Origin of the sequence: Microcoleus sp. LEGE 07076 (assembly GCF_015207455.1) — a bacterium.
GTDB lineage: Bacteria > Cyanobacteriota > Cyanobacteriia > Cyanobacteriales > Microcoleaceae > Microcoleus.
In genome coordinates this window covers 1-40,503 of the sequence record NZ_JADEWV010000040.1, presented here as the reverse complement: position 1 = coordinate 40,503, position 40,503 = coordinate 1, and the positions used below count along the sequence as shown (strand labels likewise).

41 protein-coding genes are annotated in these 40,503 nt (G+C 44.9%); 27 read left to right on the top strand and 14 right to left on the bottom strand.

Annotated elements, in window-relative coordinates; all coding sequences use genetic code 11:
• Nucleotides 1-977: CCA tRNA nucleotidyltransferase (locus tag IQ270_RS09510; RefSeq protein ID WP_193972977.1), on the bottom strand; the 977-nt coding region annotated here is incomplete at its 3' end.
• A 108-nt stretch (nucleotides 978-1,085) separates the two neighbouring features.
• On the opposite strand from IQ270_RS09510, the gene IQ270_RS09505 reads away from it, so the two are divergent.
• The 3 genes from IQ270_RS09505 (at nucleotide 1,086) to tsaB (ending at nucleotide 4,039) form a co-directional block, all read left to right on the top strand.
• A complete protein-coding gene (locus IQ270_RS09505; RefSeq protein WP_193972976.1) occupies nucleotides 1,086-1,334 on the top strand; it encodes a Ycf34 family protein in 249 nt (82 codons plus the stop codon).
• A 246-nt stretch (nucleotides 1,335-1,580) separates the two neighbouring features.
• Complete coding sequence (locus IQ270_RS09500) at nucleotides 1,581-3,290, top strand: serine/threonine-protein kinase (RefSeq protein WP_193972975.1); 1,710 nt, start codon at nucleotides 1,581-1,583, stop codon at nucleotides 3,288-3,290.
• A gap of 2 nt (nucleotides 3,291-3,292) precedes the next feature.
• A complete protein-coding gene (tsaB, locus tag IQ270_RS09495; protein ID WP_193972974.1) occupies nucleotides 3,293-4,039 on the top strand; it encodes a tRNA (adenosine(37)-N6)-threonylcarbamoyltransferase complex dimerization subunit type 1 TsaB in 747 nt (248 codons plus the stop codon).
• Nucleotides 4,040-4,307: 268 nt separating this feature from the next.
• On the opposite strand, the gene IQ270_RS09490 is transcribed toward tsaB, so the two are convergent.
• The gene (locus IQ270_RS09490) at nucleotides 4,308-4,571 is read right to left on the bottom strand and encodes a hypothetical protein (protein WP_193972973.1); all 264 of its coding nucleotides are present in this window, start codon (nucleotides 4,569-4,571) and stop codon (nucleotides 4,308-4,310) included.
• A gap of 334 nt (nucleotides 4,572-4,905) precedes the next feature.
• On the opposite strand from IQ270_RS09490, the gene IQ270_RS09485 reads away from it, so the two are divergent.
• Nucleotides 4,906-5,088, top strand: coding sequence for a hypothetical protein (locus IQ270_RS09485; RefSeq protein WP_193972972.1), 183 nt, complete (start codon nucleotides 4,906-4,908; stop codon nucleotides 5,086-5,088).
• A 452-nt stretch (nucleotides 5,089-5,540) separates the two neighbouring features.
• On the opposite strand, the gene IQ270_RS09480 is transcribed toward IQ270_RS09485, so the two are convergent.
• Entirely contained in the window at nucleotides 5,541-6,314 is a 774-nt protein-coding gene (locus IQ270_RS09480; RefSeq protein ID WP_193972971.1) for a hypothetical protein, read from the bottom strand.
• Between the two features lie 594 nt (nucleotides 6,315-6,908).
• Between IQ270_RS09480 and IQ270_RS09475 the strand changes: the two genes are divergently transcribed.
• Nucleotides 6,909-7,511 (top strand): tetratricopeptide repeat protein, encoded by a 603-nt coding sequence (locus IQ270_RS09475; protein ID WP_193972970.1) that lies wholly within the window; start codon nucleotides 6,909-6,911, stop codon nucleotides 7,509-7,511.
• 112 nt (nucleotides 7,512-7,623) lie between these two features.
• Here IQ270_RS09475 and IQ270_RS09470 read toward each other — a convergent pair whose 3' ends face one another.
• Together IQ270_RS09470 and IQ270_RS09465 are read right to left on the bottom strand one after the other, a co-directional pair.
• The gene (locus IQ270_RS09470) at nucleotides 7,624-8,445 is read right to left on the bottom strand and encodes an SDR family oxidoreductase (RefSeq protein ID WP_193972969.1); all 822 of its coding nucleotides are present in this window, start codon (nucleotides 8,443-8,445) and stop codon (nucleotides 7,624-7,626) included.
• A 526-nt stretch (nucleotides 8,446-8,971) separates the two neighbouring features.
• Nucleotides 8,972-10,405, bottom strand: a complete 1,434-nt coding sequence (locus IQ270_RS09465; RefSeq protein ID WP_193972968.1) for a carotenoid oxygenase family protein — start codon at nucleotides 10,403-10,405, stop codon at nucleotides 8,972-8,974.
• Between the two features lie 426 nt (nucleotides 10,406-10,831).
• Here IQ270_RS09465 and IQ270_RS09460 point away from each other — a divergent pair, with 426 nt between their 5' ends.
• The 6 genes from IQ270_RS09460 (at nucleotide 10,832) to IQ270_RS09435 (ending at nucleotide 17,659) form a co-directional block, all read left to right on the top strand.
• Complete coding sequence (locus tag IQ270_RS09460; RefSeq protein ID WP_193972967.1) at nucleotides 10,832-11,851, top strand: LD-carboxypeptidase; 1,020 nt, start codon at nucleotides 10,832-10,834, stop codon at nucleotides 11,849-11,851.
• Nucleotides 11,852-12,062: 211 nt separating this feature from the next.
• A complete protein-coding gene (locus IQ270_RS09455; RefSeq protein WP_339384406.1) occupies nucleotides 12,063-12,827 on the top strand; it encodes a class I SAM-dependent methyltransferase in 765 nt (254 codons plus the stop codon).
• Nucleotides 12,828-13,149: 322 nt separating this feature from the next.
• On the top strand, nucleotides 13,150-14,151 hold the full coding sequence (locus IQ270_RS09450) for a cytochrome c oxidase subunit II (RefSeq protein ID WP_193972966.1): 1,002 nt from the start codon (nucleotides 13,150-13,152) through the stop codon (nucleotides 14,149-14,151).
• 78 nt (nucleotides 14,152-14,229) lie between these two features.
• The gene (ctaD, locus tag IQ270_RS09445; RefSeq protein ID WP_193972965.1) at nucleotides 14,230-16,041 is read left to right on the top strand and encodes a cytochrome c oxidase subunit I; all 1,812 of its coding nucleotides are present in this window, start codon (nucleotides 14,230-14,232) and stop codon (nucleotides 16,039-16,041) included.
• Nucleotides 16,042-16,383: 342 nt separating this feature from the next.
• Nucleotides 16,384-17,010, top strand: a complete 627-nt coding sequence (locus tag IQ270_RS09440; RefSeq protein WP_193972964.1) for a heme-copper oxidase subunit III — start codon at nucleotides 16,384-16,386, stop codon at nucleotides 17,008-17,010.
• A 367-nt stretch (nucleotides 17,011-17,377) separates the two neighbouring features.
• Nucleotides 17,378-17,659 carry an HNH endonuclease gene (locus IQ270_RS09435; protein ID WP_193972963.1) on the top strand — a complete coding sequence of 94 codons (282 nt, stop codon included), beginning with the start codon at nucleotides 17,378-17,380 and terminating at the stop codon, nucleotides 17,657-17,659.
• Here the strand turns inward: IQ270_RS09435 and IQ270_RS09430 are convergent.
• The 4 genes from IQ270_RS09430 to IQ270_RS09415 all read right to left on the bottom strand — a co-directional run bounded on the left by IQ270_RS09430 (nucleotide 17,656) and on the right by IQ270_RS09415 (nucleotide 20,825).
• On the bottom strand, nucleotides 17,656-17,988 hold the full coding sequence (locus IQ270_RS09430; RefSeq protein ID WP_193972962.1) for a ferredoxin: 333 nt from the start codon (nucleotides 17,986-17,988) through the stop codon (nucleotides 17,656-17,658). The genes IQ270_RS09435 and IQ270_RS09430 overlap by 4 nt on opposite strands.
• A 449-nt stretch (nucleotides 17,989-18,437) precedes the next feature.
• The gene (locus IQ270_RS09425) at nucleotides 18,438-19,412 is read right to left on the bottom strand and encodes a cysteine synthase A (protein WP_193972961.1); all 975 of its coding nucleotides are present in this window, start codon (nucleotides 19,410-19,412) and stop codon (nucleotides 18,438-18,440) included.
• Nucleotides 19,413-19,475: 63 nt separating this feature from the next.
• Complete coding sequence (locus tag IQ270_RS09420; RefSeq protein WP_193972960.1) at nucleotides 19,476-20,057, bottom strand: Uma2 family endonuclease; 582 nt, start codon at nucleotides 20,055-20,057, stop codon at nucleotides 19,476-19,478.
• A 129-nt stretch (nucleotides 20,058-20,186) separates the two neighbouring features.
• Complete coding sequence (locus IQ270_RS09415) at nucleotides 20,187-20,825, bottom strand: peroxiredoxin (RefSeq protein WP_193972959.1); 639 nt, start codon at nucleotides 20,823-20,825, stop codon at nucleotides 20,187-20,189.
• Between the two features lie 159 nt (nucleotides 20,826-20,984).
• Between IQ270_RS09415 and IQ270_RS09410 the strand changes: the two genes are divergently transcribed.
• The 6 genes from IQ270_RS09410 to IQ270_RS09385 all read left to right on the top strand — a co-directional run bounded on the left by IQ270_RS09410 (nucleotide 20,985) and on the right by IQ270_RS09385 (nucleotide 25,855).
• Entirely contained in the window at nucleotides 20,985-21,260 is a 276-nt protein-coding gene (locus tag IQ270_RS09410) for a hypothetical protein (protein WP_193972958.1), read from the top strand.
• 94 nt (nucleotides 21,261-21,354) lie between these two features.
• Nucleotides 21,355-21,717 carry a cupin domain-containing protein gene (locus IQ270_RS09405; protein ID WP_193972957.1) on the top strand — a complete coding sequence of 121 codons (363 nt, stop codon included), beginning with the start codon at nucleotides 21,355-21,357 and terminating at the stop codon, nucleotides 21,715-21,717.
• 645 nt (nucleotides 21,718-22,362) lie between these two features.
• Nucleotides 22,363-23,238, top strand: a complete 876-nt coding sequence (locus tag IQ270_RS09400; protein ID WP_193972956.1) for a ChaN family lipoprotein — start codon at nucleotides 22,363-22,365, stop codon at nucleotides 23,236-23,238.
• Nucleotides 23,239-23,290: 52 nt separating this feature from the next.
• Complete coding sequence (locus tag IQ270_RS09395; protein ID WP_193972955.1) at nucleotides 23,291-24,544, top strand: AAA family ATPase; 1,254 nt, start codon at nucleotides 23,291-23,293, stop codon at nucleotides 24,542-24,544.
• A complete protein-coding gene (locus tag IQ270_RS09390; RefSeq protein WP_193972954.1) occupies nucleotides 24,541-25,176 on the top strand; it encodes a retron system putative HNH endonuclease in 636 nt (211 codons plus the stop codon). The genes IQ270_RS09395 and IQ270_RS09390 overlap by 4 nt, the downstream gene beginning before the upstream one ends.
• Before the next feature lie 97 nt (nucleotides 25,177-25,273).
• Nucleotides 25,274-25,855: an NAD(P)H-dependent oxidoreductase gene (locus IQ270_RS09385; RefSeq protein ID WP_193972953.1), complete on the top strand. Its 582-nt coding sequence runs from the start codon at nucleotides 25,274-25,276 to the stop codon at nucleotides 25,853-25,855.
• Between the two features lie 78 nt (nucleotides 25,856-25,933).
• Here IQ270_RS09385 and IQ270_RS09380 read toward each other — a convergent pair whose 3' ends face one another.
• Nucleotides 25,934-26,557 (bottom strand): hypothetical protein, encoded by a 624-nt coding sequence (locus IQ270_RS09380; RefSeq protein ID WP_193972952.1) that lies wholly within the window; start codon nucleotides 26,555-26,557, stop codon nucleotides 25,934-25,936.
• A 90-nt stretch (nucleotides 26,558-26,647) separates the two neighbouring features.
• Between IQ270_RS09380 and IQ270_RS09375 the strand changes: the two genes are divergently transcribed.
• Together IQ270_RS09375 and IQ270_RS09370 are read left to right on the top strand one after the other, a co-directional pair.
• Nucleotides 26,648-27,118: a DNA-binding protein gene (locus IQ270_RS09375; RefSeq protein WP_193972951.1), complete on the top strand. Its 471-nt coding sequence runs from the start codon at nucleotides 26,648-26,650 to the stop codon at nucleotides 27,116-27,118.
• Nucleotides 27,119-27,121: 3 nt separating this feature from the next.
• The gene (locus IQ270_RS09370) at nucleotides 27,122-27,691 is read left to right on the top strand and encodes a PIN domain-containing protein (protein WP_193972950.1); all 570 of its coding nucleotides are present in this window, start codon (nucleotides 27,122-27,124) and stop codon (nucleotides 27,689-27,691) included.
• Between the two features lie 281 nt (nucleotides 27,692-27,972).
• Here the strand turns inward: IQ270_RS09370 and IQ270_RS09365 are convergent, their stop codons facing one another.
• Nucleotides 27,973-28,806 carry an inositol monophosphatase family protein gene (locus IQ270_RS09365; protein WP_193972949.1) on the bottom strand — a complete coding sequence of 278 codons (834 nt, stop codon included), beginning with the start codon at nucleotides 28,804-28,806 and terminating at the stop codon, nucleotides 27,973-27,975.
• A gap of 163 nt (nucleotides 28,807-28,969) precedes the next feature.
• The gene (locus IQ270_RS09360) at nucleotides 28,970-30,403 is read right to left on the bottom strand and encodes a BCD family MFS transporter (protein ID WP_193972948.1); all 1,434 of its coding nucleotides are present in this window, start codon (nucleotides 30,401-30,403) and stop codon (nucleotides 28,970-28,972) included.
• Nucleotides 30,404-30,539: 136 nt separating this feature from the next.
• Here IQ270_RS09360 and IQ270_RS09355 point away from each other — a divergent pair, with 136 nt between their 5' ends.
• Nucleotides 30,540-31,484: an aldo/keto reductase gene (locus IQ270_RS09355; RefSeq protein ID WP_193972947.1), complete on the top strand. Its 945-nt coding sequence runs from the start codon at nucleotides 30,540-30,542 to the stop codon at nucleotides 31,482-31,484.
• Between the two features lie 211 nt (nucleotides 31,485-31,695).
• Entirely contained in the window at nucleotides 31,696-32,211 is a 516-nt protein-coding gene (locus IQ270_RS09350) for an isoprenylcysteine carboxylmethyltransferase family protein (protein WP_193972946.1), read from the top strand.
• On the opposite strand, the gene IQ270_RS09345 is transcribed toward IQ270_RS09350, so the two are convergent.
• Complete coding sequence (locus IQ270_RS09345; RefSeq protein WP_193972945.1) at nucleotides 32,208-33,512, bottom strand: NB-ARC domain-containing protein; 1,305 nt, start codon at nucleotides 33,510-33,512, stop codon at nucleotides 32,208-32,210. The two genes, IQ270_RS09350 and IQ270_RS09345, sit on opposite strands and share 4 nt — an antisense overlap.
• Before the next feature lie 491 nt (nucleotides 33,513-34,003).
• Here IQ270_RS09345 and IQ270_RS09340 point away from each other — a divergent pair, with 491 nt between their 5' ends.
• The 3 genes from IQ270_RS09340 to IQ270_RS09330 all read left to right on the top strand — a co-directional run bounded on the left by IQ270_RS09340 (nucleotide 34,004) and on the right by IQ270_RS09330 (nucleotide 35,968).
• The gene (locus tag IQ270_RS09340) at nucleotides 34,004-34,558 is read left to right on the top strand and encodes a C39 family peptidase (RefSeq protein WP_193972944.1); all 555 of its coding nucleotides are present in this window, start codon (nucleotides 34,004-34,006) and stop codon (nucleotides 34,556-34,558) included.
• A gap of 178 nt (nucleotides 34,559-34,736) precedes the next feature.
• On the top strand, nucleotides 34,737-35,417 hold the full coding sequence (locus IQ270_RS09335) for an N-acetylmuramidase family protein (RefSeq protein ID WP_193972943.1): 681 nt from the start codon (nucleotides 34,737-34,739) through the stop codon (nucleotides 35,415-35,417).
• A gap of 83 nt (nucleotides 35,418-35,500) precedes the next feature.
• Complete coding sequence (locus tag IQ270_RS09330) at nucleotides 35,501-35,968, top strand: hypothetical protein (protein ID WP_193972942.1); 468 nt, start codon at nucleotides 35,501-35,503, stop codon at nucleotides 35,966-35,968.
• 186 nt (nucleotides 35,969-36,154) lie between these two features.
• Here IQ270_RS09330 and IQ270_RS09325 read toward each other — a convergent pair whose 3' ends face one another.
• The gene (locus IQ270_RS09325; RefSeq protein ID WP_193972941.1) at nucleotides 36,155-36,769 is read right to left on the bottom strand and encodes a pentapeptide repeat-containing protein; all 615 of its coding nucleotides are present in this window, start codon (nucleotides 36,767-36,769) and stop codon (nucleotides 36,155-36,157) included.
• A 73-nt stretch (nucleotides 36,770-36,842) separates the two neighbouring features.
• On the opposite strand from IQ270_RS09325, the gene IQ270_RS09320 reads away from it, so the two are divergent.
• The 3 genes from IQ270_RS09320 to IQ270_RS09310 all read left to right on the top strand — a co-directional run.
• Complete coding sequence (locus tag IQ270_RS09320; RefSeq protein ID WP_193972940.1) at nucleotides 36,843-38,276, top strand: hypothetical protein; 1,434 nt, start codon at nucleotides 36,843-36,845, stop codon at nucleotides 38,274-38,276.
• A 455-nt stretch (nucleotides 38,277-38,731) separates the two neighbouring features.
• Nucleotides 38,732-40,315, top strand: a complete 1,584-nt coding sequence (locus IQ270_RS09315; protein ID WP_193972939.1) for a chloride channel protein — start codon at nucleotides 38,732-38,734, stop codon at nucleotides 40,313-40,315.
• Between the two features lie 61 nt (nucleotides 40,316-40,376).
• The coding region (locus IQ270_RS09310) for a PD-(D/E)XK nuclease family transposase (RefSeq protein WP_193972938.1) at nucleotides 40,377-40,503 on the top strand (127 nt) is incomplete at its 3' end.

Below are 40,503 nucleotides of genomic sequence, written 5' to 3'. Positions count from 1 at the left end.
CCCATATCTCGAAACAAAAAATACTGTTCTCGCAAGGACATTTCGGAAATTGGTGTTGCTTGCAATTTGGGCAAGTATTTCAAAAGCCCGATCGCACTTTTAATCTCTGCATTGCTGTACTTCAACCGCAGCAACTCTGTTTCAGCGATTGTCGGCTCAGAATTTGCCAAAATAGCCAACTTCCCAACCGCTAACAAAGGCGTTTTAATTGTATCTCGAATCGATCGCCCGAATTCCTTCCCCAACTCTGGATAAATTGTTGCCAAATCTGCCGCACACAAGTCAATTTTTGTCAAGATATCGAAACGGTCGATCGCACTTTCAAACCAAATCGAAAACAAACCATCTTCGCAACCGCGACAAATCCAAGGAACACCGCGATTATTGCTCAACAAATAACCCAATTCCGTCCGCACCCGTTCCACCGCTACCCGACTCAACAACGGCGCTAATTCGCGAATCGCAGATTGAGTTGCAGGTTCGATCGCAAAACCCAACTGCGCCGCTTGGCGGTAAGCTCTTAATAACCTCAGCGGATCGTCTGCTAAATTCGATCGCGAAATCATCCGCAGCAAACCCAACCGCAAATCAGTTTGACCGTCTAAAGGATCGATAATTTCTCCAGTAAAAGGATTGCAGGCGATCGCATTAATCCGAAAATCCCGGCGCAGCAAATCCCCCTCCAGAGTCCCCCCTTCCGCTTGTGCAAAATCCGCCGTACCGCCCGCAAACACCACCCGCGCAATCTGTCGTTCCGCATCCAACAAGACAAATCCAGCTTTTGTGCGATCGGCAATTTTTCGAGCAGTCTTCACCGCCCGTGCTAGCATAACGAAATCCAAATCAAAATATGGCGATCGGCGTCCCAGCAGCGCATCCCGCACCGCACCGCCCACCAAATAAACAGGCGGTGTCAGCAGTTCCAAAGCAAAAGGCCAAGTCTCAGGAGATAACGCAGGTGGCAAATTAATCGGCATCGCAACAAAAATCTACTTTCCTTACAAACAATTAAACTCTTGCTACGCTAGATTAACAGAAAGCTCAAAATTCACCAATCTTTTTGAAATGCACAGAGGATATCAAGAATGTGTATTTGTATTAACTGCCACTATGTAGACCGCTGCTTCACCTACCACGCCGTAGAAACCCAGCACGAACAGCTTCACCTCACCGAAACACCCGATTTCGACCCCGTAGAACCCACCATCAACGTCAACATCCGCCCCCGTCAAAATGAAATAGAAATGGAATGGGATGTAGTCGGCTGTGAAAGTTTCAAGCAAGAAACCGGCAAATGGGCTGCGTTGCGGCCCGGCGAACTCGTACCGACTTAAGGCAGTTGTTATTGGTTAGTTGTTATTGGTTAGTTGTTATTGGTTAGTTGTTATTGGTTAGTTGTTATTGGTTAGTTGTTATTGGTTAGTTGTTATTTGCCAACTAACCAATAACAACAGTTAACAATCAACTAATAATAACTAAGAACGATTAACCAATAACCAATAACCAATAACGATTAACAGTCAACAGTCATTAGTCAACAATTACAAATCTAAAATCTAAAATCTAAAATCTAAAATCAAATGAGCTATTGCTTAAACCCAACTTGTCAGAATCCGCAAAACCTCGGTGATGCAGAATTGTGCCAAAGTTGTGGCTCAAAATTGTTGTTAACTAACGAAAACTCGCCATCAGCATCTCGCTACCGCACCGTAAAGGCGATCGGACAAGGAGGCTTTGGCAGAACATTTCTAGCAGTAGATGAAACCAAACCCCTGACTTTTTCGCAGTGCGTAATCAAGCAATTTTTGCCGCAAAATACCGCAGCAGCCAAAGCCGCTCAACTATTTCACCAAGAAGCAGCCCAGCTACAAACATTAGGAAAACATCCCCAAATACCAGAATTAATCGCACATTTTGAACAAGACGGCAGACAGTATTTAGTACAAGAATTTATAGACGGCAAAAACCTAGCCAGAGAATTAGAACAAAAAGGAGCATTCACCGAAACTCAAATTCGGCAAATTCTCAACGATTTATTGCCAGTGCTCCACTACGTCCACAAATCCAAAGTCATTCACCGCGATATCAAACCAGAAAATATCATTCGCCGTCGCCTATCTCCAACTCCTTTACCAGCGTTAGAAAATTCCTATCAACCCTCTCCTTTCCAAAAAGATATTGTTTTAGTAGACTTTGGTGCAGCCAAAAAAGTAACAGCAACAGGCTTGCCGCAAACTGGTACAATTATCGGCAGCGCTGCTTATACAGCCCCAGAACAATTAATGGGAAAAGCTGTTTTTGCCAGCGATATTTACAGTTTGGGCGTTACTTGCATTCACTTGCTGACTGAAATTCCTCCCTTCGATTTGTTCGACAGCACAGAGGATTCTTGGGCTTGGCGAAATTATTTGAAGAGTGCTGTTAGTGACGATTTCGGCCGCATCCTCGACACCATGCTCCAAAGTGCCACCAACAGGCGCTACAGCTCAGCATCAGCAGTGCTCCGGCACTTGAACCCCAAACCTGTATATTTAGAGGCTGCGCCTGTGTTAGACGCGCCGGAAACGCCCGCAGAACGGGTACTTACACCTGCGCCCGGCTTGTCGCTTTTCACTCGCAAAGAGCAAGCCGAAATTCAGCAAGCTTTGCAAGAGGCGATCGCCCCGTACAATGTTACAATCCAACTCAGTCAAGCCAAACAAAAGCTAAATATCGTCATCAACAGAACCGAAGACAACCCCGTTTACTATCCGCACTTATCTCAAATAATTGCCACCAGACTCACCAGTTTGCAATTAAATAAAGTCGCAGCAGTTAAGCTGTTGGGAAGAGTCAACAATTCTCGCGTTCCCGAATGGAAGCAAGTATTGCAAATCGATCCCAAAATTAAACTGAGAAACAAAATTGTGCTGCTGCAACACAATCAATTAATCAAGAAAATCGCCCCAGTTGCTACCCAAGAATTTTGGCTTCCGAAGTTGAGAAATGCCGATTTCTGGATCGATTCGCTAATGTTTGCTTTAGTTTGGTTTATCTTTGGCTCTCAAATAGTAATTTTTAATTCTGGGTTCGCGCTCATAGTTGCATCCGGTTTTATGGCGGTCAAGTATCAAGTTTCCCAAAAGAAAGAATTTGCGAATAAAAATTTATTTGCCAGTTTAGTCGTGCTATTTTTAATTGCTGGAGGCATGGGTAATTCAAGAATATTAAATACGGGAATATTTGGCGTTCTTTTAGGTTGCTTAGTTGTCGCTTTGCCGCTGTTTTTTGTTAAGGAAAATTATCAGTAATCGTGAATAGCAATCCCCCTGACGGAACATCAGTTAAAAAATACGGTTTAGCCCTGCACACAGCTAGTCGCGAACTCGGTTTAGCCATCAGCAATTTTGCCGGGGATTCTCGCTGCCAAACTTGGAATTTGGATCGAGATTTAGCAACTCATTTGCACCAGTATTTAGTCGAGTTTATTCAGCCGCAAACTTGGGCGGATTTGGCTTTTATTGCTGTAGCAAAAGGGCCCGGAGGTTTCACGGGAACTCGGATGGGTATGGTGACAGCGCGGACTTTGGCTCAACAGTTGGATATTCCGGTTTTTGCGATTTCAACTTTGGCGGCGATTGCTTGGGCGGAATCCCCCCTTGCTAAGGGGCTTTTGGAATTAGAACCCCCCCAACCCCCCCGAGCTTCGGGGGGGCTTTTGAGTGAGGAATTACCCCTTAGCAAGGAGGGGCTTTTGAGAGATGATATGGCGCTGCAAATGCCTGCACAGCGGGGTCAATTGTTTGGGGCGGTTTATGCAGTTAACAGTAATTCTGGTATAACTGAGTTGTTTCCTGATACCGTAATCACACCGGAATCTTGGCAGGAAAAGTTGGATAATTGGGAAAATTCCTATCAGTTAATTGAAGTTGGTAGCGAGTTGGGTGCGTCGGTTTCTGGTGTTTTGGAATTGGGTTATTTGGAGTGGAAAAAAGGAAGTCGCCCTGATTGGTCGGATGCTTTGCCTTTTTACGGGCAACATCCGGTTAAGGGACACTGAATCTAGGGAATTGGGAATTGGGAATTGGGAATTGGGAATTGGGGATTATTTCGTTTCAGTTAAATCAACTTGTAGAGTGCGTTTTTTCCGACCGTGCCGATGCCCGATGCCCGATGCCCGTCATATCAAATCCGGTAGCATCGTCCTGTATTCATATCTCTATTCTCTCTCTCTGTGTCCTCTGTGTTCTCTGCGGTTAAATCATTCCGATGCAACCGGAAACGATATCAATGATGTACAAGCAATTCAGCAGAGTTGATATCGTTATTTATTTAAGGGCGATACAAAGTTCGAGGCAAAATGTTAATGTCAGCGGGTCGGGGTTTTCGGTTCGCAATTGGTCTAGTTCAGCTCGATCGCAGCCGCGAGATTCCATAAAATCGAGCATCCAGTTCGTTATTGCATCGATATCTATGTATTTTGCTCCGAGACATTCGGGGCAAGTTTCTCCGCTGACGGTACCGGTACCGCCGCACTCGGGGCAATCCCAGTGGGTTTTTACGGGAGGGGGGTCAATTACGCTGTTGTTCATTAGCAAAAAGTTCGATCGCACTACTCGGTCATTTTAGCAATTTGTTGGTTGGGGAACTCCCGAACAAAAATCAACAGCACCAACTATTAATTATGACTTTTCTGAACTCAAAATTATCAAATTTATGAATTGACTTGAAGTTCTGCCTGTTTTAAGATGTTAATTAACTAATGTTAGTAAACCGCATGGCAAAATATTCACAAAAAATCCTACCGTGTCTTAACCTAGGGAAAATCCACTGAGTAAAACTCAACTAACACAAATAGTAGCTGAAGCAAAACGCCTTTCTAACGTCAGTAAAGCTGAACTTGATTCCGCAGAATTCCAACAAATTTTGCAGGAATTGAACTTGCCGCCAGAGTTGCTAGTAGAGTTGGAATCGTTTAGTCCTCAAAAACTCATTCAGATTTTGCATCGAGGAATTGCCGGTAGTCGAGATTTAGGAAGTGATGATAGCAGTTTGATTCTGCTAGGCGGTACGGATAGTTCTCTTTATGTTGTTGACAGTTTTGGTTGAGGTTTGTGGGGCTATGGGAAAGGACAAGGCAGTGCCGATTAGTGTCAAAGCTGTTAGTTCCGCTAGTCCTCCCGCTTACCCGTCAGCCCCCCAGGGAATCAATTCCCTGTCTAATAGCTAAAGTCCTCTAAAAGAGGACTAATAGACATCTCCAAAAAATATTGTGGAACAGGCATATTGCCTGTTCCATACTGGCTTTTTTGGAGATGTCTAATGATTTCTCCAGTCCTCTTAAGAGGACTTTAGCTTTGAGGCAGGGAATTGATTCCCTGCCGGACTATATTTGATATTACTTATTACCTTGCAGCCAATTTTCTAAACTTTTCAGCAGCCACAGCTTAACGCCGTAACGCCTCCAAGTATCTCCTTGATAGTCTAACAATTGACCTATCAAAGATTGGTTGAAATAAGGAGCGATCGCAGCTTTTTTCTACAGCAACAAACCCCTAGCTTCAACACACAGGTTGATTTGCTGGCAAATATTCTCGGACAACTTCATCTAAAACACAGCGCAATCTCGCGCCGTGCCATTCTAAAGATTGTTCGGTTTCGACAACTTGTTCTCGGAGTTCCCAGTATGCCGAAATTGTCTCATCAGGGAAGCTTAAAACGGCTCCTGGGCGCAGTTCTCGGACTTGCTGCCAGAGGGTACGATCGCCCGGAACAAACGAACAGCAGAGGTAATCTCGCAGCGCTACGAGGTCGATCGCCCTTGAATGGTACGGTGCGATCGCCCGCAGTTGAGGACTAATCCAGCGAGTCGCGCCAACATTAGTATAGTAAAGAGTTCGCGCCCCCGTGCGATCGCGCGCCACCCGCAAAACTTGCCTTTCTCTGTCCCAAACCGCAAACGCAAACATCCCCGCCAGCAGCGGCAAACATTCAACGTCCCAGCGTTCCCACAGTTGAGCGACTAATTGGCGATCGCACCCCTGCCAACTATTAGAATAAATTCCCAATTTACCCAGCAATTCTAATCGATTGTTCAGCCAAACATCGCCAACAACCACCAATTTTTGTGAAGGACTTAGAATTATCTGAACATTTGGGTTCGAGCAAATAATCGCAATTTGACCTTCTCCCCACGCTGTCTTATCTTCGATTTCCTCTGTTTTCCCCCAAGCTATCCGCCAATTCGAGGCAAATTCAACCAGAGGATTTGGAAGTAGAGAGGATTTTTGTTTTTTGCTACCTCTGTAATTTAGGAATAGTTTTTGATTTGCCATTTTTTGGTTCGATACACCTCTAAACAATCTCAATATATCACAATCATCACTTACGCACTCCGACTCCGCATCACCTTTGAGGACGATTCAATCAATTTTAAATTTTATAATTGAACTCAGGCTGTATGACTTTTATGAACTAAAAGTCATGGGTTTTATGAATTGACTTTAACTTACTTCTGTTCAATAATTTCAATTAACAGGTGTTAGCAATATCTGGAAAAAATAACTAAAACCAAATCCGGGTTAGCTATCCCCGCGATCGGGGCAGGGCTGTTTCATTCTCACGAAAATCATAGTTTTGTAGGGGTACCGCCCCCGTGCCTACCGCCCCCTCACCGAGGATTTGTCGTCATTTCAGGCATTGGGGCTGCCACTCTTTGCTGCCCCTACAAGAGCAATGTTACAGGGTATGGTGCGTCGCTCGTTTAATCTCGGTCATCGCGAGAATTACTCGTGGCCACGCACCCTACTTTCATACTTACTATCAAGGGGTATGTTACCCGAATTTAGTATAAAACCAATGAGTTTAACTATTTTTTTCAACTATTTGCTAGCCAAATTCACAATCCACATTCAGAGGAAAAAGGCAAAATGGCTTATATTATTAGCGGAGTTTTATTTTTTGTACTCGGTATTCTTGTCACTTATGTTGGTTATATCTGGGGCTTAGGTCAGGCTTTCAGAGAGGAATTTATTTGGGGCGTACTGTACTTTGTTGTTCCCTTTGCAGGATTGGTATTCTACCTGAAAAAATGGTCGAATCAAAAAATCAGAAAAAGTTTTTTGATCCAGCTTTCTGGATGGCTGGTAACGTTTGTGGGATATCAGATAGCAGCACTTGGCGGACTCCAGAATTTTGTACCTAACCTGTCATCAACTCCACCTGTGCCGGATGTTAATATATCTGCGAGTACGATGTCATCCGCATCTCCGATCCCTCCTGATTTCGGTACTTTCCCAGAATCAAGTCAATCGCCATCTCCAGTTGACGCTGCATTTCCTGTAACTATTTCGACTCGAAAATATGACTTCAAACAATCGATGCAACTTGGCTATGAGGCATACAAGCTGGGAGAATATCAAACGGCTTTAATCAATTTTAACAGAGCTTTGCAAGAACGTCCGGGCAATGCTTATGCTGTCAAAGCTATTAGCAATACAAAAACGGCGATCGCGCAAAACCCTGTCAAATAATACGTGCTATCCGGATGAAATAGCGACAATTAAGTTGGTTCGATCGTTCGGACTTTAGTCCTCATAAAAATCAGAGAACTAAACTCCTCACTACAAACATTAGCGCGAAAGTTTATCGCCCGCTAGCTAAAACCTCTCGCAATTTGCGGCCCCGCGCTCGATCTCTCAGTTGTGGAGTAGCCATCCGCAACACAAAATCCAGCAACCAAGGAGCAATTCGGTGACACCAAACTGCTAGATGACTTTGATATCCTACCAAGATTTCCCGCGCATCTTTGTGCAATCCCGCTACCAGCGCTAGGGCAACTTTTTCGGGAGTTGTGGGCACTACCCACCGGAATTGTTCCAAGTCTCGCACCATGTCGGTATCTGTGAGAGATGGGAGCAAAGCTGTGACTCGAACATTGTAGGCTGCTAATTCGCTGCGTAAAGCTTGGGTGAATCCCAAAATGGCAAATTTGGTAGCAGAATAAGTCGCCATTGTGGGAGCGGCAATTTTGCCCATCAAGCTCGAAACATTGACGATTGTTCCGTCTTCTTGCGCCGCCATTCGCTTCGCTATTAAGCGGGTAATTGTGTAGGTTCCCAGTAAATTTAAGGCAATTTCTTCCTGAATTAATGGGAGTGGCGATCGCAAGAATGATGCTTGGTGGGCGACACCCGCACAGTTGACTAGGAGGTGAATCGGGCCGCAATCTCGCCAAGCTTGGGCGATCGCAATATTCACCGCTACTGACTGAGTTAAATCCAAGGCTAGCGGCACTACTTCTGTGCCAAAAACATCGATTTCCTCTGCTAGTTCAATTAATTGCCGACGGTTGCGCGCTACTATCACCAAGCGTTTGATTCCTTGTCGCGCTAATTCCAGGGCGATCGATCGCCCAATACCGCGCGAAGCTCCTGTAACTAGAGCTGTCTTTCCTTGAAGTTGCATAGATAAAACCCTCTGGATTTGAAGTGCTCACCGCGCACGGAGTTATAAGTTGCGAGTTATGAATTTTGTGGAGTTAACTCAAAACTTTTGAATCGCCAGCGTGCGCGTGAGTTGAACTAAACCGTGACTTACGCAAAAAATCCTTCGATGTGGTATTTCTGTAAGGTGCTTGTGGGCGAACCATACAAATAGAGTTTGTGCATAAGTCCTGTAAACTTTTGGTTTGTCAGAAATTTGCCAGAAATCTGGCTACTATACCTTACTCATGCAGACAAACCTGATAGCAAAAAACAAGGTAAGAAATCTTACCGAATTTGGTTTGCTCAATTCCCCTGTTTCTTTAGTCCGCGCGCACTTTGTTTCTGCCGGCGCGAATTATATTCGCCGGGAATTGTTGGGTAATATAGAGCATCAATCACATACCTCCTAGATATGAGTTTTTCATCTCTACACACAGCTTAACAACTTGACAGAGAAGCGGCAACAATTTTTAATAAATCTTCCGCAACACTTCTTTACCATCTTCTCAGACGGCGGATTTCCAAGTACCGTGAAAGCTCAAAGGTATGACACCGGGCAATTCTAGCTGACAAATAGGAGGGCTGTCTAGCCCTTCACTGTCAAATATCCAGACTTCGCTTTTATCAGAATTCCCATCGTAAATAACTGTGATTATCCAACCTTTGTCTGACGAAATATCTGGAACGTAGATTGGTTCTGTGGGATAGCGATTTTCCCCGCAGTCGGCAATTGTGAGATTGCCCGTTTGCGTGTCCAAACGGGCGATCGCCTCGTAACGTTCCGCCACAATATCCGATCCCGGACGGTACATTGCCAGATAAATGTACCGCGACTCTTGCCCTATTTCGGAAGCAGGTACGCTGGGAAATTCGCAAGGTTTATCCAGCAATTCTTCGGCTGATATCACCTCGGCAGTTTCAGGATTTAAACATAGCCGCCACAGAGAACCTTCCGCATCGGTGCGAGTTTCACCTGTTGCGACTTCTTTCAATCGCTGATTGCTTCTAAAGTCACAAAAGCGGACTAAATCTATCGCCACAGAACCATCTTTTTTGACAAAACCGTTAGCAAAATGCCACTGATACCAAGGCTGGGCTTCGCTGCGACTAACTAAAGATAGAGTTTCCGCATCAAAAACCAAAACCTGCGTTCCCAACTCCGGTTTCCACTCAAACGAATCGCCGTAAGAGCTGATTCCGGCTAAGACTGGCACCAGATTGAGTCGCACCGGCGGGATCAAAAATATCAGATACTTTCCCGCTAACACAAAATCGTGCAACAAAGCAATTCCCTCTAAAGGAATAGTAGCTTTTTGGACGATTGTGCCTGTACGATCGCTCTTATATATATTCAATTTAGGAATCGGACGCGGAGTAATTCCAAAGTTAAAAATATTCCCTGTAAGCGGGTCGCGCTTGTAGTGAGCCGAATAAGTAAATTCCCCTTGTAAATTTCCTAAATTATCGATTCCAATAGTTTCCAGAGTTTGCAAATCAAGGCTGTGAGGCGGGCCGCCTTCCCATAATGCCAAAAGGCGATCGGGCAAAGCTAAAACTGAAGTATTGGCGGCATTTTTAACAGATTTAGTCCACCGCAACCACGCAGGCCCCGGTGCTATCATTCCGTAATTAGTGTAGAGAAATTTATTAGCTTTTTCTTCAGCTTGATATCCCGCAGTTTGTACGTAACGATAAACAGCAGCAGCACCGACATCGGTAAAATGTACTGCCAAAATTGCACCGTCGCCGTCAAACCAGTGTCCCGCAGTTTTGCCGCCTCGTTCCAAACGTCCGGGCCCGTTGCGGTAGAGAGTGCCGCGCAATCCTTCGGGAATTTTACCGCTTTTAACCGATAGCTGAGTCAGCGGAAACTCCGCAGCAGGATGGGCTAAAGCTTTAGCCCAAGATTTTTGAGCTGAGATTTTGGTGTCTGTTTTCATGTTAAACTGGCAATTTTCAACCGATCTGACAGAATTTTTTCTAGACAATTATATCACAAATCATTTATGGCATTTCTTTGTGAAAGATGAGGTACCCTAGCGGCCAAACTGGCCCTAGCGGCCAAACCGGCCTGGGTGGGCATACCTCACACCTAACTGAGAACCGCTATAGATTATTTTTCCAGCAAGTAAACTATTTACCAATTAATTAACAATTCCTCAATCCGTCACTCCCCCAATCTAAAATTATTCAATCTCAACCTATACCTCATTTTATTGAAAAAAGATGTAACAACTATAGCGATCGGTCAGGAATTGTATAATTTATTTGAGGGGCAATTCCCCCCCGCAGTTGCCCCCATCCGTGGGGGTAGGTACGGGGGCACTACCCCTACATATTTGTACAACTGATGCGAGGATTGCTATATGAATCTCCCCCGCCGCTATGCGATCGGAACTTTTGGGCTGACTGCTATTGGCACTTTACTTTTGCCGTTGGCGAATCCTTTGAAGAGGATCGCCCAAACCAACCTATCTGCCAAAAGTGCGATCGAGCCGCGCCGCCTGCAAATCGGCGATACAGTAGCCTTAATCAATCCTGCTGCTTTTAACTACGAAAAAGAAGTCCAGCCATTTTTTAAAGTTCTCGATAACCTGGGTTTAAAAGTTAAACTGGGAGAGCATTTTTACGATCGCTACGGCTATTTAGCAGGCAAGGATGCCGATCGCGCTGCCGATGTCAACACCGCCTTTGCCGATGACGAGGTGCAAGCTATTTTTACCGGGATGGGCGGCTGGGGCTGCAACCGAATTTTGCCGCTCCTCGATTACAATATTATCCGCAACAATCCTAAAATAATTATCGGATTCAGCGATATTACGGCGCTGTTATTGGCGATTTATGCTAAAACTAATATAGTTACTTTTCACGGCCCTTTAGGTGTCTCTAGTTGGAGTCCATTTACAGTAAATTACCTCAAAAAAGTTTTGTTTGACGGTGGTCCCGTGACGCTGCAAAACTCCCAAAGCGTGCCATTTCAAACAATCGGGCGCGGCACAGCTAGGGGAAAACTAATCGGAGGCAATTTATCAGTAATCGCGGCAATGGTAGGTTCTGCTTACTTGCCGGAGTGGGAAAAGAGTATTTTGTTTGTAGAAGAAGTTGGAGAAGAAGTTTATCGCATCGATCGAATGTTGACGCAGCTCAAATTAGCGGGCATTCTCGATCGCATATCCGGTTTTATTTTCGGACAGTGTACCAAGTGCGATGCCGAAAAACCGCAAGAATCCCTCACCTTAGCTCAAGTCTTGTCCGACCACATTCGCCCTTTGAAGATTCCCGCGTGGTACGGTTCAATGGTGGGACACATTCGGGAACAGTTCACTTTGCCGATCGGCAAAGAAGTCGAAATCGACGCAAATTCTGGTACAATCAAATTATCATAATCCGCCGTCAATTAATTTGTGTAATTTCAATGTTTTACAAGCATCGCCTAAAAGCCCAATACAAACAAAATTTATGAGTCGCTCAAATTCATTACCAAATACACAAAAAATATTGAAATTATCCGCGTGTATCTGTATTAATCTGCCTTTTGTCTGCGGTTAATTTATCAATCAAAAGTTTAAGCCATTCAAATAAAACCCCAAAAATATCGTGACAAAGACCGCACCATTCATCAAACAATTAACAGTAATAATCCTGACAATTATTTTACTGTTACCCCTCAACGCTTGTACAACAGCCACAGCAACTAACATCGCCCCAAGTGACATTATTTATCAGCAGCGAACAGTCCACAATCCCGACGGCACAGGCAAATTTTACATGGGTAGAGAAATTGCCCGAGTCATGGGATATGAAGGCGCTAGTTGGCTGGAAAGACCGTCTCGTGGCATGGAAGAAAAATCTGCTCGATTAGTCAACAATCTCGATTTAAAACCAACTGACATTGTAGCAGATATTGGAGCAGGCACCGGATATTTTAGCTTTCGGATCGCTCCTTTAGTTCCCGAAGGAAAGGTTTTTGCGGTTGACCTGCAGCCGGAAATGATTAATTTTATTGAGTTGAACAAACAAGAAAAAAATATTGCTAACGTTGAGCCTGTCTTGGGCAGTATCGACAATCCGAACTTGCCGGAAAACAGCGTCGATTTAGTTGTGATGGTGGATGCTTATCACGAATTCGCATATCCTAGAGAAATGATGCAAGGAATTGTCAAAGCACTCAAGCCGGGAGGGCGCACGGTATCGATCGAGTATCGGGGCGAAAACCCAATGATTCCCATTAAAGGTTTGCACAAAATGACGCAGCAGCAGGTAAAAAAAGAAATGGCTGCCGTCGGTTTAGTATGGAAAGAGACAAAAGATATGTTGCCCCAACAGCATTTGATGGTGTTTGAGAAACAATCTCAAATTTAGTAGCAACAAACACCAATTGATTACCATTTTTTTTGATTTTTGTCAAGGGAGATAGACCGTATTAATCCGAACCAGCGATCGCTCAAACATACTAATACGAGTTTCCCAAAAAATGCAACTTTAACTCAGCTCCAAACCCTTAGAGCATGAGTCATCCCCAATCGAAAATCTCAAAAATCAGAAATAGAAAATGGTACAAGCCTTAAGTAAGCATTAAGATAGGGATGGCACTCAAAATGTCAATTACAATTAAAAATTGACAACCCAGAGGCGCTTCCCTAATTGTTCAACCGAAGAAGTGTCGTTACTAGAAGGTACCAGCGTGAACATTCCAAGTTCCATCCTCACCATGCTCGCCGGCATCGGAGTGACTCTGATCAGTCTCTGGTACGGGCAGAATCACGGTTTACTGCCGATCGCCGCCTCTGATGAAGCAGCCAAGATAGACGGACTCTTCAACACAATGATGACCATTTCCATAGGACTATTTATCATGGTTCATGGAATCCTGATCGTTGCTGCAATTAAATACCGCCGCCGTAAAGGAGACAACACAGACGGGCCGCCGTGGCACGATAACTTTCCCTTAGAAATTCTTTGGACAGCCGCCCCAGCAGTGATTATTTTAGGAATCGGAGTCTACAGTTTTGAGATTTACAACTCAATGGGAGGCCTCGATCCGATGGGCAATCACGACCACGGCACCATGCAATCGCAATCTAAAATGCGGGGAAGTGCGATCGCAGCCACACTCTCAGACATGGGTCAAAACACCCCACAAATTCCGTCAGATAAACGGATTGCTCTAGGTGTCGGCGCTTCCCCAGAAAATGAAGCCAAAGCACCAGACTTAGTTGTAAATGTCATGGGTTTGCAGTACGCCTGGATTTTTAGCTATCCAGAAAGCGGCGTTAGTTCCGGCGAACTGCATATGCCAGTCAACCGCGACGTGCAGCTAAATATCTCAGCCCAAGACGTGCTGCACGCATTTTGGCTGCCGGAATTTCGCCTCAAACAAGATGCAATTCCAGGGCGGCCGAGCGAACTGAGATTTACCGCAACTAAAGTCGGCGAATACCGGATTGTTTGCGCTGAATTGTGCGGCGCTTATCACGGAGCGATGAAAGCTGTAGCAGTCGTTCACACGCCCGAAGACTTCGACGGTTGGCTCAAAGAACAGCAAATTGCTAGCACTCAAAACCTAGAGGAAGCAGTTGCAGTCAATCCCGGGGAATTGTCAGACGGAGAATTTTTAGCTCCCTACGTCAGAGAAATAAAAATTAATTCCGAAACCCTAGAACAACTTCACCCAACTCATCACTAAAAATAGTCATTAGTTCCTGGCACTGGGTCTTCGCTCCAAAGCTAATAACTAATGACTAATAACTAATGACTAATAACTATGACACAAGCACAGTTCCAAGAAACTGCCAACCTTGAGGCTCGCGGCACAGCCCCGGCCGACAGACATTGGCGAGACTACTTCACTTTTAATACCGACCACAAAGTCATCGGTATTCAATACCTAGTTACAACTTTTGTCTTCTATCTCATCGGCGGGGTGATGGCAACGATAGTGCGAACCGAACTCGCCACCCCCGACTCGGATTTTGTCGCCCCCGAACTCTACAACAGTTTATTTACCGTTCACGCTACGGTGATGATCTTTCTGTGGATCGTACCCGCGGGCGCTGGATTTGCTAACTTTTTGATCCCCTTAATGATTGGGGCAAAAGACATGGCATTTCCCAAGCTGAACGCCGTTGCCTTTTGGTTGATTCCAGTAGGCGGCGTATTGCTGTTGAGCAGTTTTTTGGTGGGAGCTCCGCAGGCTGGTTGGACTTCCTATCCGCCTTTGAGCTTAGTTACTGCTCAAGCCGGGGAAGAAATCTGGATTCTCAGCGTTTTGATTCTGGGAACTTCTTCGATTTTGGGGGCGGTGAATTTTGCCGTTACCATTTTCACGATGCGGGTTCCGAGCATGAGTCTCAATGAAATGCCTTTGTTTTGCTGGGCGATGATTGCGACTTCAGCGCTGACTTTAATTGCTACTCCAGTTTTAGCGGCAGCTTTGATTTTGCTGTCGTTTGACTTGTTAGCGGGAACGGCATTTTTTAACCCGACAGGCAACGGCGACCCCATCGTATACCAGCATTTATTCTGGTTTTATTCGCACCCGGCAGTTTACATTATGATTATGCCCTTTTTTGGGGTGATTTCAGAAGTTTTGCCGGTGCATTCGCGCAAGCCAATTTTTGGTTATTTGGCGATCGCCTATTCCAGTCTCGCAATCAGCTTTTTAGGCTTGATCGTGTGGGCGCACCATATGTTTACCAGCGGGACTCCCGGCTGGCTGCGGATGTTTTTCATGATCACCACTATGATCATCGCCGTGCCCACTGGGATTAAAATATTTAGCTGGTTGGCAACTATTTGGGGCGGCAAACTCCGACTCGTCAGCGCGATGTTATTTGGGATGGGTTTTATCTCAACATTCCTCCTCGGCGGCATCACCGGGATCATGGTAGCTTCCGTACCTTTTGACATTCACGTTCACGATACTTATTTTATCGTCGCTCACCTGCATTACGTGCTGTTTGGTGGCTCAGTGTTTGGAATTTACGCTGCTTTTTACCACTGGTTCCCCAAAATGACGGGGCGGATGCTTAATGAATTTTGGGGCAGAGTTCACTTTGCTTTAACGTATATTGGCTTTACTGTAACTTTCTTGCCGATGCACGCTTTGGGCCTGCAAGGAATGCCTCGGCGGGTAGCAATGTACGACCCAAAATTTACTACCATTAACGTCATTTGTACGATCGGCGCTTATATGCTGGCAGTCTCGACAATCCCGTTTATTGTTAACGTGATTTGGAGTTGGAGGTACGGCCCGAAAGCAGGTGACAATCCTTGGGAAGCTTTGAGTTTGGAATGGATGACAACTTCGCCGCCGCCGATCGAAAATTTTGAAGGAATACCAGTATTGGCAACTGGGCCTTACGATTATGGCATGGAAAAAATTCAGAACACTGGCGAACGTCTCAGGCTGAAGTTGAGGGAAAATGCGATCGCCAGCGCCAGCGCCCAGAAACGCGGTATTCCGGTTGCAGAGGCTCAAGCTTCCACTTTCTTTGGCGGTACTGCAACTTTGGTCGAGCCTGAATCAGAGATTAACATTGATTCTCCTGCTGATGAAAGTCAAGATGGCAATTAGTGATTAGTGATTAGTCATTAGTCATCAGTCATTAGTGATTAGTCATTAATGTCAACAAACAAGTCAAACATAGTAACGATCTGCTGTCTGACGATTAAGCTCTCGAGCCCCCCTAACCCCCCTTCTTAAGGGGGGGACAAGAAGAACTCAAAGCTTCCTTTAGAAGGCAGGAACCGTCCACTCTCTCAAAGTCCCCCTTCTTAAGGGGGATTTAGGGGGATCGAGCCTGGACTATAAACTAGAGATACAAAGATTTTCAGGCAATTGTTGGCACTAATGTTCTCTTCCTTCTTCCTTCTTCCTTCTTCCTTCTTCTTTTTTTCCTTCAACTAACAATTTATTATGCAACAAATTCCAGCGATCGATCCAGAAAAAACGGCTCTAAATTACCACCACAGCGCCGAAATAGAAGCCCACGGCGAAGAACATCCCGACCACAGAATGCTAGGCGTACTTGTGTTCTTGGGATCTGAAGGGATGATATTTATGGGTATGTTTGCCGCGTATTTGATTTATCGGGCGATGGCCCCGATGTGGCCGCCTGAAGGTACGCCCGATCGCGAGTTATTGCTGCCGGGAATTAATACGATAATTTTGATTGCTAGCAGTTTTGTGATTCACAATGCGGATGCTGCAATCAAAAAGAATGATGCGGCGGGTATGCGAAATTGGTTGCTCGTGACTATCGCTATGGGCGCGGTTTTCTTGTTCGGTCAAGTTTACGAATACACTCATTTAGAGTTCGGCTTGACGACTAATTTGTACGCCAGTTGCTTTTACGTTTTGACTGCTTTTCACGGTTTGCACGTGACGTTTGGAGTGCTGCTGATGGCTGGGGTCGTTTGGCGATCGCGCGTGGCCGGTCATTATTCTAGCGAACACCACTTCGGCATTGAAGCGACTGAGATTTATTGGCACTTTGTCGATGTGATTTGGATTGTTTTGTTTGTGTTGCTGTACGTGCTTTGAGCGTAAGCTTTTATACTTAGCTGGCAGGCAAGATGCCTGTCCAACCTAAAATTAAGACCCCCGGTTGGGGGTTTTTTATTGTTTGGGAAGTGCGATCGACAGTTTGAGCGTTTCCGGTTGCATCGTCAGGTGATTTAACCGGATCTAGAACACAGAGAACACAGAGAGAAATGAATACAGCACGATGAAGAGAGGAATTGATATTACTCACTTTCTGAAAGCCGATCGCCCTAAACTACGCTAAATTAAAAGAAGCAATTGCCTATCAGATCAAATCCTCTCTTCATCGGAATAATAAATTCGAGTCAACCGTCAACATCACCTGACGGTGTAACCGGAAATGATATCAAACAGCATTGAAAAAATTATGCAGTGTGAATTGTGCGATCGACAAATGGCAGCATTAACCGCCCACCACCTGATCCCCAAACAAAACACCAAGCGCAAAAACGCAGATCCCAGTCAGACGATCGACATTTGCTCCGCTTGTCACCGCCAGATTCACTCTCTCTTCGACAACAAACACCTCGCCCAAGAGCTCAACACCCTAGAAAAGCTTAAAAATGACCCTCAACTCCAGAAATTTGTCTCTTGGGTGAAGAAACAAAAAACCGACAAACGCATTCAAGTACACGGCAAAAAAGCTTAAACATCGGCGGGCGGGTTCGGGGGTACCGCCCCTACAGAATGGCGGTGAAACTTACGGTAAAGCATCGCCTCTATCGGCTTTCCACCCCGCAAATGTCGATCGGTAATTGCCGCAACTTCTTCAGCAGAAACACCGCTATACCAAACCTCTTCTGGTAGTACCAACACCATCGGCCCGTTGCCGCACTGTCCCAAACAACTGCTAGCCACAACTTCAACTTCTGCACCGGACAATTTCTCAAAAGCTGTCAGTACCTTGGCTGCATTTTGCTTGCGACAAGTGCGGTTTTGGCAAACAAGAACTCGCCTCGAAGATTCGATAATTTTCATTTTTTTTGCTTGACACTCTGCTTTTTGTATGCTATTTTTGTACAATGGGAATAGGTGCGGTCATATATAGCCAAGTTTTCAGAGAGTCTATGGAGATTTTGGACGAGCTAGCCAGTCCATCCCAGACATCATGATATTAATCTGATGATCAACCTTTTGATGCTAACCATTGGCGATCGCGCTACATAAATCTGGGATGAGTCGGCTAACCGCAGATAGTTTTGAGATAGAAGCAGATAATTTCCCGATGATATCTTTTCTAATTGCATCGGAATGATTTAACCGCAGAGAGCGCAGAGGGCGCAGAGTCCGAGCAGAGAAATGAATAATTCCAATCTTAACGAAATTGATATGATTGGTGACTTTGACAATCTGATCTGCGCTAAAAGCGTTTTCGGGATTGTTGCACTCTGCCAGACTCATTTCGATACACGTGTGCAACGCGGCTGCTAATCCGATGATAAACCTTTTGATGCTAACCATTGGCGATCGAACAAACGGGACTGATACCGAGCTCCACCATCGCAGAGTACCGTCACAATCGTATGTCCCGGCCCCATTTGCTTCGCCAAAGCCACCGCCGCCCCCACATTAATCCCCACAGAACCGCCCATAAACAACCCTTCTTTCCTCAGCAATTGGTAAACCACGCGGACAGCTACAGTATCATCAATTTGGATAGCATCATCTACCGAGACATTCTCCATATTTCCAGTGATGCGACTCGTACCAATTCCCTCAGTAATCGAACTACCTTCAGTCTTAATTTCCCCAGTTTTGAAATAACTGTAAAGTCCGCTACCCATCGGGTCAGCCAAAACAGCTTTAATCGCGGAATTTTTTGATTTCAAAAACATCGTCACACCCGCGAAAGTGCCACCCGTACCCGTCGCCGCCACCCAAGCATCTATTTTCCCGTCGGTTTGTTCCCAAATTTCCGGGCCAGTTGTCTCGAAATGAGCTCGGCGGTTTGCTAAATTGTCAAACTGATTCGCCCAAACCGCATTTTCCATTTCCGCTGCTAATCTTCCCGATAGTTTGACATAATTATTTGGGTCTTTGTAAGGAACAGCGGGAACAGTCCGAACTTCGGCGCCCAAGGTTTTCAAAGCATCGATTTTTTCTTGAGATTGAGTGTCGGGAATCACAATCAAACATTTGTAACCTTTAGCGTTGCAAATGTGTGCTAAACCGATGCCAGTATTACCGGCAGTTCCTTCAACAACAGTTCCCCCCGGTTTCAGCAAACCTTTTTCTTCTGCATCTTTGATGATGTACAAAGCAGCCCGGTCTTTGACGGAACCGCCGGGATTGAGAAACTCTGCTTTGCCGAAAATTTCGCAGCCGGTTTCATCGCTGAAGCTGTTTAAGCGGATGAGGGGAGTATTGCCGATAGTGCCTACAAAGCCGTTTTTGATATCCATATTTTTTGATTGTTTCTATACTATATAATTCTGACAATAACTTTGATATTTCGTGCTAGCAGTTTACCAAATTTTGCTCATATTCAACACAAATCCCGGCAAAACTGGGTCGCCACTGACTGTCACCGGATTGTCCAAGCATTCCTCGGTCAAACCGGGGCGGTAGATGTAGACTCTGCGATTTTTGCGGTCTATCAGCCAGCCCAGCCGCACTCCTGGTTCTCTCATATATTCTTGCATCTTTTCTTGTAGTGGCTTGAGATTGTCAGAAGCAGACCTAAGTTCTACTACAAAATCTGGGCAAATTGGGGCAAATTTTTGCTTTTGTTCTGCTGACAAAGCATTCCACCGTTCCAGTTTAATCCACGAGGCATCTGGAGACTTGTCACCCATTGAAAGTTTAAATCCCGTACTGGAGTCAAAACAAATACCGGTGTCATCTTGTCTGGCCCAAATATACAACTCTCCAAAAACGCTACCGCTGCGATTTCCCGTTTCCGAACCAGTAGGCGGCATAATTAGCAATTCTCCCGATTTGTTGCGTTCGATGCGTAATTCACTATTGATTTGACAGAACTCGAAAAACTCGTCGTCTGTCATTTGCAATTTTGGCGGTATTCGCAACACGATTGTTGGTGACAGCATTTTGCGTTTCCTCAAATCTCAATTGTTCAGATAATCGGATAATTTTTGGGTTCGTAGTGAGGACTTCAGTCCTCAAAAAAGAGGATTGAGGACTAAAGTCCTCACTACGAACCAGTCGGTAAATTTAACTTATTTATTCGGTTGAGGAGTCATCCGCAAATAAGGCTTAACTGGCGTGTAGCCTTTAGGAAATTTCTCTGCCAACTCTTTCGGGTCGGTAATCGAAGGTACGATTACGCAGTCGTCGCCGTCTTTCCAATCAACCGGAGTCGCAACGCTGTATTTGTCCGTAAGTTGCAAGGAGTCAATTACTCGCAAAATTTCATTGAAATTCCGACCGGTGCTCGCTGGATAAGTAATGCTTAAACGCAGTTTCTTTTGTGGGTCAATTACAAAAACGGTGCGGATTGTTAAGTTGTTGAGGGAGTTGGGATGGATCATGTCGTAAATGTCGGAGACTTTACGATCGCCATCTGCTAAAATTGGATAGTTGAGAGTAACTTTTTGAGTCTCCTCAATATCTTTGATCCAGCCCATGTGAGAATCCACATCATCGACGCTGAGGGCTATGGTTTTGACGCCCCGCTTGTCAAATTCAGACTTGAGACGGGCCACTGCACCGAGTTCGGTGGTGCACACTGGAGTATAGTCTTTGGGGTGTGAAAACAACACTACCCAGCTATCGCCGGCCCAGTCGTAGAAGTTGATTTCGCCTTCAGACGAGGCTTGGGTAAAGTTGGGAACTGTATCGCCTAATCGCAGTGACATAACTGGTTTCCTCTAATTTTATTTAACGACGGTTCTCTATCATCCCATAATTGCTCGGTTTGTCGATCGCACTGTAAATGATTTTAAACTTTTTGGTCGATCGCCCGCCAATTCCATTACTCTAATGTATATGAGAGTTTTACCCTAAATTTTGTTGCTATGCTTTACTTTTTGCTGAAGACTATACAGCCTGTTTTAGTGCCGCTGTGTTTTGTGTCCGCCTGGGGTTTAGTTTTTTTGCTGTGTTCGAGTATCGGGCGTGCTGTCGGCGAGTCAATGCACAGAGCTGGGCGGATGCACCAAATCCCTTGTGCTAACTGCGTGTTTTTCACCGGCGACTACCACCTCAAGTGCCCCGTTCAACCTAGAATAGCTTTATCTGAAGATGCGATCGACTGTCCTGATTATCGAGCGCATTCGGGAACTTACGGTTAAAAAGTCGATCGCATCTTGACATATTTCTTAACATCTCTCGCTGTTTAGATTAAACTTAAGTTGTGAGCGATAGATTTTCAGGAGTGTATCAAGAATGCTAATTCAAAAGCTAAACGGTTGCGACGAGTTTATTGCTGGCGACGGTACTCAACTGCGAGAATTGCTGCATCCAGATAAACAAGCTGTGGATTTGCGTTACAGTTTAGCCCACGCCACCTTGCCACCGGGACAAACTTCCGCGCTGCACTCCCTGACCACTTCTGAAGTTTACTACATCCTCAGTGGCGTTGGGGATATGCACATCGACGATGACACTCAATTAGTGCAAGTCGGAGATGCAGTTTACATTCCGCCAAACGCCAAACAGTTTATTTACAACTGCGGAACAGAACCGCTAATATTTATTTGTATCGTCGATCCGGCGTGGCGAAAGGAAGACGAGACAATTTTTCAGTAATTTTGCTTTTTCTACTTACCAGGCTGTGCCTGGTAATGCCTGTCTAGAGGCTCTGCCTCCACCTCCGGAAACACTTTCAACTGCCATAAATTACTGTTAACAATAACAGCACCCAGCCATATGTGCCGAGTGATTTCCTCTTGTTTAAAATTTCGATGCGGAGTTGCAATAATCCTCGGATTCACTTGCATTGCTCCCCTCTAATTAGTTGAGGAAGTATCAGCTCTCTTGGTGGGTGCTGCTATTGATTTTTAGTGAGACAGATGTGGGATTAAACAGCGTTTTACTCCTTAAATTCTATTCTGAACTTCGCTGCGATATTTGGATTTAGTATCTGTGCTATCTGTCGTAGAAGCTTTTTATTTGCTTCATATTTTTAATGTACCACCTATTGTGGGAAGCGCAAGTACCTGCAACTAAACTTTACAAAAGAAGTCATCAGTCAGTAGGGGCGGTGCCTGTGAGTGCCCGCCCTCAAGCGTGATTAGTCATCAGTCATCAGGAAGAGGGAAGACAACCCTATAGGGGCGTAGATAATTGCGGATAATTGTGAAGTTAAATCAAGCATCGAGCTTTGTAGATGCCCCCGTAAAATCCTAGAGTTCGGCTGTGGTTGCTGCTGCGAGAAACAGGCATAATATCTGTATGAAAACAATCAAACTCATCAAACTGTGCGCCTTATCCCTGACCATTTTCCTGCTGTGCAGCAGTGTGGCGATAGGGGAACCGATTGCTTCGCCTCAACCGCAGCATACTTATACTAACCAAGAGATTCTGCAAGAATTACTAAAGGCGAAAATTGTGTATTTGGGTGAAACCCACGACAGCGCGGCAGACCACCAAGCTCAACTAAAGATTATCCGAGAAATGCAGCGACAAAATCGTAAAATTGCGATCGCCCTTGAAATGTTTCAGCGTCCGTTCCAAAGTGCGATCGACAACTACTTAGCAGGTAAACTGACAGAAGAGCAATTAGTCGAGCAAACAGAGTACGATCGCAGATGGCGCTTTCCCTGGGAATATTACGCCCCATTTTTGCGGTTTGCCAAAGAAAACAAATTGCCAGTCCTCGCCTTAAATACACCATCGGAAGTAACGAGAAAAGTTGCCTCTCAAGGCTTAGAAAGCCTCACAGCAGAGGACAAAAAATATATTCCGCCAATTTCCGAAATTCGTACCGACAACGCCGAATACCGGCAAATGCTGCTCGAAGTTTTCCAACAGCACCAAAAGGCAGCACAGGGAAATAGTACGGCCTTTGAAAGATTTTTGCAAGCCCAAGTTTTGTGGGATGAAACTATGGCGGAAAAAATAGCTGAATTTGTCAAAGCTAACCCCGATTATCAAGTTGTGGTGTTGGCGGGGAAAGGGCATATTATGTTCGGTTACGGAATTCCCAGCCGCGTCGAGAGGCGTTTGGGAGTCGGAAATGTAAAAATGCGATCGGTTGTATTCAATTCCAGTGAAAATCCTACTTTGTCGGCCGATAAACCGATGGCTGACTTTGTTTGGCAGCATTGATTTGATATGATTTCAAAAATATAACCCACTAAGCCAGAGCGAGAACCAAATCGTGAAAGTCAAGCGTCTAAAAATGAACTCATTCCGAGGCATCAGCGATTTGACCCTGGAGTTTGATACAGATGAGCCGACTGTGTTCATCGGTATCAACGGTGTGGGGAAGTCCAGCATACTGGAGTGTTTGGCTATTCTTCTCTCCTGGCTGACAAAGCGAATTCAAACTCCCAATAGTAATGGACGTTCTTTCAATGAAGATAATATCAAAAAAGGATGCCAAGAAACTCACAACGAAATTACAATTTCAATCAATGACTGGCCGGAAGTGGTATGGTCTTTAACCAAGGTCAGTAAAGGGCGAAGCAAGGATACTAGCAGCAACCTTGGGGACTTAAAAAAAGTTGTTGATCACATACACAGTCAGTTAGATGCTAATTCTTACGCAGCATTGCCTCTGGCTGTTTACTACCCAACTAACCGTGCCGTACTTGATATTCCTTTAAAGATTAGGACGAAACATTCGTTTGAGCCTATAACTGCTTATGACGAGGTTCTCACGGGAGGGCAGATCGATTTTAGGCGCTTTTTTGAATGGTTTAGAGAGCGGGAAGATTTAGAAAACGAAGAACGACTAAATAATACTAATGAGTATCGCGATCGCGAACTAGAAGCAGTCAGATATGCGATCGCTAACTTAGTAGACGGCTTTTCAAATTTACGGGTTAGGCGATCGCCTTTGCGAATGACTGTAAACAAACAAGGCGAGGAAGTGATCGTCAATCAACTATCCGATGGTGAAAAATGCTTGTTAGCACTAGCAGGAGATTTAGCAAGGCGTTTGGCGATCGCAAATCCGAATCCAGATTGCAATCCGCTTGAGGGTTCCGGCGTTGTTTTGATTGACGAGATTGAGCTCCACTTGCACCCAAAATGGCAACGGGCGATTATTCCGAATCTGAAAAAAACATTCCCAAATTGCCAGTTTATAATTACTACTCATTCGCCACAGGTAATCAGCGATCTCAAGTGGGTTCATCTTTTGAGGTCAACATCTGAAGGAATTGCGATCGATCGAGTACCATCCTTTGGTAAAGATAGCAATCGGATTCTAGAAACGCTTATGGGAACTCCAGAACGTCCGCAGGAAATTATAGAATATTTACGCGAACTGTTTCATTTGATAGACAAGGGCGAACTCGACAACGCACGACGATTGCGCCAAGAATTAGCACGCAGAATGGGAGAAGAAGATCCAGAATTTGTGAGAGCAGATTGGCTAATTCAACGCAAGGAAATTTTCAATAAATGAAATATATTCAAAAGGGGAAGGAACCTCAAAATTTTTACGACTGGAAGGCTACACAGCAGTCTCTCGGTTTCAACTATGATTACAAATGTCTTCTCAACCCTGAAAAAGGATCGGTACACAGTTCTTTGCTTAGCGAACAAGGCTATATTTGCTGCTACTGCTGTATGAGAGTTGAGCAAAGCAATAGCCATATTGAACATCTAGCCCCCCAGAGCAAGACTGATTCAGAATTATCTGTTGATTACACAAATATGCTAGCTTCTTGTGGCAGAGATCCAAATTGGCCTGAGTATTGTGGCAATAAAAAGCAGAATCTTGCGATCGGGGTTTCGCCGTTACAAGCCAACTGTGAAGAATTTTTTAACTACTCTAGCACTGGTGAAATACTGCCAACTGAAAATAATTTAGCTCATCAAAAAGATGCTCAAAGAACCATTGAAGTTTTGGGACTCAATCATTATGACTTAACACAGGGACGAATTCAAGCACTTGAAGCATTGCAAGGAATCATGACACAGGAAGAGGCAGAATTATTAGCTCAAGTTTGTCAACAAATGAATGCACAAGGGCGATACCAGCCTTTTTGTAATGCGGTTTTATATTTTCTCAATAATTATTTTGGTGTTTCTTAAGTTGAATGTTACTCAAAGATTGCGCGATCGCGCCTTCCTTTGCTAAAATTTATCTTGGAAATGTCAAGATAATCTTGTCAAAATATCAGGAAGTACCGTGAACAATACACCCAAAATACTTGCATTTGCCGGAAGTACCCGCGAAGCATCCTACAACAAACTGCTGGTAAAAGTTGCGGCTACTGGGGCTAGGGCGGCGGGTGCAGAAGTTACCTATGTAGATTTGCGCGATTTGCCGATGCCAATATTTGATGAAGATTTGGAAGCAAAAGAGGGAATGCCAGAAAATGCCCGGAAGTTGAAGGAATTGATGGTAGCGCATGACGGGTTTTTGATAGCTTCCCCTGAGTATAACAGTTCGGTTACGCCTGTGTTGAAAAATGCGATCGACTGGGTGTCGCGCCCAGCACCGGGTGAACCGGGGTTGGTGGCATTTACTGGCAAAGTAGCGGTAATTATGAGTGCTTCCCCTGGCGGAATGGGCGGTTTGCGGGGATTGATTCATTTGCGATCGATCTTGGGGAATATTAACGTATTGGTGCTCCCGGATCAGAAGGCAATTCCATCAGCATTTCAGGTATTTAATGATGACGGTACGATGAAAGATCCGAAACAGCAAGAGTCGGTTGAGAATCTCGGTGCTAAGCTGTCTAATGTGCTGTCGAAATTAATCGCGTGAGGCAATAAATTCTTTTTACAGTAGGGACACAGCAATGTTGTGTCCCTAATTCCAGTTTCTGTGATTTTGTTGGCTGCATCAAGTGCGATTCATAGAATAAAACCCTTGAAATGGCATCATTAAAATCCCCAATATCCGACTAATTTCATTAACAAAAAAGTCTCGCTTGTCAATATAAATTGTACTGCCATTCAACTTAAGAAACTTCCAATCAGTACCTGTAGTCACAGCCCCATAAATAGTGGCAATTTGCTCTCCGCTGCGCTGATTAAATAATTGGGCGGCTACCATTTCCGCAATACACTGACCCAAACCAGATTTAATACTTTCATTTTTAGCCTCTGTGAGAGTAATCACGGGGGCGCGAATTTCATAGGAATCCTTTGATGCAGTCAGAATATAATCGCAATAGCCGTTCAAACCTGCTTCTACATCTACATTGAATTCTGAACCAGAGAAAAAACCAACTTGAAAATTAAATTGCCGCCTGACTTCCAACAATATTGGGGCAATAATTAACTCAGCGCGAGCCTTTTCGGTATTAATTGCCGTAGCTAAGGACAGGTTTTCAGTTAAAGTAGTTTGCAAATAGGAACTTGGCTGTACCTCGGGGATATCGCCAAACAAATCTAAAGGTTCTTCTACGGTTAAATTAAAAGATTCTCTAACTTTCGCTAAAGTTGTAAAATCGCTGTATGCCACAGGTTGACGTCCTTGCTAGATTTTGGCGATCGCCTTCTCAAATTGCTACAATCATAGTTGATTGCCTGTTATTCTCACCCCCAAATTAACATGACATTCACCGGAGATCCAAATTCAGCACCTGTTTTACCGACAGCCGAAGAAGCAGCGGTTGCTAAAATTAGCAGCCGCGCCTTAGAATCACATTTAGAAAATCATCCGTCTGGCGAATCCCTCAAATTAATCTTAAACGAAAAAGAGGGCAAAATAATTGATATACCTGCCGCCGCGTTGCCACTGCTGTTAGAGATTTTGCAACAGACAAGTAGCGGCAATACTGTCAAGCTAACTCCCATTACTAAAGAACTCGATATCTGGCAGGTTGCTATAATACTGAATGTTGACCGCGAGTATGTGTGGAAGTTACTAGATGCTGGCGAAATTCCTTACAAGATAGTAAGCAACTGTCGCCGGATGCGTTACGAAGATGTCATGAAATATAAAAAGCAGGATTATGACAAAAGAAGTAAAATCCTTGACGAACTTGTGGCAGAATCAGAAGCACTCGGTTTGTACGACTAACTCATGAAAATTGTCAAAGTTGTCTGCGATGCTAATGTGTTATATTCAGCCGCACTCCGCGATTTGTTGATGGAACTAGGAGTTGGTGAGGTATTTGAACCGAGGTGGACAGAAGAGATTCACGAAGAATGGATAAGAAACGTGCTTCTGAACAATCCAAATCTTACATCAGAACGACTTACCAGAACCAAAAATATGATGAATGCCAGCATTAAAAATTGTTTAGTGCAAGGCTATGAGACAATTATACAAGATTTGGAACTTCCCGATCCGGGCGATCGCCATGTTCTAGCAGCAGCAATTCATTCTCGCGCGGATTTTATCGTTACTTTCAATCTCAGAGATTTTCCTGCTGACAAACTCAGACAATATAATATTGAACCGCTGCACCCCGATCAGTTTATCCTGCGCTTGCTCAACTTCAACTGGCAAGGTGTATGCAAAGCAGCAGAAAAACAAAGAATCAGGCTCAAGAATCCGCCAAAAACGCCGGATGAGTATTTGGAAACGCTGGTAGAATTGGGACTGCCACTGTCAGCAAGTCGGATCAAAGAATTGTGCGATCGAAAATAGCGATCGCCCTTTTCAAAGCACGTAAGTTTAAAATTAATATTGGAGTGGAAACTACCACAAGCTTTTTCGCGCCGCATCACCCGATCGGCTAAAATGCAATAGCCCGATCGACCTAAAAGAAAACCACCCGATCGCACATTGGCAGAAATAGACAACAGCAAGCATACTTGAACCATCGGTCATCGGTCGGTTATACTTGTTGCAAACCGCACGGCAGGCGTGGGAGACTCCTCCGTCACACCTGCCATGCAGTTTTATTTAATAATTGTGCGACATTAATATCAGCCCATTTTCTTCTTCTTCCAAGCTTCCACAAACGGCAAAAACACCGACACCAACTCCTGGCGACTCATCACCAAAGTGGGAAAAGAAACCCTCCCGTAATTCTTCCCGACTTCCAGCGGAAAAATCGCTTGGGATTCCAGCGGTAGCCAAACCGCACCCGCAGCCTTCACAATTACCCAACTCCCAGCAATATCCCAAATTTTGGGAGTCGCTTCTACTCCTCCCATCGCTACCCCGGAAGCCACTATCAAAAAATTGTAACTAGCCATCCCCAACATCCGAATTTTACTAGGAAGATGAGGCCCGATTCCCACACTTCGGGAACACAAATTAAAAATATGATTTCCACTCAATTTATCAGCACTCGGGCGAATCGGGCGATCGTTCAAAAACGCACCTTGAGGCATATTTGTCAATACAGGATCTTCCGCCAAATTCTCTGCATAAAAACCGTAGAAAGTTTGATTCAGAGGTGGCAAATGCACGCAGCCAAAAACCGGAGTTCCGCGATACAATAAACCCAAAGAAATTCCCCAAATCGGAATGCCCCGAGCAAAATTAGTGGTAGCATCAAGAGGATCGACAACCCAACACCATTCAGTATCGGGGAAAATGTGTTCTCCTTCTTCGCTCAAAATCCCGTGGCTGGGAAAAGTAGATGCGATCGCATTTCTAATCTCAGCATCCGCCCAATTGTCAGATTGTGTAACCAAAGTGCCATCATCTTTCTCATCCGCTTGTGCAGAACCAAAATCTTTCAAAAACTGCTGTCCGACTGTCTTGACAGTTGTCTGAGAAAAAGTTAAAATAGACTTCCAAAAATCTTGCATTAGTTATTGGTTACTGGTTATTGGTTATTGGTTATTGGTTATTGGTTATTGGTTGTTGGTTACTGGTTATTGGTTATTGGTTACGATCCTGATAATAACAAATAACAACTAACCAAATAACAACTAACCAAATAACAACTAACAAATAACAACTAACCAAATATCAGTCTAATTCATTTTCAAGGATAGTGGCGATCGCACTTTTAGCATTATCCTGAAACTCCCGCACATCCACCCTACCCAACAGCCAAACAGCCAGAATCATACCCACCGCCGGCACAGCAAACACTAACCCGTAAGCCAGCATCGGCACCCCAAACAAACTCCTGCCAAAATCCAAAATAGCACCGCCGCTAACCGTAGCCACACCCCGCGCCATCGCCTGCGACAAACCCCAAGCGCCAATAAAAGTCCCCGCAGTTTCCGCAGCCGTCAAATCCAACATCAAACTCAGCGCCCCCGTCGTTGTAATTCCCGAAGCTAAACCGAAGCACATCAAAGCCGACTTAAACACAATTGGATTACCCGTAAATCCCGATAAAATAATCAAGCCAAAACAAGCCGCCACTGACAAACAGCCCAATCTAATCGTATTTTGCTTGCCAATCCGCGGCACAATTAAAAAACCAGTTGCGCTCAAACCGATGAGAACACCAGTACCATAAATAGCATTCAACCGCGTAGTTTCCGAAATCGGCATCTTAAAAATTTCCCCGCCGTAGGGTTCCAAAACCGCATCCTGCATAAACAAACAAATAGTCATCACCAGCAGGAAAGTAAAAAACAAACCAGTTTGGCGGCTAGCAGTCAAAATCCGCAGCGCACTTCCCAAAGTAATTTTATCTTCTCGATTAACTGCGCTCGATCGAGCTTTGTAACGCGAATACTTTTTCTCAACCCCAAAAGTTGCAATCCCCAGCAACAGCAAAACCACCGCCGGCACTTTCACAAACAAACCATTAATCGAAGCCTGCAACACTTCCCGCGGCACATCCCCATCAATCTGCTTCAACAAACCGCTGCTGACAATCGCCCCGATAATAATACCAACCATCAGCATCGACCACACCACACCCACCAACTTCGATCGGTCCTCCTCATCCGAAACATCCACCAACAAAGCCGCAAAAGGAGTTGAACTCGAACAAATCGCGATACCGTAAACTGCAAAAACCAAACCCAACAAACCCACCCAACCGTAAGTCGGAGTCGTCCACCCCACAGCCTCCAAACTCTCGCCCAAGCGCCACATCACCTGCACCGCCAAAAAAGCCGAAATTACAAACAACAGCCCTCCCAGCCACACATAACCCGTGCGGTGATGGCCAAACAAAGGCTTAGCATCCGACATCTGCCCGAACCACACCCTAGCCGGAGCGACAAACTGGTGCATCGCCAGGGTACCAGCCACCACAGTAGCCGGAATCGCCAACTCGTTAATCATCACGCGATTGAGTACCCCCAGCGTCAAAATCGACATCATCCCCAGCCCCATCTGAAACAAGCCCAGGCGGAACATAGTCACGAGGGTAACTCTCTTTTGGGCAGCAGTCGTGGAATCTGTTAATCTAGAATCTGGCAAACGGTCGATCGACATAACTATTCAAATAAATACAGCATTTGCATTTATAGTAACTGACATACCCGCCCCCGTTTCCTCCCAAGGCTAGAAGCTCGATCGCGACTATTTATAGAAAAATAATAGACAATAAAGAATTGTGGATTTACCAACCGTGACAACCATTACCTTAGGACAAAATGGCCCAGCCGTCATTCCCCTGTGCGTCGGAACTTGGGCGTGGGGCGACAAACTATTTTGGAACTACGGCAGCAACTACGGCGCCGCCGAAGTAGAAGCAGCATTCAACACATCCCTAGATGCCGGAATCAACTTTTTCGACACAGCCGAAGTCTACGGTAACGGCTTGTCAGAAGAATTGCTGGGGCAGTTTATCAAAAAAACCAGCCAACCCGTCCAAATAGCCACCAAATTCGGCCCCGTACCTTGGCGGATTACCGGAAAATCAGTTTCCGACGCTTTGAGTGCCAGCTTAAAACGCTTGCAAGTAGAACAAATAACCCTCTACCAAGTACACTGGCCCTTCAGTTTTTTACTAAGTCAAGAAACCCTAATGAACGCCTTAGCAGACGAAGTAAAACAAGGCAGAATCCAAGCAGTAGGAGTCAGCAACTATTCAGAAGAACAGATGCGCGAAGCTCACAAAATACTAGCAGCCAGAGGCGTTCCCCTAGCAACAAATCAAGTCCGTTACTCATTGCTATCGCGGCAAGTAGAAAAACAAGGAATTGTGCGTGCCGCCTCGGAATTGGGAGTAACAATTTTAGCATACAGCCCCTTAGCCCAAGGATTGCTCACCGACAAATACAGCGCCCAAGAAGAACCTACAGGAGCGCGCAAATTTGACTCCCGCTTCAGCAAAGTGGGGCTTGAAAAAATCGAATTAGTCATGTCCACCTTGCGGAAAATGGGCAGAAAGCGATCTCGCACGCCCGCCCAAGTAGCCCTAAACTGGTTAATAGCCCAAAACGGAGTCATCCCAATTCCCGGCGCCAAAACCGCAAAACAAGCCCAAGAAAACGCAGGCGCCCTAGGTTGGACTTTAAGCCAAGATGAAGTCAACCAACTAGAACTCATGACACGTCCTTGGCGAGAATAAATTAGTTGACGGTTGACTGTTGACTGTTGACTATTGACTGTTGACGGTTGACTGTTGACGGTTGACTGTTGACTATTCGCCGTAGGTTGGGTTTTACTTCACTCTACCCAACTTACACTTCACTTTCTTCTCCCCTCTTCCTTCTCCCCTCTTCCTTCTTCCTTCTTCCTTCTTCCTTCTTCCTTCTTCCTTCTTCCTTCTTCCTTCTATTATGAAAATATTAACTGACTGGGGTTTCACCCGCGAAGGCTTGAGCAACAACAGCCGCGGCGAATATTTAGTATTGCTTCAAGGAGCATTGCTCGCAGGATTTGCCATCTTACCCGTTTATCAACTACCGGGATTCAAAATTCAATCAACTCAATTAATTTATCTTACCTGGTTTCTGGCAGGCATTCTCGGCTTAGGCGCACTAATTTTAATCGTCAAAGGATTGATAGACTTAGGGAAAAACCTCACACCCTTACCCTATCCCATAAACAACGGACAATTAGTTCAAACAGGAATTTACAGGATAGTGCGGCATCCACTATACAGTGGCTTAATTTTAGGAGCCCTCGGCTGGACAATTTGGCAAATGAGCTTATCGCACTTCATCGCCACTGCAATTTTACTAATATTTTTTGACATCAAAGCCAACCGCGAAGAAACCTGGTTAACCGAAAAATACCCCGACTATTCAGAATACCGCCAGCGAGTCAAAAAAATAATTCCAGGCATTTATTAACAGTTTGAGATTTCGGTTTGAATCAAGCGTTCTATGATATACTCTACGATCGCAGGCTGTAGCATTAAACTGGTAGATGCAGTAGGATTTAGCGATCGCCGATCTTCGATGAGCGATCGCTCAGCCAGCGCCTCTAACGCTTCCATCAGTTGCCGTCCCGAAACTTTGGGCAAAATTTCCGTTTTTAACTTCGGAGGGGTCGCTGCTTCTTGGTTAATGGCGATCCAGTACATAATTTGTTGTTGCAGGGGAGACAGGCGATCGAACTGGCGATCGAACAAATCCCACAAATCGCTAAAAACAGTATTTCCTTGCAATAAAAATGCCTGAATATCACCACCAAAAAGTGTTTGAATAGTCGTTGCAGCAAGTTTTATAGCCAGGGGATTGCCACCAAAATAATTTACAATATCTCTACTTTGTAGTAGTGTTGCCTTTAATCCTTTATCGGCGAGGATTTGCTGGCATACAGGTGGCGAAAGACCGCACAGTTTGAGCGATCGCACGGGTAAATTTTCGCCCGATCGCATAGCAAACCCGCCCGGTTGTTCTCGTCCGGTTAAAATAATACAACTTTGGTGTGGTTCGTCAGCAATGCGTGCAAATAACTGTCGGTAATCTTCATACCCTTGTTGATATTGTCCGCCGCGATTTTCCCCTTGCAAAATCGACTCCAGATTGTCGAAAATTAACAAACAGCGTTTTTGCCGCAACTGTTCCATGAGAGCAGAAATAAAATTATTTGTTGTCGCTTCTGAACCAATTAAAATCAGTAAAATATCGCTGAGGATAACATCTAATGTCGGTGAGTGCTGCAAACTTCTCCAAATAACAAATTCAAACTGAGATTGAACTTGCTGGGCGAGTTTGACAGACAGAGAAGTTTTGCCGATACCGCCAATGCCAAAATTTCCGATCGCACGGGTAGAATTGTCACTAATCCAAGTTTCTAATGTTTCTAATTCCTGCAAGCGGTTGTAAAAATGGGAAACATCGATCGCTTCTCCCCAATCTTGGGTGCAGTTATCTGATGCGCGGCTATGCTGGTAGCGGCGCAGGACTGCTTGCAGATTTTGTTTTGAGACTTTTTCGCCGGTGATTTGAGAGAGCTTTTGCCACAAAAGCGAACCGACTCGTTTGATATATTCGTGTTCGTAAAGTAGGCGATCGGCTATTTCTTGATAAGAGTGTCCTTCCCAAGTTTCTAGAAAGACGATGGATTGAACGTCATTGAGTTTGTGCTTTTTGTTAACGGATTGTAACAGATGGTCGATTAGGGCGATCGCCTCTTGTCCTTTCATAGTTGTTATTTTGATTTATTCAGTAGATTTACCGATTATTCTGATTGGGGGTTGCTTTTCAGGATAGAAAATAAATTTACTGAATTAACCGCAAGGTAATCCTTTTTATAGGCGGCGGTTGAAACCGCCAGAAAGTCAAACAAAGTCGGCGGTTGAAACCGCCAGAAAGTCAAACAAAGTCCGCGCAACGCGAGACTAAGAAATAAGGGGGATATTTAAGCCGGATTTGGGATGAGGTGAAATCTCAAATCGATCGGGAAATTTACGCAAGTTTACAAAAGAGAGTTACTTTTTCTCACCGGCAGGGCGATCGGGGAATTTACGTAAGTTTACAAAAGATGGTTACTTTTTCTTACCGGCAAGGCGATCAAAGTTGGTTATTCTTTGAATTAAGGCAGAACAAAAGCCACTAACGCCTGTAAAGTTTGGATTTTTAGCGCGGCTTAAACTCTGCACCTTAATTAATCTTGTAAACCAAAGGAATTTTGATAATGGCAGCCAATACTATTTCAAAAACACAGACTATTTACGTTCGCCAGCCCGATGGTCTACTTTGTCAGAGCGCGTGTATTGCAATGGTTTTACGTACCACAGATGTCCATGGTATCCGTGCTGCTCTGCTTTCAAAAGGTGCTCCTGGTGATCCTGCTGTGATGGGCGATTATCTTGAATCTCGTGTGAAATCTTATAAGTTTCTTTTGAACGGATCTTTGAATGATGCCAAAAAAGCTCTTGATGATGGTTGTGCCGTGATTACTCACGGATGGTTCACCCCTATAGGTCACGTCATTGTACTGATTGGATATGAAGCTGACCCCCTTACACTATCTTACCGCTTTATTGTTCATGACCCCAGGGGAGAATACGATTTTCCTAATGGTGTTCACGATTTATCTAAATCTGGAGACAGTGTGCGCTACTCTAGCTACGGCATCTATGCCACTTGTGTTGCCTCTGATGGCTACGATCATGCTCGCAATCTCTACACAAATAAGACATTGAAATCAAACGAACAGAATGCCTGGTTACATATCATTCAAAACTAAGTTCTGCCAACACCATTCATAGACCATAAGCTATTTGCCAACATTCAGTGATGAATCGTTTTAGCACTGGATGTTAGCAAGTGATAAAAATTGCAATTCTTTTTCTAGGTAAGCAGTTTAGCCATTCAAAGTGTGGTTGAACTAAATCCTTAGTTGAGTTAACACAAAGAGCAAGAAGATGATGAAACCAGTACCCAGTGAAATAGAATATTTTTATCCTCCGGTAACTTATCCAAATGGGAAACGGATTATTTGCAAAATTCCTTCAGGATATGTTCAACCTGCTTTGTCTAAATCTGATTATCAAGATTTAAGTGATGAATTTGATTTAGAAATTGCTTTGGTTAAAGCTGTTATGAAAGTTGAATCTGCGGGTTCTGGCTTCTTACTCAAAGAGCCATCTCCTGCACGTCCAAAGATTTTATTTGAAGCTCACTGGTTCTACAAGTTGACTCCCAAACCAGTTTCCCAAAGCCGCCCAGACCTATCCTCTCCTGTGTGGGATAGAGATTTGTACAAGGGTGGCTCAGCAGAGTGGGATGAACGTCTACTTGACGCAATGGAATTTGATGAAATTCAGGCTCTAAAAAGTGCATCTTTTGGATTAGGTCAAGTAATGGGATTCAATTATACTGTTGCTGGTTGCGCTTCAATTCAACAGTTCATTCAAGAGAACTTTGCCGGAGAGTATTGGCAAGCAAGACACATGATGAACTACATTGTGAACAAAAATTTACTGGGTCATCTCAAACGTAAAAATTGGAATAAGTTCGCTTTTGGGTATAACGGAGAGAAGTATTGGGAGAATGAATACGACATTAAACTGGCCAAGGCTTATGATAGGGCGCTAGTTGCTTAAGTAGATATTAGGCTGACTGTTTTTTATTGCAAGGTGCATCTACTTCAAATTGTACAAACTCATAAATCAAAGTATAAGAAAAGATGCCATCTCAATCTTTAATTACAGACAACAGAAAAGATTTGAAAGATGAAGCTAAGGAATTAACTCAAGCTTCAATTGAGGATAAAAGACAAAACTTAGAGAAGGATATTAAAGATTTAACTCAAGAAATGACTCGGCTCAGACGAATCAATCGAAGCTGGGACGCAGGGTTAACAATTACCACGATCGTTCTGACTTTAGCAATTACCATTTTGTCTACCTCGGATCGAGTAAACGAGCAAGACAAAAAGATAGCTACTGGCATTCTAGGCGGAGTTATCGTTGCTATTCAATCTATTGGAAACGCATTTCCAGTTAAACAAAGAGCGGGAGCATATCGTATTCTTCAAGCGCAAGCTAATAATTTGTTGACTGATGTTAAGTATGTAGAAGGTACAGAAGAATTGAAGGCTATTGAATCTCAGTTTTATTTATTAAGAAGCGATGCAGCAAAAACTGAAAGCTAATAGATAGAATCATGGCATTTTTGTTAATTATTAACAAGAAGTATAGCAATAGATTTATCGCACTTCGTCACTCCTTCATCTCCTCACCAAATAACGGGAAATGAAGGCTGCAAGTGCGATCGCCCTCTCCTCTGATTAATGCTAATGACTTATGACTACTGACGTCGGACTGATGACTACTGACTTTCATTCATGCCGCGTACCATCAGGCATCACCGCGCCCTTTAAATTCGCCCCGGTCAAATTTGTCTCCAACAGCAAAGCATTTCTCAAATTAGCATTCTTCAAATTAGCACCTTCCAGATTAGCCATCCACAGATTCGCCCCCTCCAAATTCGCACCTTCTAAGTCAGCATTGACGAGAAAAATACCTTTCATAAAAGCACCTGTTAAATTAGCTTTTTTCAAGTTAGTCCCTGCCAAATAAGCATCTTCTAAAAACGCCTTATCTAAATTGCTTCCCTCCAAATTCGCCCCAGCCAAATTGCTGCTTATCAGGTAAACACCCGCCAAATTTGCCTGTTTCAAGTTAGCATTGAGCAAATTCGCACTCCACAAATTCGCATTTTTGAGGTTGGCATTTTCTAAATTGACCTCTTCCAGAAAAACTGCGCTCAAATTCGCCCCGGAAAGATTGCAATCTTGACATTTTCTCGCTGTCAGTAATTGCCGAACTTGATGCTTGACTGACGAACGGTTAGCTGCGAAAATTATTAAACCTGTAGTTGCTAAGGCAATAATCCTAAAAGTCGCCATCCCGATCGCACTTACAATCTGCCTTTGTCCCCCACCTCGAAACATCCGCTTGCAGCTCTTAAAAATATTTCGATAATTGTTCGTATTTATAACCTAGTTCCTTCCTGCCCCTGCCCCTATGAAAAAAAAGTTAAAATTTAAATTACTCGCGATCGCCCTGATCTCCATCCTAACAACAGCCGCCTTTGGATGCGATCGCCTTCTCACAAAACCCTTTCAACTTCCCGCATCAGCCAAACAAGAACCCTGGCCAGTGCAAACAGGCCTCCGAGTCAACATCCTCCGATCCAACATACCAATTGTTAACCGCATAGTTTTAGTACCAGACGAAGCCACATTCTTCGCCGCAATCCAAAAATGGAATCTCAAAGGACACTGGCCGATTCTCATTGAAGATAAAAAATACGCGCCGATGTTTTTGCAGCGCTTCCAACCAGAAGAAATCGTCCGTTTGCCAAGCATCAAACAGCAACTCCCAAAAAGTCAAAAACTCCAACAATTAATGCTCAAAAGCGCAGCAGCAGCTTGGAATTGCACAAATTCTCAAACTTTAAAAGCAAAATGGCAGGAACTCGGCTGGGAACCTCCAGGAGTAGTAATTTCATCTGAAAATGACCCCGCACGCTCAGCAGCAGTTGCCTTAGCCGCCGCCCGCGGTGAACCTTTAGTATTTCTAGAAGGTAACTTTGGAAAACCCAACGATAACCTCAATGAAGCACAGTGGAAAACTCTGCAAATAGCAGTTACCAAAGCTGTTGAATCAACCGGATATTTTTATTCTCAACTAGCAGATGCGATCGACACAATTACTATTGTACGCCAACTAGCAGTAAAATATCAATCCCCTCAAAACAAAGACGAACAATGGGCTGTAACTGACGGTTTGGGAAGGCACCCGAACGGCGAACGCTGGGCGGCTGTCGGCTGGATTTACGGTTCCGAAGTACGATCGATCTATCAAGCCATGTCAGCCATATTTCTCGACAGCCAAACCGCGATGCTTTATGACAGCTACCCCAAAGAAGGAAATTGGGGAAAATATGAAATGGAGTCAGCAGCTAGCGGACTAAAAACTCTAGGCATTAATGTCGAATTAGTGCAGCAACCAGAATCTAGCCTGGAAAGGTGGCGGAGTTTAGCATCAACACCGTGGAGATTTGACTTAATATTGATGAATTCCAAAGGCTATCCAAAATCATTTCAAGTCGGTAACGGCGATGCTTCAGTTGATGACATACCAAAACTCCAATTTCCCGCAGCAATCCACATGATTCACAGTTGGTCAGCATCAGATCCAGATGATGCAAATACCGTTGCCGGCAGGTGGTTGCAAAATGGCGCTTATGCCTATGTTGGCAGTGTCAATGAACCTTTGTTATCTGCATTTATTCCACCTAAAATAATGGTCGATCGCCTGAAACGAGGAGCACCCTTTTTAATCGCAGCCCGCCAGCTAGAATCCCCTCCCTGGAAAGTAGCCACCATCGGCGATCCGCTAATGTCGATCGCCAAACCCACACCGAGAATCCCCCCCAGTCAACAACCGATATGATGTTGCGCGCGATCGAACAGCCACCATGAAACAGGTTCGATCGTTCGGACTTTAGTCCTATCCCCTGACGACTTTAGTCCTCACTACAAACTTTCGATTTGAGATTTTTTGTTTAATCTCCAATCTTAAATCAGAGTATTTAGTTTCAGTGATTTTTACCAGACTGCTAGATCGCAGAGCCGATTGTGCGATCGCCCGCGGGCACTAACACTGTAAATATAGTTAATTAGCATTATTATCGCCAGAATCTATCTAAGTTTGAATGTAACTGAGAATACGATCGCGCCAAATCTACTGACTCTCAGAATCCGTCATTCCACCCCAGCCGCTGGTCGCCAAAATCTACCATAAAATACGCCTTAATTAAGTTGTCAATTCCCCTAAAATCACTCAAAATTAAGAAAAGAAATAAAATGTAATATTTATCTAAATTCTCACAGAAGAATTAACCCTAAATGAGAGTCACCCCTCCTGTGGATCTGCCGCCGCCCGGGTCAAACACAGAAACTCCCCAGGCCTCCCGCCTCAGCCCGTTGTTCAACCGCCTGCATCCGAGCCCAGAAACCCTCCTGCTCGTCCTCTCCCTAGTCATCGGGGGAGTTACGGGCGCAGGCGTCGTCACCTTTCACTACCTCATCCACTTCATCCACAGCCTGATGCTGGAAGACTTCATGGGGGCGATCGCCTCAAAAGGCTCCTGGACGCTAGCCTGCATTCCCACCCTCGGCGGAGTCATCATCGGGCTGATGCGGTGGCGGTTTCGGGATTTTGGCCCCAATATGTCTTCCTTAATTGCAGCCACCCGCGGGCTGCAAGAACTCTCCCCCCTCAAACCCATCACGAAAATGGTGGCCGCCTCCGTATCCCTCGGCACAGGCGCATCCCTCGGCCCGGAAGCCCCCAGCGTCGAAATCGGCGCCAACTTCGGAATGCTCCTGGCTCAAGTCTTGCAGCTATCCCCAGAAAGGCAGCGCTTGCTCCTGGGTGCGGGAGCAGCAGCAGGCTTATCCGCTGGGTTTAACTCTCCCATCGCCGGAGTCTTTTTTGCCTTAGAAGTCGTGCTCGGCAGCACCTTCGCCACTTCGTCAGTCAGCGTTGTCTTGCTCTCGGCGGTAGTTTCGGCGCTGATCGCTCAAATTTGTTTGGGGGCTCAGCCAGCCTTTGCTTTGCCTGTTTACGATGTCCGCAGCCCCCTAGAACTGCCTTTTTACATGGGATTGGGACTTTTTGCGAGCGCAGTGTCCCTAGTCTACACCGAAGCAATTCAATTGGCCGATCGCTGTTTTCAAGGAAAAATCCGAGGATTTGGTTGGCTTGGACGACTGCCCCGCCCGCTTCACCCCATCCTCGGCGGGACAGTCGTCGGCTTAGTCGCCCTGCAATTCCCTCAAGTTTTGGGCGTCGGCTACGAAACAGTCCAAGCAATGCTCCAAGATGTGAAATTTTCCTTGCCTTTGCTGCTGCTACTACTTTTCGTCAAACTAGCGGTGACAGCAATCAGCCTCGGCAGCGGTTTAGTCGGGGGGATATTTGCTCCGGCGATGTTTTTGGGCGCTTCCCTGGGTTCGGCTTACGGCATCTTTTTGGGAATGGTGCCGGCTTTGGGGGAACACGTTGCCGGCCCTCCCGCCTACGCAATGGTGGGAATGGCTGCCGTCCTCGCTGGCTGCGCCAGAGCACCGCTGACAGCCATCCTGTTGATGTTTGAATTAACCCGCGATTACCGAATTGTCTTGCCTTTGATGGCAGCAGTCGGGTTGAGCGTTTGGTTGGTGGAGTTTGTCAATCGCCGATCGACCACTCACAGTCTTAACCTGCACCAAATGGGCGTAGATGTCGCTGTCAATGAGCCGATCGCAGCCAGAGAACAGTTGCAGGATTGGGAAGACGCTTTGGGCGATCGCATCGTCACAGAACTAATTTCTTGCCAGATCCCCATTGACGGCGAACAGAGCAGCGAAGAGCTAGGGTTGGCGATCGCCAACGCACATTTACTCGAAGATGTCAAGCCTTTGCCTGAAACAAAATCAGCAGTTTGAGTGCGATTAATCCCCCTGCTTCCTCACAAAACTAATAGCCCAAAACCTAAATATTAAAACCATGATATTTATCAACCCAAAAACCGATTACGCCTTCAAAAAAATCTTCGGTTCATCAGAAAGCAAAGACATTTTAATTAGCTTTCTCAACGCCTTGATTTATGAAAGCAATCCCACAATTCAAGACT

Bases quoted from the DNA above. Each gene is read 5' to 3' on its own strand.
- IQ270_RS09505 (WP_193972976.1), top strand. From the start codon at position 1,086: ATGTGTATTTGTATTAACTGCCACTATGTAGACCGCTGCTTCACCTAC.
- IQ270_RS09500 (WP_193972975.1), top strand. From the start codon at position 1,581: ATGAGCTATTGCTTAAACCCAACTTGTCAGAATCCGCAAAACCTCGGT.
- IQ270_RS09490 (WP_193972973.1), bottom strand. From the start codon at position 4,571: ATGAACAACAGCGTAATTGACCCCCCTCCCGTAAAAACCCACTGGGAT.
- IQ270_RS09480 (WP_193972971.1), bottom strand. From the start codon at position 6,314: ATGGCAAATCAAAAACTATTCCTAAATTACAGAGGTAGCAAAAAACAA.
- IQ270_RS09475 (WP_193972970.1), top strand. From the start codon at position 6,909: ATGGCTTATATTATTAGCGGAGTTTTATTTTTTGTACTCGGTATTCTT.
- IQ270_RS09470 (WP_193972969.1), bottom strand. From the start codon at position 8,445: ATGCAACTTCAAGGAAAGACAGCTCTAGTTACAGGAGCTTCGCGCGGT.
- IQ270_RS09465 (WP_193972968.1), bottom strand. From the start codon at position 10,405: ATGAAAACAGACACCAAAATCTCAGCTCAAAAATCTTGGGCTAAAGCT.
- IQ270_RS09460 (WP_193972967.1), top strand. From the start codon at position 10,832: ATGAATCTCCCCCGCCGCTATGCGATCGGAACTTTTGGGCTGACTGCT.
- ctaD (WP_193972965.1), top strand. From the start codon at position 14,230: ATGACACAAGCACAGTTCCAAGAAACTGCCAACCTTGAGGCTCGCGGC.
- IQ270_RS09440 (WP_193972964.1), top strand. From the start codon at position 16,384: ATGCAACAAATTCCAGCGATCGATCCAGAAAAAACGGCTCTAAATTAC.
- IQ270_RS09435 (WP_193972963.1), top strand. From the start codon at position 17,378: ATGCAGTGTGAATTGTGCGATCGACAAATGGCAGCATTAACCGCCCAC.
- IQ270_RS09430 (WP_193972962.1), bottom strand. From the start codon at position 17,988: ATGAAAATTATCGAATCTTCGAGGCGAGTTCTTGTTTGCCAAAACCGC.
- IQ270_RS09425 (WP_193972961.1), bottom strand. From the start codon at position 19,412: ATGGATATCAAAAACGGCTTTGTAGGCACTATCGGCAATACTCCCCTC.
- IQ270_RS09420 (WP_193972960.1), bottom strand. From the start codon at position 20,057: ATGCTGTCACCAACAATCGTGTTGCGAATACCGCCAAAATTGCAAATG.
- IQ270_RS09415 (WP_193972959.1), bottom strand. From the start codon at position 20,825: ATGTCACTGCGATTAGGCGATACAGTTCCCAACTTTACCCAAGCCTCG.
- IQ270_RS09410 (WP_193972958.1), top strand. From the start codon at position 20,985: ATGCTTTACTTTTTGCTGAAGACTATACAGCCTGTTTTAGTGCCGCTG.
- IQ270_RS09405 (WP_193972957.1), top strand. From the start codon at position 21,355: ATGCTAATTCAAAAGCTAAACGGTTGCGACGAGTTTATTGCTGGCGAC.
- IQ270_RS09400 (WP_193972956.1), top strand. From the start codon at position 22,363: ATGAAAACAATCAAACTCATCAAACTGTGCGCCTTATCCCTGACCATT.
- IQ270_RS09390 (WP_193972954.1), top strand. From the start codon at position 24,541: ATGAAATATATTCAAAAGGGGAAGGAACCTCAAAATTTTTACGACTGG.
- IQ270_RS09375 (WP_193972951.1), top strand. From the start codon at position 26,648: ATGACATTCACCGGAGATCCAAATTCAGCACCTGTTTTACCGACAGCC.
- IQ270_RS09370 (WP_193972950.1), top strand. From the start codon at position 27,122: ATGAAAATTGTCAAAGTTGTCTGCGATGCTAATGTGTTATATTCAGCC.
- IQ270_RS09365 (WP_193972949.1), bottom strand. From the start codon at position 28,806: ATGCAAGATTTTTGGAAGTCTATTTTAACTTTTTCTCAGACAACTGTC.
- IQ270_RS09360 (WP_193972948.1), bottom strand. From the start codon at position 30,403: ATGTCGATCGACCGTTTGCCAGATTCTAGATTAACAGATTCCACGACT.
- IQ270_RS09350 (WP_193972946.1), top strand. From the start codon at position 31,696: ATGAAAATATTAACTGACTGGGGTTTCACCCGCGAAGGCTTGAGCAAC.
- IQ270_RS09345 (WP_193972945.1), bottom strand. From the start codon at position 33,512: ATGAAAGGACAAGAGGCGATCGCCCTAATCGACCATCTGTTACAATCC.
- IQ270_RS09340 (WP_193972944.1), top strand. From the start codon at position 34,004: ATGGCAGCCAATACTATTTCAAAAACACAGACTATTTACGTTCGCCAG.
- IQ270_RS09335 (WP_193972943.1), top strand. From the start codon at position 34,737: ATGATGAAACCAGTACCCAGTGAAATAGAATATTTTTATCCTCCGGTA.
- IQ270_RS09330 (WP_193972942.1), top strand. From the start codon at position 35,501: ATGCCATCTCAATCTTTAATTACAGACAACAGAAAAGATTTGAAAGAT.
- IQ270_RS09325 (WP_193972941.1), bottom strand. From the start codon at position 36,769: ATGTTTCGAGGTGGGGGACAAAGGCAGATTGTAAGTGCGATCGGGATG.
- IQ270_RS09320 (WP_193972940.1), top strand. From the start codon at position 36,843: ATGAAAAAAAAGTTAAAATTTAAATTACTCGCGATCGCCCTGATCTCC.
- IQ270_RS09315 (WP_193972939.1), top strand. From the start codon at position 38,732: ATGAGAGTCACCCCTCCTGTGGATCTGCCGCCGCCCGGGTCAAACACA.